Origin of the sequence: Providencia sp. PROV223 (assembly GCF_028479245.1) — a bacterium.
Lineage (GTDB): Bacteria > Pseudomonadota > Gammaproteobacteria > Enterobacterales > Enterobacteriaceae > Providencia > Providencia rettgeri.
Genome location: NZ_JAMPNG010000016.1, coordinates 57,672 through 106,643 on the forward strand (window position 1 = coordinate 57,672; position 48,972 = coordinate 106,643).

Genomic DNA, 48,972 nt, shown 5'->3' on the forward strand with positions numbered 1-48,972 from the left:
CAGGTGCAGCGATAGCCAGCGCAAGTGCCAGACCATCATCAACATTCGCACCAACGACCCCATTACCGGGGTCGCAATCTATAATCACTCGCATAAATTTCCCTGAAACAATAAATAATCAGCACCCGCATGAGTGCCCGATTTGTAATTCAAATTCCACTTCACAGATGGCTTCTTTAGATGGCCAATTTTGTAAAATTTGTATCGCTCTTTGCGCTATTTTATCAACAGGCTGGCGAACAGTTGTGAGAGTTGGAACGGTATATTCTGATTGCACTGTACCGTTAAAACACACCAGTGCAATGTCTTCCGGTACGCGTAATTTTAATTCTGCTAAGGCTTTTAAACAGCCAAAAGCTTGCAATTCATTCGTAGCAAAAATAGCTTCAGGGAACCCCTCTTCCCGCATCTGATAGATAGCCTGGTAGCCCCAAACGCGGGTATATTCCCCTGATAAAATCCATTTTTGTTGTATCGTTAAGTCAGCTTCTGTGAGTGCAGCTTTCCAACCATTTAAGCGGTCTTGGGTATTGAGCATCTCATTTGGGCCGCAAATAATGCCAATATTTTGATAGCCATGCTTAATGAGATGACGAGTAATTTTATAGGCTGCGAGCTTCTCATTCACTTGAATGGTACTGATCCCTTCTGTGGCTTCAATCCTATCAAGCATCACACAAGGCGTGCCTGATGACTGAATTAAATCAACATAGGGATGCCGGTCAACACTGGTATAAATGAGGCCTTCAACTTGCCTTAACAACAGGTTATTAATCAGCTCTTTTTCACGAACTCGTGAATCTCCCGCATCACCCAGCAACAAAACATGCCCATATTTAAACGCTTCTCGCTGCAAGGCATGCGCAATAGAGGCTAAAAACGGGTTAGAGATATCGGGGATCACTAGCCCATAGGTTTGAGTGCTACCCGACGCTAGCGCTTTTGCAATACCATTTGGCCGATACCCCGTTTTTTTGATTGCTGCTAACACCTTTTGCCGTGTTGCCTCTGCAACAGGACGAGGGCCATTGTTAATTACATAACTGACTACCGCAACCGAGGTTCCGGCTTCGCGGGCAACATCTACCCGCGTCACTTTACGGTCATTCGCATCAGACACTCAGCAGTTCCTTTTTCCAACATGACGTTGCCAAAGAATAGCAGCCACTCTGATTTTTATATACAACCATGCTCACTTATATCGCATCTTCAGGCAGGTTTAAGTCACGACCTCGGGTTTCTGGTGCAAAGAATGTGGTCACCAAACCAATGCCAGCCATTCCAATAAAATAGACGGCAATTGGCCACCACTGACCTGTCCAAGACAACAGTGCAGATGCCACTAATGGAGCTGTACCTCCGGATAAAATAGAGCCGAGTTCTTTAGCAAAGGCCATTTTAGTATAGCGATTACGCACGCCAAATAATTCTACGCCCCAAGCCGCTTGTACCCCGAAAATGCCCAGTGATGCTAACCCCATTCCAACCACTATCGTCGGGATAACGATCATCGGTTCGCGAGAGTCTAATAACATAAACGCGGGTACGGCATACAGCATCAATAGGAAACAGAACCAACGATAAACAATACGGCGCCCAAATTTATCTGATAACCACCCTGCAAATGGAATGATGGCAAAACCAAGGATTGAAGCAATTAAAACCGCCGTTGTTGGCACAGATTTATCCACCAACAATATTTTGGTGACATAACCGATGATAAAGCCTTGGGCGAGATAAGATGGGCCGTTTTCGCCGATACGTAACCCGACCATAGTCCAAAACGCACGCGTTTTTTGCCAAAATGAACGGTTATCAACAGGATGAGCCACGGTATCAGATTCCAATGCAAGGCGACGTTCTTCAGCAAGCTGCTCTTTTTGCCTTTCAAAAACAGGTGTTTCTCGCATATGCTGACGAATAAATAACGCCGCCAAGGCGATTAAAATACTGCCAAGGAAGGGAATACGCCATCCCCACGACATCAGGCTTTCTTTGTCCAATTGTAAAACTATCAGCCAAATCATTGAGGCCAGTAATGTTCCACTGTTGGAGCCTAATGCAATGATTGATGAAACTAAACCGCGACGTTTTACGGGGGCGTATTCGCCTAGCATCACTGTTCCACCGGATAGCTCAGCTCCCGCACCTAAGCCTTGGGCAAACCGTAGAATGACCAAACAAACGGGCGCCCAAACACCAATCTGTGCATGGCTGGGTATCGCACCAATAAGGGTGGTAGATAACCCCATCAATGCAATCGTAATCACCATGACCATTTTTCGGCCATGTTTATCACCTAACCAACCAAAAAATAGCGCGCCAATCGGGCGGGCGATAAACCCAACGGAATAGGCGGCAAAACTGGATAACAGCGCCATAATAGGCGTTGCATCAGGGAAGAAAACATCACCGAAAATAATACCTGCGGCTAAACCATAGAGAGCAAAATCCGCATATTCCATGGTTGTACCTAACCAACAAGAGAAAATCGCCCGCCGGAAATCTTTTTTTCCTTCCGGCGTACTTAACCGCTCTTGCGCGGCTTGTTGATTCGCCTCGATATTTAATTGTGTAGCCATAGTTATAAACCCTTGGTGTTGGCGCAAAGCCTATTAATCAAAAAATCTAACTGGCGTTTTTTATTTACTTAAAGGATAGTCTACGCGCGTAGAATTAAGCAAACGAGGGTATGCTATTTTGTGAGCGTTATCACTTGATGACAAAAATATGAATTTTATGTGACTGAAATAACACGATAAAAAAGAAATAAGAATAGAAAGTGGCGATTAGAGATCTGCTGCTCTAAAAAAATAATCTCGCTTAACTGAAATAATCATTTTAAATGATGCCCTAAAAATAAAAGCCACGTTCGAATAAATACCGTGGCTTTATCTGTTTATTTGACACTCAATAGATACTCGACAATATCACTCAACTTATACCATTTCATCCAAACTTCATCGTTAATTGGTTGCCCTGTATACTGTTCGATAGCCGCTATCAATTCCAACATTTCTAAAGAATCAATATGTACATCTGCGATTAATGTCGAATCAAGCGTAAAATCATTTGTAATACCAGAATAGGTTCGAATCTGCTGAATTTGCTCAAATAACCACTGCCAGTGAATTTCTGTCGATGAGTTCATTTTATTCACCTTAAGACTGCTTAGCATAATCTAATTTTTCATTTAAATTACGTGTCATTAATCCTTCTGCAGACAATACAACTTTAGCATTGCCATCAATATAAGATGTTCTATAGTGAGAGGCATTTTTAATGGACAAAAACGATTCTGTCTCTGCCGGTTTGGTTGATTTCTCCTGCACAAGTTCTCTGTTATTAGTCAATTTCACACCCTCAGGGACTTTTTTATCTATTAAGTAACTGCCGTAATGGCTACCAAACTTAGGTTTAATATCCATTGGTTGGTTACTTTTACTGGCTAATTTAACCGAGGATTTAAACCGCTCTTCAATCGATTTCATGGCGTCTTCTTCCTCAACAGATAAAGGCTCCCCGTTAAGACTTTTTAGATGAACATTCGATTTAATTATTTCAACCTTTTGGTCATTTTGAGCGTCGCTATTAAGGGAATCGTAATCTGGCGCAGGCTCTGTTTCTCTTGTATTCAATCCCCTTTGTGGTGATGTTACGTTTCTTTGTAATAAAGGTTCATTAATATCAAATGGCTTATCATTTTCATGTGTATTTGATGAAGGGAGCTCTTGTTCTGTACTAACATCAGCTCCTTGATAAGAAACTTGCTCAGCATTCTCACTCAATGGTGAGCTAGCGTAATTATTTATTATAGTTGTTGTATTATAACTATTTGCAACCGTTCTAGACGGGTTCGCTACTAATTGACGAGTTAAACCATCAACCTCATCACTTGGTAATTTATTGTCAGAGCTTTCCTGTTTCACAGATGCCGTTAAATTCATTTTGACTTTTAACGGCATAATGATGCCTATTTTTTTCTCTATGCTACGAAATATATTATTTAATTGCTGATACTTATCGCCATACTGATTAGCAGGAACTTTATTATATTCCATTATTAATTTAAAAATATCACTATCTAGCTGTTCATTTGCTTCTGTGACTAAAAACTTATCTACTGAGTAGCTTTGAATTTCATTATCAGGGAAATATGCAGTTAATTGCTGTTTAATTGCCGGGGAAACATACTTCTCTTGGTAACGTGTTACCAAGTCATTATTCCCTTTAGTTAATAAAAAATTAGCAAGTTGCGTATCTACCTTTTCCTGTTGACTATTTAAAATATCTTTAACATTTTTATCTTTACTTAAATTTTTTGTACTTATACTTTTAACTAACTCTGTCGCTGCAGAAAGTAATGCTCGTGGTATTTCTTGAGGCTCAAATAACGTCAATACTACCAATGCACTTTCAGGTCTATGGTTTATCTCCTGCTGTAAAGTACAGCCATGCCCCCCAGCATTTAATGCCTTCTCGACCATCTCATAAGTAATATAACGATCAGAAGAACTAAGTAGCTGTGTAATTTCTTCTATTTGTTGTTGATGGTTACTTGCATGTAATTCATTAACATCGCCAGAGATATTAATTTCATTTTTAATATTATTCTTAGGTAATAAACTTTCTGTTCCCGAGGGGATAATTTTATTTAGTTGATTAGAAAACCCACTGCTAATTTTTTGATTATGGTTAATATTATTAATGCTAGTCTTACATGGGCTGTGAATGGATGATATTGACATCATAAGCTATCCTTATAATAAACGATTATTAATTTCTTTTATACATGTTAAATATTAACTAAACCGCTATTATATTGGTTTAGTTCTTGAATTAATTTTATCAATAACTGAGTTAATGTATCAAAGTGACTATTATCTTGGCGAAAAGTCTCTAATAATCGAGAAACAGAACTATTAACTGCATTTTTTTGAGCATCAATTGCCGTTTGCAGGCTTTGCACAGTCTGAGCCATTAATTCCACGCCTGCAGTTTTCCAGCCGTTTGTCGTATCCTCAACATCATAAATCGCCGTCATAATTTCCTTGAGTGGCGTAATGTCTGGGTAAATACGAATAACTCTCTGACCGTATTCTCCTCTTATGTCAACACGAAAGCCTTGGCCATCAAGCTTTTTTTTCCAAAAATTAAACGCTGAATCACTATAATCCATTTCATATATTTTTTCAGCACTACTGTCAGATTCAGACCAATTCTTGTAGTAATCTCTATTATCATCATCATCATCTGTCGTCAGAGGTTTATCTTTTTTTAGCTCATTTAGTCTTACTTCTTTATGATCTGTATATTTGTTAAAAAGTTCATCGAGTCTATCTAATAACTTGACGCGCTGAAATTTTATTTTTCCATTATCCCCTGCTTTAATATATTCGGATATTTTACCGAGAGCGGTATTAACATCCTGCATATATTTTGTGGATGATTTTATTATGTTTCCAAAATCTTTTTGATAGCCACTATTAATATTTTTTATTATTTTTTCAACCTGACCAATATGGCTTCGTCCATCTTCAATCGACCGCGACCGTGATGAATACGCTGCCGCACCATCGGGTAATGTCGCGAACTCGTCAGATAACTTTATTAATACTCTAGAGGTGTTGTCCCCTGATATTTTCAATTCTCGGATTAAAGCATTTGCCTGTTCAGAAATATCGTTTAGCTGCTCAAAAACAATATTAGTTCGTTCTATAGGCTTGGCTATTTCATCACATAATTGCTCATAATAACTGACGACTTGTTGATAGATATCCAAATTAGGATCAATCGCAACACCTTCCCCGATAGGGGAAGGATTATTATCAATTAAACCGACATTATTTACGCGCGAAAGCTGAATATTTGCCAACAGGTTCAATGATGTTGTACTCATTATTACCCTCGCATTGCAGATTGGGATGTACGTGTTTTAGAATCACAAATATCCCTTAAAGCTTCATCCATTTTCTTCAACAATTCCGTATTTTCACTCATTGTTTTCTCTGCATTTTCAGAGACTTTACGTGCTGCTGATGACGTTTCCTGTTCTATCATCGCGCTAGCACTTTCCGCTTTAGCTCCAGCTTGTGATGCCGATCCTGCCATATTTCCTGCACTATCGGATAAACGAGCCCCTTGCTCTGCTACACCACGTTTCACACTCTCTTTAGTGACAATATTATTATGATCATTAAGCTGATTTTGGCCATGAGCTTTCGTGCTATCTGCTGCATTTTGCATATTTTTCGCAACTAACGTTTTCTGCCCTGCTGTTGCTTGGTCAACCATCTCAATAGTACTACCGTCCTTACCTTTAAGTACGGTACTTCCGTTATTTTTTCCAGTTAGTTCAGTAACTTGACCATTGAGCTTATTACCCGAATTAGTATTATTCACACCCGCTTTTAAGTTAGCGTTTATCGATTTATTTTGCGTATGTAACGATTTCGCTTGGAATGCAGCACCTAAGCCACTGATACCTAAGGAGACGCCAAAATTAATCATGGCGCTCTCCATCATCTTTTTTCCTTCTTTAATGGTGGATGCGGCGGCTGCCTCCACCATTTTGCCACTTAAGATGTTAAATGCGGCATTCAATTGGCGGTCTGAGATTTTAATTTCGGATGCAACTTTGCGGATAAGTTTTGATATTTCAACAATAATATCACTGCTGATAATACCAATATATTCACTCATCTTCGTGGAGCTAATGCTTCCAATCGCTTTTTGTTCTGCATTTTCAAAAATATGATGTGACTCATTAGCGAGTTTAGGAGGACATGCACTTAACAGTATTGCCGCCTTTTCTATTTCGTCTGAATCAAGTTCTGATAGGGCGCCCATTAATTGTTCTGGCATTATTTCCCCATTCGATGGTGACTTTAATACCGGCTTATCTGAAAATTCTGCGAATGTTAATTGTGGCAAACTTGCTAAATTAATTTCTTGTCGAGCCGCTGGATGAGTTGAAACAAATATCTCTTTTTTATTTCCTAGTGCTTCAGCACTAAAAATAGCTTTATTGGCTATTACGGGTTGTGTCGTAATGGCTGTCATTTAAAATTACTCCTTAGTTTACGCAAAGCGTGCGGTATTCATCATATCGACTTTACTTTGGCTCGATTTTTGAAGACCATTAAGCATTGATACGAACATTTCATCAAACTGCTCATAGTTTTTCGACATAGCTTGAATTAATTGGTTAAGTAACTCGGTAATCGCTTCGATAGCAGCGTTATTTAGCATCATACCGGCGAGCATCTCTTTCATTTTTTCTCCCATTGATGCTGCATACACATTTAATCCCCCTGTTGTTGCTGCACTTGCAACTGTAAGCCCTGCATTCATACCTCTTGCAGAAACTTCTAATTTGGCCATAGCGACACTTGGGTTTTTGGTGTTTTTTGCCGTTTCACCAACTTGCTTAATGGCTTTAGTGCCATCAGCTACCGAATCACTTGCTTTTGTCGTTTTGGTTGCAACGTTACCCAATGCATTCATTAAGCTTTTTGGCATTGATTTGACGGTGTTTTTTAGTATGCTTCCAGCATTTTTCAGCAAGAGTTGGGCCGCACTTTTAACGGTATTAGCAATATTTTTAACCATTGACCCCATAGAAAGTAACGAGAAGGCTAAGAATGCTATCGCAGCAACAATCATTCCCACAATGCTACCAATCTGCTTCGCTTTATCTTCATCGACACCAAAGCTGATCAACACATCCGTTACTGCTGAAGAAATTTCATTGGCAAGCATCTGCATTAAGCTCCCGTGCCCTGTTTCTTCCAATACAATATCTGCAACCGCCATCGAAATACCAATAGCGGCTATTGCGAGTGTTAACGGTGCTGCCGTTCCAAAAGAAGCGACGGTGGCAATCACTGAAACAGCTAAAAGTACATAACTAAAAACTTTACTGGCACAAGATGCCGCTTTATTGGCTTCAGCCGCTTTACGCTCAGATTCCTCAGCCTCTTTTGCTTTTTTATCCGAATTTTTCCGAGAAGCTTCATTGATTTCCATCATCACTGCTTCTTGCTCTTTCATATTACGAATAGAGTCTTCATTCATGACTTTTTTAAGCTGAGCCGTCAGCATTGTTAAAAGCGATAATGTGTTCTCCCATTTATCACCATCAACCTCAACAGGCCTAGGGGCTGTTTTGATAAATGCATCCAGTTTTTTGCTAGCATCGCCAGAAATTTTTATAAGATCATATTCTTTATTTATTAGAGCGTTATAATTATTTTGAAGTTTATCGACATTTTCAGTTAGTGTTTTAACCTTAGCCTTCAATAAACCTGTTGTACCTTCTAAACCATCTCGTTTATTTTTTAACTCATCGAGCTTGTTGGAAAGTACTTCCACTTGCTTTTTAATATTAACTTCTTCGTTATAAATTTCTTCCGTAATAGGCTTATCAAACGTATTTATTTGCTCTAGTCGTTGTTCACACTCACTTAATTTTTCCTGTGTATTCGTAATTTCTTTTATGTTACGTTCTACAGGAGATTGATGTTCCTTTAGTGAATCTAGGGCATTTGCCAATTTAGTTTTACCTAAATCTAATTGGTCTTTAGCTTCGCCCCGTTGATTTTCAATATTGGCTGCTTCTTCTGTAGAATTCGCAAAAGAATCAAGTAACTCCTGCCCTTGCTTTCGTAAAGCGGTTGACTCAAGGTTTAAAAGCTGTAACCGATTATTTAATTCACCAATATTGCCTTCATGTAACAACTGACGTATTGTCGCAAATGTTTCAACCAATAAAGCCGTTGCATTAAATGTTTGGCCTTGTGGAGATGACTGAGTACTTAACCTAGCCTTTGCCATCACAGGTTTACCCAAGCGAGGTGAGCCTTCTATCTGAATTCGTTTTGTTTGTTCACCCAACACTAACTCTCTACTCACATCCTCTAAATCTAAAACTGATTTTGTAATATCTTCACTCAGCTTTAATGGGTTATTACCTTGTAAAAAGGTATGAATATTCTTTATTCGCTCACTATTGCCAAGATTTGTAATATCAACCATACGATAACCTCGTTATATATTAGAGTCTGTTAAATCAGGACTTATTTTAGAGTCCTTCTTTAATGCACTTAAATAGATTTGCGATTTGTTTTGCAAGTCCACATCAGAACTACTTTCTAAAACACTTTCAAAACAGTGAATCGCTGCACTACTTTTTTTCATCATTAAATTACATTGCCCTGCATGAAAAAGTGGGCGGTAATCATTTTTAGCCAATACAAATGCTAAGGCATATAATTCTGTTGCTTTCGCATATCGCTTCGTTAATTGATAGACGGCAGCAAGGCCCATGACATAATCTGTATTATAGAAATCATAAATACTTAAAAATCGAAAAAAAGTTTCTGCTTCTTTTAATTTACCTTGTTGATAGAATTCGTATGCATAAGAATAAATGCCATCCATCGTACTCTGTGGAATACCGTGTATATCTTTATAAGTGGCACCATCCATTAATGCAGTAGTAATATTGTCAAGTAATTCTTCCATATCCATTTGTTGAAAATTGTTTGTTTCCGCATTATTCATATATTTACCTTATTGTTGATATGCAATGCATAACACATACTTTATGTTTGCATCATAATTAACCGGCTTGGTTTTTTCTTTAAAAAAACGATTCAAGTAACAAATAAATCATTAATTAATGATTGTTATTTTTTTGTGAATGTGATTCATTCTCCCCTATTTTTTCCAATGCGCTATCAATATCAACTCCCATTTTTACTAATTCGATACGGAATAACCAAGATATTATTTGCATAACATCCTCTAATCCTCTTTCATCGATAAAACTGTCATTTTTATATGAACGCCATATTTGCCTTGCTAGGACTATGTCTCTAATAACAGGAATACCTTGTTGTTCCGCGTATTTAACAATTGCTTTTGCTTGCGAACCTTTACTTTTAGAGAATAAAAAGGGTAATGGTGCAATATCCGAGTCATAATAAATAAGTAATGCAATATGCGTTGGGTTTGCCATTACGAATGTTGAATTACGAACGTTTGACTTAACCTCTTCCGACAGTAATTCCTGATGCATCCCTCGGCGTGCACTTTTGATATGAGGGTCACCCTCATTATCTTTATATTCCTTTTTGACCTCTTGCTTTTCCATTTTTAAGTTTTTAATATACAAAAAGAATTCAGCTATTGCGTCAACCAATATAATTATTAGAGCGACAGCAAGAAAAACAACAATAAATGTTATACACAGACTAACCCATTGACTAATCATTCCATTTATCATCGTTCTGTAGAGCATAAAAATATCTTTGCGCCAAACAATAAAAAAGACTAATGTTGATACAATAAAGACAATTAAATACAAAACAGCCTTAATTAATTCCTTCAATGAATTCAATGAAAATATTTTTTTAAACCCTGCAATTGGATTTAATTTTGCAAAGTCGAGTTTAATAGCTTCGCTAGCTAATCTAAAACGACTTTGTAATAAAGAAATTATCGCACCAGATAAAAAACAAGCAAATAACACCGGTAAAACAACGCTTAAAAAGATAGTGAAAAATTGCCAAAGTAATGCATCAATTTTTATCTCCGTTGGATGTAAAAATATTTTACGCATTAACCCACCGAGCTCATATAAACTAGAGAGCCCTTCTATCACAAATGCACTAACTACTAGCACAATTGCAGCAACACTATCTTTACTTTTAAAACTTTGTCCTTTCTTTGCTGAGTCTTTGATTTTTTTATCGGTAGGCTTCTCTGTTTTTTCAGCCATATTTATACTCGTAGCAATTAAGAGGAAATAAATACATCTCGTAGTGGTGAAATTGAAATCATATTCACTAATATGTCAGGAACTTCATTATGGAAATAAAGCAGAAATACACAAAATGCGATGATTGATTTTATTGCCAAAGATAATGAAAATGCATTTAGTTGAGGGCAAAAACGGGAATATAACCCTAGAGCGACCTCTGTAATAAATAATGTCACTAATATTGGAGCTGTCAAAACAACACCATTAACAACCATTTTATTTAACCACTCCCCTAAGGGGAGGCTATTAAATGAAGTAAATCCATGAGCAAAGGGTAATAATTGATAACTTTGTGCAAATATATTAGCGAGTTGATACATGCCTCCCTGAGCTAAAAACACCATACAAGTAATATGACTCAATAAAACTGCCAGCTCTGATGCTTCTGAACCACTCGCCGGGTCGACAATACTGCTAATCGTTTCACCACGCTGTGCATCGATTAACTCACCAATAACATTAGCTATCATAAAAGGTAAAGCTAATATCAATGCTAATACGAGCCCAATCGAAATTTCATAAATAAAGACATCAATGAAGTTAATTTCATCCCATTGTATGGCATGAGAAGAAAAAAAAGGCCATAAACCTAACGCAATATACGCCACCACACAGTTTTTAATAATTCCACCATTGAGCAGTTTATTACTTAAAAAAGGAAGTAAAAACATGACTGGTGCAATTCTCAGCCAAGCTAACGCTATTTTTATCAACCCCTCTTGAAAGACAAAATAGAGTGAGGACATCAGCGATAGCATTTCCTGGTTCATCCGAATAGCCCAATAGCAGGGATCGCTGCACTTAAAGTTTCTAATGCAAAATTCATCACTTTATCGGCTAACCAACCTGAGATCATAAAGAGCGAACCAAAAACCGCTAATAATTTTATGCCAAAAGGTAATGTTTGTTCTTGAAGCTGCGTGACGGTTTGCAGTAACCCTACCAATAACCCCACAGTAGTAGCTACTATCACGGGTATTGCTGATAATAAAACGATTAATAGCATCGTTTTATTACTTAAATAAACGATTTGATCCATAGTATTATTCGCTTTAATGCTGTGCTAATTCAATGTATTGCATTACCAATCCTTTAGAAATCAGCGACCACCCATCGATTGCAACAAATAGAATTAATTTAACTGGAATCGAAATTGTCACTGGGCTCATCATCATCATACCCAGCGCCAATAAAATGCTGGAAATAACCAAATCAACCACAACAAACGGCAAGTAAATATAAAAACCAATTTCAAAAGCCGATTTAATTTCGCTTAATGCATATGCGGGTAACAAAGAAAATAATGTAGCTTCACCCTCATCAGCCGCCACTTCCTCTTCGCTTCGGCCTTGTTGTATTGATTCAAAGAAAGTGACTAACTGCGGGTCTGAATATTTTTTCAAATAAGCTCTGTATCCCCCTAGTCCATTCTCAACAAAATTATCGATTGATTGAGCATTACTAAAATCAACCGGCTCTTGCCGCATATGATTATTCACATCCTGTAATACTGGCATCATCACGAAAATAGAAAGTAGCAACGCGATACCATTTAATACCATAGTAGAAGGAACTTGTTGAACCCCCATCGCATTACGTACCATAATTAATACAATCGAGATTTTTAAATAACAAGTGCCCGCAGCAATAATAAATGGCAATAATGTTGAAAAGGCGATAATTACTAATAATGGAATTCCTTCTGGTATTGTTGGCATATTAAACTCTTTTATCACCTAAACTCACAACATGTGTGATTTCTAACCCTAGCTCATCACTATTGCCAATATAAATAAGTTCCCCTTCGGCTATAAGTTGTTTGTTGGCATAAACTTTAACTTCACGTTCTTTATTTTCACCAATAGAATAAATATAACCAGGCTCCATCTTTGAAAGCTCATCAACAGTAATATCGGTATGTCCTAAAACAAAGGTTAATTTAATATTCATATCTTTTACATTAAAGGGACGTACAGCTTCTTGCACTTCATCTTCTTCAGGAAGTACACATTCACTTTCATCTTCTGGCGCCACTAATTCTTCAATCATAAATAGTCCTTCTTCTTGCTTTTGATATCGTGCTAATGTCTGTCCTGTAACAGACATATTTAACTGTAATTGTTGGATACTCAGCACATCTCGTAATTCTATGGTTTGCAAAAGTTTGGCGCTAATATAGCTATATCCCAATATCCAATCAGCTTGCAATTTCAAATGGCCAACTATCTGATTCGTTTGTTGTTTTTTTTCTAAACCTTCAATTGGCTCTGCTAATAATACTTCCCCAAGGTTAGTCTCCTTGACGATTAACCAAGGCTGGTAGTTAATACGCATATCATCAACTATCTCGACAGATTCACAACGGAAATCCTGGGAGAAAAATGTAATTCCGATATATTCAGAGGCAAATAATTCGCATAACTGATTGGTTGATAATAAATTCCATGCATAATGAACGAGTTTAGGCCAACGATAATGACACCAACTTTCAACTGCAACTAATGCGTTTATTTTCTGTGTTTCACTCACAAGCGATAATTTGAAATAAGGAATACTGCGGTTAGCTTGCTTTATTTGTGCATTAACTAGGTAACATTGCTGCCAAATTTTAAGTTGTTTTTCTTGAGAACTGATCCGTCGAATCTTCAACATAATTAATCTTCTTCTTGCTGTTGGTCATGCTGCTGTCTGTTTCGCTGCTGCTGGCGTTCATCTTCACGTCGGATCTGCACGCTGCTTTCATGGTTCAATAAATGTTTATTTTCATTCAATGCCAACTGGACGTCTCGGCTCGCTGTCGAAGCAATGAACTCCCCTTTAGATGCCAATTCAAATGTCACTGAGGGGCTACTTTGCCACTGATTAAAGGTATAAGTGAGACTACGCCCCATCGATTTTGGCTGTTTGTCTTCACCTAAAAGTGGATTATTTTCCATAAGTTCTGGCGCTTTATGCACCTCTTGCTTCTGTTGCACAACCTGTAGTGGTACAGACGGTCGCATTGCCTCATTTAATGTTGTTGCCATGATATTGGTAGAAGGATCTATTTCTTCTACAGATGAAATTTGTGAAGATGTCGCCGCCGCTTGCGCTTCATTAGAGAAATGGTGTGTAGGTTTTTCAGATAATGAAATTTGCTTATTATTATCTAAAGTGGTGATCCTCTGTGATGCTGCCGGTAGCATAAAGGGCTCCTTTTCTGCAATAACGAACTCAAGCTGTGCGTCAACATGATGAGCGCTATTATCTTTAATACCTTGCTTAATACCCTGTTGATCATCCACCTGATGGGATACTAACTGCTGCCCCAGAAGGGAAGAATTATTTTTTAATGCCCCATCTTTCAATCGGTTATTTGTTCGTGGGAACATATTTAATGAAGTGGTATCAGATGAACTAATTGGTCGATGATGAATTGGCTTTAATAGCTCTTGACCAATTTCCTGTGGATTTACGGGTTTAATTACGGTTTTTGCTGCATGTTCAATATGTGGTTGTTCAGTTTTTATCTGTGGTTTTAACTGTTTTAATGTCGGCCTTAAAGTATTCTTAGACGCTAACTCCGCCAACGAACTTTCTACATTGAGCTGAGTCTTTTCACTTAATTGAAATTTATTTTTTTCGTATTGAACTGAATTATCGCTAACTTTTCCCTTTGCTCGCTGCGGGATATTCTGTAATGGAAAACCAACCATCATAGTGTTATATAATGGAGTCTCATCTTCGTCAGTAATATTCTGTTCAGCTGAAATGTTCGGCGTCATCGGCAAGTTATTATCAACGGTAGGTGTGCTAGTAATGAGATTAGTATCAAAGTTATTATCAGCTACTAGGTTATAAGAAATTTCAACTTGGTCCTCAGTAAGTGAATTACTCTGTAATTTAATATTCGCATTATTATCTACGATTAATGCACCTACATTTTCGGCTTGGTCCATAGTCGTCAAATGAGGCAATGGGTTAATATCTAAATTATTGTTCTCCGTAAATAGATAGTGATTTATTAACGGCTCGGTCTCTTTAATATTTAATTCTTTGTTTTGTTCTGCCGTTTGGTTGCCTTCACCAATATATGCGCTTTCTTTCCAGGTAATCAGTTCTTTCGCTAAGTCGCTCAATTGCGATATTTGTTGCATAGAAGAAAGAGCTACCGGTAGAAAAATAGATATATCCTTTTGTTGATTTTGACTTTTATGATTGAACAACTTCATCATATTTTTGTCACTCACTAGCTTCGCCATTTTTTTTGTTATATTTTGATGGCTAAATTCAGTGGTATTATATGTTGATGACATTGCTTTTCCCTCGATAACTACATGAGGTACTTTGTCATTTGAGCTCGCTTTTATTACTGACATGTACGAATAACTCCTCAATTTCATTTTGTTGCTGAAGTTCTGATTTTAACCTTCTTGCTATACGTTGCTGCTTGAGATAATTTCGGAATTTCTCGCACTTATTGCGTAAAATAAATGCTCGTTTAGCAATTTCAGACTGCAGTATTTTATTTTTTGATATTTCAACGGCTAAGGTTTCTATTTGAAATTCAAATTGAGCAATTTCGGATAGAACCACAGCCTTCAATCGCTGCCGTTCCCAAAAAGCGATTCGGCTTAATTCTTCTGATTTTTCATAAGATGTGGTCTGTGTCGCCAGAACTAAAATACGCTGGCGAATATCCATACATTGTTGTTGCTGTTGCTTTATTATTGAATTTAATTGCGATTGTTCTTGTAATGTCCGGTCAAAACGTCGCTCAGTTAAAGCCAATAAATTAGAAATCATTAAGACGCCAATTCATTGAGAATGTTTAACATATTGTCGAAATTCATTGGCTCATCCATGGCTTGTTTTAAGAAACCTTCAATTTGCTCTTTTTTATCTAAAGCGCGGTCATTTTCATGGCTTTCTCCACGTTGATATTCACCTAACTCAAGGTAAAGCTGAATTTGTTCAAGCCTTGAGATCATGTCACGCAAATCAATTGCACACCGACGATGTTCCGGTGTAGTCACTTTTTGGAATACGCGGCTAATACTGTGTAAGATATCAATCGCAGGATAATGTCCACGTCCGGCCAATTTGTGACTCAAGTAAATATGGCCGTCCAGAATTGAGCGAATTTCATCACCAATCGGGTCAGCTTCTTCTTCACTTTCTAATAACACCGTATAAAAAGCGGTAATCGAGCCATGTTTTAGTTGCCCTGGGCGTTCCAACAACATAGGAAGCTGTTCAAAAACAGAAGCAGGATAACCACGCCTAGCAGGTAGTTCTCCGGTAGCCAAAGCCACGTCTCGCAACGCACGCGCATATCGAGTCATGGAATCAACGTACAGCAATACATTACGACCACAGTCACGAAAATATTCAGCAATCGTAGTCGCAAGTAACGCGGCATTACATCGCTCAATTGGTGGGCTATCTGAAGTCGCATAAATTAAAATGGTCTGTGCTGCATGAGGTGACTCTTTTAATTCTTCAATAAATTCAATAACCTCTCGACCTCGCTCACCAATTAAAGCAACGACATGAATATCCGCATGAGCATGGTTGATGATCATGTTCATTAATGAGGTTTTACCGCTACCTGCAGCGGCGAAAATACCAATTCGCTGACCTAAGCCACATGTCAGTAAGCTATCGATGGCACGCCCCCCTGTTACCATCGGTTCAGCAACAGGCCGCCTTTGTGTAACACTCACTGGAGGGCTATCAATGCGCAGTAATTTCGTATTGAGTAACATTGGCTCAGAAAGGTTTTCACTCAACGTACCAACTTGTTCACCTGCCGCATTAAAAATTTTACCTGCTAAATGTTCACCCACTTCAAATACAAACGGATAACCGCTCGGGCGAATAACCACTTCTCGTGTTAAACCTTGAGCACGACCGATTAGACTCAGTACCGTGAGCCCTTCTTTAAAACCAACAACCTGTGCTTTGGCAATAACATTTGGCTGCGCAAGAGAATGCTCAATAAAACAAATCTCACCAATAAATACGCCTTGTAGTGGGGCTTCAATTAGGCACCCATGAATGCGCGCAGGATGCGCGCAGAGATCAAATAACTTCATAATAGATTAAGAAATTAGGCTGTTAAGTTCATTTGCACGCTCAAAGAATTCTTCAAAACTATCTGCAAATAATTGAATATTATTTAAAGCTGATTCTTTTAAAACGGCAGAAAGGACATAAGCATCATCCACAATATTCAATGCCGGTTGGCCTGGATAAAAATTATTTGGCGGGTATTCTAATAATGATTTTAATAAGGAAGCACTAACCGCATCTAAATGGCTATAGTTACAATTATCTAAACTACACCAAATGATAATATCGTCTGTAGATAGGTCAATATTAATTTCAGCAAAACCATGCATTTCAAACTGAATATTAGAATGACAATCTAATTGAGAGTTAACTAGGTCACTACGTCCCATAGAATTTAAATATTCATTTAGCATTTCTATAAATCTATATTTCATTGGTATTCCTTATATTTTAGGATATTTTAATTATTCAATACTGATAGTTATATTGAATTCGGTTGCTTTATTTGTTAATAAAGCCGATTTTTTGATTATATGGTTTTGACCACATTGACTTTGACCATTTCAGAAACTTCATTAAAAGAAAGTACTTCTAACTCAGGAAAACGGCCTTCTAAGATTTTTTTGACAAAACGACGAATATCAACAGGCACTAAAATGTTCACATCCCTAACTGATAAATAACTATTTTCTAAAGCAAACTCTGCTGCCTGTATCAACTCATTAGTTTTTTCTGGCTCAAGATGTAAGTATACTCCACCGGAAGCCTGCCTAATCCCTTGACGTATAGTGTCTTCTAGCTCTGAGTTAATCATGAGAACATTCAAACGCCCATCTACAGAAAAACGAGATGAAATGTAGCGTGCCATTGCACTTCTTACGTGCTCGACTAACATTAAGCTATCTTTTTCTTTTGGCACCCACTGCACTAAGGTTTCTATAATCAATTTCATATTACGAACTGATATTTTTTCCATTAATAAGCGTTGAAAAACTTCGGTTACTTTTTGTACTGTGGCATGGCGATAGCACTCTTTCAGTAATTCTGGGTATTTTCTTTCAAGATCATCAAGTAAGTTTTTCGTTTCTTGAATACCGAAAAATTCATTAATAAATCTCAACAACAAACTACTTACACAATCAATGGCTTCTGTCACATCGTCTCGAGCCATTAGACCCAGCTGCTCAATGTTGGGTAGGTCTTTTTGTTCAAACCAAGTACTCACCGAACCATATTCATCCGTAAACTTAGTCAATGACATACCAAGGTATTCAGGTTCGTCATTGATAGTCAGTAAACGATACCCATGGAAATAGATATCATATTCTCCTGCTTTAATTTCATTAATGAGTATCACCATTTTATTTTCAGGTAGAATAGGTGAATAGTTAACGGCAATATCAGGAATCCTATACCCATAACGAATAAAAATATCCTTTTTCATTCTGGATAAAAATTTATTATCTTCTAAATGTTTTTTATATTTTTGATTAACAGAAATGATAATCGGTAATGTTTCCGGGATATATTCATCTTCAACATCACTATTTTCTCTTTGAGTTTCACCTTCCGTCACATCTGAATTAATAATTTCAGCTTCACTATTCGCTGTTTTTTGCTTATTTTTTTGTTTTTTTAAATACCTGAAAGTAAATAACCCAATAAGAACCCCGGATAATAGTAAAAATATCATAGTTGGAAAACCAGGCAAAAAACCCATAGAGAGTACAATAAATGCCGTAATTAATATCGTAAAGTCATTTGCAAATAACTCTGAAACAATATTTTCACCTAAGTTCTTATCATTACCACCTACTCGAGTCACAATAAAACCAGCACTGATAGAAATGAGTAGTGCAGGGATTTGAGCGACTAAACCATCACCGATAGTTAATAAGGAAAAAGTATTTAGTGCAGTTGAAACATCCATACCCTGCTGAGCTGTACCAACAGATATCCCTCCAATTAAGTTAACAAAAATGATGATAATGCCCGCGATCGCATCCCCTTTAATGAATTTCATCGCACCATCGAAAGAACCAAACAATTGGCTCTCTTTTTCAAGGTCGCCACGCTTCTCTTTAACTGTCGCCTCATCAATCACACCAGCCCGTAAATCCGCATCAATACTCATTTGTTTACCTGGCATTGCATCGAGAGAGAAACGGGCTGCCACTTCAGCAATACGTTCAGAACCTTTCGTAATAACAATGAACTGTACAATGGTGACAATGGCAAATACCACCATTCCAACCACTAAATTGTCTTGAATAACAAATTCACCAAAAGTAGCAATAATATCCCCAGCATCTGCTTCTAGTAAAATTAAGCGGCTGGTACTAATTGATAAAGCTAATCGAAATAATGTACTTATTAATAAAATAGAAGGAAATGATTGAAAGTTTAATACCCGAGTTATATAAAAAGAGCTCATAAAAATGAGTACAGATATCATAATGTTTAAGCCAATTAATAAATCGACTAATATAGTTGGCAATGGAATGATCAACATCGCAATAACCATTACCATGATAACTAATACCATCAATTCTGGACGATTACGGATTTGTAATAAAAATCCGGTGATACTTTTCATGGGATAATTTTCCTATCGCACTATGGCTTTCGGTGTAATATTCTCTCTTGCACCATAATTTGGTCCATGAGTTCTTTTAATTTTTCAATAAGTTGGTCTCTTGCTTCCGTTGACTGAAAGACAGTGATAGGAATAACTGCAAAAGCCAGTAATAATAGTTGTAAAAACCTGCCACACATATCCGAAGTCATGACTTTCAGTTTTTCAGAAATAAAATCGATAACCACTGTTTCAAAATCAATCTGACTACGAATGCCACGGGTAAATAATTGACTGAGCTCTTTTTCAATTTTTGATTTGTTTGATTTTTCATTGAGCCGAAAAAAACCAGATTGAAAGAATTGCTGGCAGAATACATAATCTAAAGATTGCAGTTCTCGTAACCGACCAACACGATTAAAAAAACTTCCAAACTCACTAATATTTAAGTCACCTAATGGTAACGCTTGCAAATCACAAGCTAGTGCTCGCCCAAGATAACGCATCATATTTTCGCGCTCTTGAATTTCCATTTCCTCAACCCATTGTTCATATAAATAAACAACAGGCCCGTCATAAGTGATAAACTCACGGTACACCGAACGTAAATTCCCAGCACTAAAATGTAATTTTTCAGCAAATGCTTTTGCGATTAATGCAACGTTAATTCCTGCTTGTGTATGACGCTTAGTATCTTCTGCTTGCAATAATTGTTCTAAAGCTTCAAGATTTTCAATTTGTTCTTTTTTTAATTTTTTACGATTAATTAATGCAGCAAGTACCATTAGTAAATCACTAGGATCAGTAAAAAACTGCAATAAAAATGCCCGTAATTGCTTTGGTGTCATCAGTTGCTTATTAAGCAGGCCTTCTATATGCAATACTTTGTCATCTGCATCTTTATCCAAAATGCGTTCGGCAAATTGCATCCATTCTTCTTCGCTGCCCTTCTTAGAACTTCCTCGGCGTACATGGCTTGCCGCTAACATCGACATCGATGCATATTCACTAGAGCTATCAATGACACCAGCACCACGTGCTACTTCATCGGAGTCATCACTACTGCTACTCACAGGTGCACGACTTTTGTTTTGAGTATTAACTGAAAAACGGTTATTAAAACTCAGTGGTGTTATTGCCATGACTCACTCATGTATTGTTGAAGAAATTGGACCGTACCGTGCAACTGGCTATCATGGGTGGTGATCCGCGTCTTTTCAGAAAATTGTCGCCCATCCCATCCTTCATTTTCATCCAATAAACGCGGCTGGATTAAAAATAAACGAACCATCTTCTGTTGATTAGTCGATGAATGACTAAATAACCCTCCCACATAAGGAAGATCGCCTAAAAAAGGAATTTTGCTTTCATTTTCAACATATTGCTCACGTGTATAGCCACCGATAAGCAAACTACTGTCTTTTGCAATACGCGCAACTGTGTTAATACTGGTTCTGTTAACGGCAGGTAACCCTTCTACACTGGAGGTTTTCCCTGTGCTATCGCGGTTTTCAGCACCATCTTCAATATTGACTTCCATTTCTACATTATTACCCACGGAAATACGCGGCATTACACTCACCATGGTCCCATATGTGACCTGCTCAAGAGTCGCAATACGCTCCCCTTGTAATTTGGCGTAAAAACTGGTGTTGTTATCAAATAAAGCAGGAATGTTTTCTTGGGTTAATAACACGGGGCGAGAAACAATGTGCCCGTTACCCGTTTTATTTAATGCATCAATCTGCAATAAAAATTGTTGGCTGTTTGATAGCGTGCTTCGGTTAAATGAGATCGATCCAGTACCTGTACTAAAAGTACCAATTTCCCAGTTCACGCCAAGATTATCGAGCTCTGAGCGAGTAATATCTATAATCCACAAAGATAACTCTACCTGCCGGCGGCGCATATCTAATGTATTAACTAATTGGCGAACATAACGAATTTGCTCTTGGCTACCTTTAACGATCAAGCTATTGCTATCAGGGTGTGCTACCAAAGAAAAAGCGCTGTTAGACGGTTTTTTTGTTACCATCATCGGCTTATTCCCTGAAGATGGTGAGTCACCAATTGGTGTATCCATTAATTCGTCTATCGAATCTCCTGTTGGATTAATCGGTGTTGGTGGTGGTTGAATATGTAATATTTCATCTGGTGAAGCTCCCTGTTTAAACAAAGAATTAATGACTGTTAATAAACCAGGGATCGTAATATTTTGGCCACGTAATGAATAACTTCTATCCGTTACCGATGCGTGTTTTAATGGAATAATAGCCACTTCACCGCTAGATAACTCCTCTTTCCTAATCTGTTCTGCAAGATATAAAGATGCGGCTTTAATTAGTTCAATATACAGCGGCGGACCCGAAACAAATAATAACCGTTCACCTTCTTGTGAACGTACAGGAAACCGCGAGTCATAAATTCCATTTCGTTGAATATAATTAAGCAACTGGTTACTACTGACATTATTTGTTGGAATAATTGCGCTACGCATTTCACTATTATCATAAATATAAATACTCGCACCATCGTCATACCACACTAATGCAATTCTCCGAGTTAGTGCTTTGAACATTTCATCTGCATTAGCTAAATTAAAATTACCAGTCACTTTTTTTTGAGCTGCTAATTTGCTGAGAATAATTGGCTTATTTAAACGTTCAGCAACGGCATCGAATACCTTACCTACTGCAATATTATTTGCGACAAAGGTATCGTGGTTTTTTGACTGTGTAACTGGTTCTGCCACAATAATTTCAGCTTGGGCCGAATAGAAACTCATACTCAGTAAAAACAGTGTTAAGCCTAACACTCGATTTTTTTTACTGCTCATATAATGTTGCTCCAATATGCCTAATTTCTGATGGTGTTAGGCCTAACTCTTTTTTAATATCATTAGTAAAATGAGATGCTGAACAATAACCTGCTTCAAGCCCTACATCTAATATTGAATCATCACTTTCAATTAGCTGTAGAATTGCATTAGCCATACGAACACTCATAATTTTCCGCTTTGCCGTTTTATTAAAGTTTTCTCGATAAAGCTGTCTAAAATAAGAAGCTGATATACCATAACGTGCACATAACTGATTAATATTGGCGTTTTTATTCTCTTGAGCTGAAGAGAGAATAAATCGCATCATTCCATAGGCTTCGTACCGCCTGAGTATTTCACACCAGCTATCAAATACAGGATGATTTCTAATAATTAAATCAATCACTACATTTTTTATTGATACCATTAATGAAAAGTCTTCAATTAATTCGATATATTCATTATTGTTATTTTCATCAGCTTCCAGCTTTTTCTTTTTCGCAAGAAATGCTTGCCCCATTGCGGTATCAATAACTGCTAAAATTTCGACTAATTCTGATAAATCCATTGAGTATAACTTCCAATTTGACTTATCTAGTGCATTCCATTCATTTTCTTGGCAAATAAATATAGCCTGACGTTCTATCAAAATATTTAAATTTGAATATATAGATTTATAAATAAAAGGCGTTGTGACTCTTTTCGGTATAGCCAAGACCAATTTGTCTTGTAATGAAAAATCACAGCCTCTACTTTCTAATAATGTTGCAATATCTTTATTTGACATTATATATAGGCCTTATCCACGTAATGTTGTGTACACAGAGTGAGCGATAAGGAAAAAAGCCTCAAGGGAATACTCAGGAATCACTCATACTTTCTATTACAAGCTAAAGGTGTGAATGAATAAGATCAATTCAACTGACAATAAAAACATTTCTTGATTTACTTGCCACCAATAACGAGAACCAGCCAATCCATAATAAAATGAATTTAATTCCATGAGATTATCTTTATGAGTGATACAAATAGCCGCACATGTATAGTAAAAATTGCTAGCGGCCCAATGACCGGCCAAGAATTAATGGTTAATGCAGATAACAATCTGATTATCATTGATAACGGCTTAGATTATAAAACTGACATCAATGATGATGGTTTCACAACCTACTCCATTCCAAGCGATGGCACTGCCTGCGAATTTTCAATTATTACTGCAAGTCAACACTCTGAAAGTGGTCTAGCCATTCAACTAAATGATAATGGATTAAGTACCGAGATCCCTATTGTTTTTCAGCAGCTGCTTTTAGCAGATATTTTTCCTATTGTGATCAAAATGCAGGATACTGAGTGGCAACGCCCTCAAATACCTGAAACCTTACAGACTTCAGAGGCTGAAAATCCATTACCTATCGTTAAAACTAAAGTAAAAAAACCAGCTAAGCAAAAATCAAGCCTTTTTAATAAACAAACTATGTTGGTCTTTTTCTTGACTCTATTTTCAATATTTGTTGTTTACACTATATTTCAATATATTCCAGCACAAAGCACCGAGAAAAAAGTAAAAGCATTAGAACAAATACTTCAAGGTAGTCAGTATCCTATTATCGTAACCCAAGGTACTAGTAATGAAAGCCTTATCCTAGTAAAAACACAGCGTGACTCTGATTGGAGTATGCAGCACCTGGTTAAAGCTAAATACAATGAAAAATTCTCAATTAAAATAGTAAATAAGCTTGAGCAAGAAATTGAAAATAAACTTATTGAAACAGTACCAGACACATTAAAAGTAGAGCTTACCAATCCATGCAACCCAATAATCGTGACTATAGATAACAACAATTTAATTAATAAAGAAAAAAATATTGATAAGTTACTTTCTAGCTATTTTAGTTGCTATATAAAAAGTGAAATAAAAAAAATCAGCTTTGGTGAATTATTACAAAAAGCAGAGTTGGGATTAACAGAAAGCAATGTTCAATGGCGTAAAATAACTAAAGAAAATAAAGTTATTTTTATCATAAAAGACAGTTTAAATGACAATCAAACTGCTTCTTTAATTAACTTCACAAATTCATTTTATAAGCAATGGGGAGATAATCATATTCAATTCTCAATCTCCCTTGCCAATAATGAGCTTGTAGGTAAATCATTTGTCACCAATGCTAACGGCTATATTTTATTAGGCAATAACCATTGGTTTTTTAATTCAATCAATTTTTAATTAACAACCCGTTAATTAAAATAGTTTTTCAAATAAAGAGGAAACAAAATATGGCAGTAATTCCAGGTTTACATGTCGATGGAAAATGGGTTGCATCCGATCTAGAAAATTTAGGTACTGGCAAAAATAATATGGGTATGATCTATCGTACTTCGGCCAGTATTAGCGATAAAGCGAAACAATTCGGCGATGAGTTAAATACAATTCTTGCCGATGCCAGTTTAGAAGTCGATAACCCACTGGTATTGGCGAAAATCACCGCTATGAGTGGTAATTATAATATGGCGCGTCAATTACAAAGTAACTTTATGAAATCCATTAAAGATACTGACCAAGCTCTTATTCGTAACGTTTAATATTCAATAGAGCATCATTCACGATGATGCTCTACCTTCACTTAGGAAATACATTATGTCGCCTATTACTTCAAATTTATCGATGATAAATTCCACAGAGATAGCCTCAGAGATACCGTCATCAATCCCCATTGCCGATAAAGTTAAAGAGTTTTTTGCTGAATACAGCGCATCGACGAACCAAGAAAGAACTGCATTAATGAATAGTGTCAATACCATTGACCCAAGTAACCCAGTTCAATTACTGCAATTTCAAAATCGTGTCGGTAAATACAGCCTTGCTATGAATATGATTAGCACACTAACACATAAAAGTGTTTCTGCGATTGATACCGTTTTAAAAGCTCAATAAGCCATGAATATTTTAAAAAAATTTATCTTAATTAGTTTTATTGGCTTATTAATGGGGTGTGATAACCAATTATTACTCAGTCATTTAAGCCAAAGACAAAGTAACGAAGTATTAGCCATACTCCAAGAGCATGGTGTTGAGGCTACGCGTAAACAAGATAATAAAAACGGAGATTCCATTCGTGTTCAACCAAGTGACTTTGTTATTGCGGTAGATTTACTGCGCCAATATAACCTGCCCTCAAAAGAACCAGTGGAAATTATCCAAGCATTTCCTGGTGACTCTTTAGTGGCCTCACCACAGGCAGAACGTACCCGCTTGCTTTCTTTAATTGAGCAGCGCCTTGAGCAATCGCTACTTACCATCCCTGATATTATTAACGCACGTGTGCATGTTAGTTATCCATTAAATGGCAATAATCCGACTAAGCAAATGCAAAATGTTTCCAGCTTGGTGACCTATTCTGGGAGTGAAGATTCTCAAATGATGATGCATAAGATCAAACTGTTTCTAACGAACAGTTTTGCTGAAGCAAATTACGATAATGTCTCAGTCGTGGTCGTCAATCGCCCGCCGTTGCAATATCAAGTTAAGCCTGAGCCTGAACATACATTTAACCCAGTCATAATCGGCTCAATTATTGCTGCAATGATCATTCTTTTGACTATTTTACTGTTACTGTGGCGCCAGCTAAGTAACAAAAAATCAGCAACTAATCTGGTAGGGAAACCTGTTGATGACAGTGCTGAATAATCTACTCATTACACAAGGAAATATTTTCCTCGCTCCGGGATGTTATTTTCATAGTGAATTTAATGGGGTTGGATATAAAGACTTTCCTCCTATACTGCAACGTAAACATAACCAGCAATTGATTCAGCAATACGCATTGCCTTTACCTAACGAGAAAACGCCCTTGTTACCCAAAGTATTATCTGAACATTGGGCTTTATTACCAGAGGTAGCGTTAGGTTTAGGGATTTTGTTACACGCTGAACCGCTTCCTTGGTGGGTTGAACTTTCCAAATATCGTGTCTTACATACACGCTTGAGCCGCCCACTTTGGCAATCAGAAAATCAACCTACAACTTCACCACAGGTATTAACTGCCCTTGGGGTACAACAATTATTGATGTGTTTAGCCCCCTTTGGCACCGCTTACACCCTTCGAGCTAAATATATGTTTAGTCTTGAAACTCAGCAACTTATACCGTCATCAGTAAAAACGATGCTACCTTGGAATACTATTGAAGAGACATGCCGTTATGTCAGAGAAAATACCCCAGAATGTTAAACAGACAATGTCTGAAAAAGTCTTGATCAAATATCAAGCATTAAGTGCCGATAGATACCACAAAACTATGACTCAACAAGCTCAAAAAAAGGCAAGTGAGTATTACCAACAAGCGAAACAACAGCAAGAAACTATCTATCAAAGTGCTTATCAGCAAGGTTATTACGACGGCATTAAACAACTATTAACTGACTTTATTCACGTATTAGAAACCAGTGAAATTCAGTACCAAGAAAATACCAGTCAAAGCAAAGAACAGCTGATGAAAATATTGAATGACATTTTTGGTAATAATGAGCTACAAGAGATGGTTGCTGTTTATTTTGAAAAGCAATATGCAAAAGTGACAAATACCACATTATATCTACCAGCAAAAATGCAAACTCGTATTGCCCAAAGCGGCTCTGATATGAAATTGTCAACCGCTGCTGATAATACAATCGCCTTAGAGGTTGATAATAAAATTACCTATTTTTCCCCTATTACCGCCTCTAAAAATATTTTTCCTCATGTATTTTCTGTTCCAACACAATGCCAAATTTTAAAAATGCATAAAAAGACCTATCAAAACTTAATAACCACAATAAATTCAATACAGGAAGAACACAAAGATGCTGGTCAATTTACAAGCTAAGGCTATCAGTCCTCAACATAGCAGATCTCAAATTCACACTGAAAACATTCAAAATAAAATGACTTCATTATGGCAGAAGAAAAATATTGATAGTAAAAAAATAGATTTTTCCCCTAAAGAAAAAAATAAAATTAACAAGTTTATTGATGAACTTAAGTCAAAAGAAGATAGAAAAGTATTTTTTCTCACGTATTTAAGACGATGATTACATTAGGTAGAGATGAAAAACAAAACTTTATTACCGGTGTTAGTCAAATATTACAATCATCAAGTGACCCTGAGCTAGTTTCATTAAATAAAAAATTTAATCGCTCGCTCAGCCATTATATGGCTATCAGTTTGATGAGTGCTCCTCTTAGCAACCAACTTCGTCATAATATGACTAACATTAATTTAGAGGGTAACGATAATGAGGAAGACGAACTACTAATCTAACATTAAATTTCTCTACCCCCTTATCATTTACTTATTTCCCATCGACTAATATTTATAGGTTTGGTATGTTTTTTTAATATGCTAAGCCTATTTATTTGACAAAAATAAATAAATATAAAAAATATAAATAAAAATTGATATATACAACCCGTGAATATAGTTTAAATTCTCCCCATCAAAACACATGAACTCAATATCAAAAAACGATTTTATTTTCTAAATATTCTGACTAGCCTCGTTTTTTTATATTGGAATACATTTCATCAACAGTTAGTATAGGTATAGATTATGACCGATTTATCAACAATAGATAATTTTATGGATAACATTGACTATAGTGAAAAAGAATCAATGATTCTCTTGTCTGGGCATGTAGTATATGACCCACTCAAGCGAACACTTTCGCGTGAAAAAAAGTCGTTAACCTTTCAGAAAATGAATCATGCCTTCTTAAATTATTACTAGTAAAAACAAATAGTAAAAGAGAAGTTATGTACGAGATTTGGGAAAAAAGAGGCACTATCGTGACTGAAAGTAGCTATTACAAGCTAGTCAGGCAATTGCGACAATCCTTTAAAAAAATTGATCTAGATGAAAATTTAATTATGACTTTACCTCGCATTGGTATTTTATACACAGGGGAAAAATCAGAAATGCCGATGCTTTCTAAATACGATGCCAAGAAAAGTATTTACACCTATATGCGATATTTTTTTCAGAAGATTTTTATTCGTTAATCACTATAATTAGATTTCGCCAAAGAGAACATTTAATGTTAAATATTAACCCCAACTTTTCAAAAAAACACATTTTTTCAATATTCATATTTTTTATAACTTTCATGCTATCCGCTTGTAGTAATAATTTAATGAGTTATTTTACTCAAACTCCCACTTATCATATCAATGGTAATATTTATTCACATTCTTACGATATTCCTGAAAATGCCACAATCACACTGTCGTTGACGTCAATACTACAGAATGAAAACAATGCAAAGTCTAATCTTGATTACAGTTTCAAATCACAAAGTGCAGGACGTAGTATCGCATTTACCGTCGCTCTTCCTGAAGAATTTCAATCCAAACGATATACCTTAGGAATGAGTGCAAGAATTGAAAAAGATGGTGAATTAATCATGATGAGTAATAAATTGAGCCCAATACCTGAGAACTTATCTGAAATAGTACTACTTCCGGTGGCTGCCATTCAGCAATAGTAACACTCATTTCATCAAGACCAATTAAAAATATTCTATCCCCTCTTAATGGGGAATTATATTTACCGGCACTCATTGAGTTCTTCTAATAAACGCGGAAAATCTGCCACCGAGCTTTCAATGGCTCGTTTTGCCAAACTTTCTAGTGCGCTAAATAGCTGTTCAGCCTCTTGTTCTGGCAAGTCCGCTGCTAAATAATCATTCCACTTATTTAGTTTGTAATTTAACTCATTCACAATCGTTTTGCCGCGTGATGTCAACGAAACATGATAAACCCGTTTATCAACTAAACTATTCGTTTTAGCAACCCACCCCTTAGCTAAAAATTTGCTCACTCCTCGAGTCGTTACTGATTTATCCACAACCATGGCTTTTGTAATCTGCTCTAGGGTTGACTCATCATACTGATCAATATGCAAAATCATCAAACACTCAATGGCATTGATACCATAAGGCTCCCCCATCCACTTCATATAATGATGAGCAGCTCGGCTTATCACCCCAAACACTCTGGCTTGCTCTGTACGCATAATGCCTCTTTAGTTGATTTTATCAACTAATTAGTTAATAATTACTGTGACTTTAGTTGATATTATCAACTAATAAACCATTTAACACGCCAAATTTACTCATACTCAATGCTACAAAACATCACTTTTTTGCACCGTTTAGGGTTTAATCCTATACGCTTTCGTTTTGCGGTGATTACGGCTTGTGCCTCAATTGCTGCTCTATTTATTGCTCAATATTTGCAGCTTGTTCACCCACAGTGGGCAGCCATGACCGTCTGGGCCTCTGCACAACCTTGGCGCGAAAACTTACTGGAAAAAAGTTGGTGGCGTTTCGCGGGAACAGTCATTGGCGTGCTAGTTGGCATAATATTAATTCAACTACACATTATCAGCCCGCTATTATTTATCGTAGGGCTGGCATTATGGTTAGGAGCATGTAGCGGTATTGGTCAACTGCAAAAAGGCTTTGTGGCCTATGGTACCTTTTTAGCGGGTTATTCAGCAGTCATGGTCAGCATGCTAAGTGTCCACATGACAGATAACCTGTTTATGGTCGCTTGGGATCGGCTATGGACTATCCTTGTTGGCGTTCTTTCCGCAGTAGTTTTCAATTTTTTATTTACACCAAAACGTGAACAAGAACCCGTTATTACACTTAAAAACCAGGTTGATACACTATTTTATCAAATTTTGCATCGCACACTTGAGAAAAAAAAACCAATTAAGTCACAGGAAATTGACCAACTCTGGCAAGTGATGACAAGTTATGAGGAAATTCTAGAAACGAATCGCATCGGCTGGCATTACCACCGTAAACAAGTTGCTAAAGCACGTCAAAAGCTCATGTTTCAAAGCCAGATATTATTGCATTTAGATAAATATCAATCTATCGCTCCCTTTTATTTTCCTGCGCAAGAGCCCGCTGACAAAGAGTGGAAATATATTTTATCATTATGCCCCAATGGTGTACTTAAAATGCTTTTAGTCCCGTTTTACTATGCTACTTTAGGTAAATCAATCAAGAAGATAAATAAAACTGACAAATTAAAACTCCACCAAGATAAAATTTCCGCATGGCAATCTTTCACTCGTTCTTTTGTTACAATAGGCGCCGTCGGTGTTTTATGGTTCTGGACACAATGGCAAATGTTGGCTTACCTCATTCTCGGCCTTTCCGTGATGTTGGCTCTATTCGCTTCCCTTGATCACCCCGCAAGATTCATGAAAAATATTTTCACAGGGCAATTTTTTGGTGCCATTGCCGCATTAATCTGCACATGGTACTTGTGGCCTTTTGCCTCTTCATCATGGCAGATGACCTTTTTCATTATTCCAGTGATTATTAGCGGTGTTGTCATTTTTTCTCATAATCGCCTGATTTTAATTGCTTTTGATTACATTATGGTCTCTTTAATTTTGCTGCAACCAAGCTATCCTTTTACGCTTTCACTCACTCAAAGCATCGGTAATGCCATTGCGATTGTTTCCGGCCCATTAGTTGCAATGGCCGCTTTTGCGTGGGTTTATCCCACCAGCCCTAAAAAACGTTACCAGCAATTAATTTATCTTTCAGAACAGCAATTTAAACAGGGAATTACAGCTCTAATCCAAAGCCATAAACCATCTACAACTCAGTTTATCCACCGCTTATTTAGTGGATTATTACTAGCAAAAAAAGCAAATTTCTCGCCCTCACCTATATTCGATTTTTTTATCACTCGGCAAAGCATTTGGCTGTACCTACTTATTTTACAAAAGCAATTTGCACATCATGCATCAAAGAAAAGAGCCCTTATTGCACTTGAAAAACGTATTCAACAAAACCGGTTTGATTTGAAGAAAATTTCCACACTATTTCGGCATTTACAACGTAACGAAAGTGATAACGAAGAGCTTGAGCAACTCGAGAAATATGTGAAACTCTATATGAAAAAGGAATATTGCCAAAAATAAGGCAAGAAATAATCTGAGTTTAACCAATTATCTAAAGATAAATATCCCTATACATGGAAAGCCAAAGAAATGTTGTTTGCTAATAACTACGATTTGAAATTTGCTGACGGGCTACAGCTTATTATTAATGGATTAGAAAATTAAGATTCTAAGGGCAGCATTACGATGCCCTTAATACTTTATTTCAGGCCTAGTCGTTTAGCTAGTCGATGTAAGTTAGCAATATCTAAAGATAATTCTCTAGCACATGCAGACCAATTGTGATGGTTTTGTTCCAGTACTTGTGTAATGACTTTACGCTGAAAGTCATCTGTTGCTTCACGTAAGTTTTTAGTTAATGGTATTACTTTCTTTGAGGTTTCCGTAAACTCATACTCATTGTTATCAAAGATAAAATATTGAGGCTGTAAGATAATATCGCCAGTGTCAATTGAGGCACGAGCAAGAACAACAGCACGATGAATCGCATGTTCCAATTCACGTACATTGCCAGGCCATGAATAGTTGAGTAAATACCGTTGTAATGAAGAACTCAGTACCACACTAGATAAGCCAAAACGCTGACGATATTGCTCACAAAAATATCCGGCTAATAAAATAATATCTTCACCACGTTCCTTTAATGGGGGAACAAGTAGAGGAAACACGCTTAAACGATGGAATAAATCTGCCCTAAACCGCCCCTCTAATACTTCTTCACGTAGATCACGATTAGTTGCCGCTAATACACGGACATTAACGCGTAAACTGCGGTCATCACCAACACGTTGAATATCACCATATTGCAATACTCGCAGTAATTTTGCCTGTAATGCTAATGATAACTCTCCAATTTCATCTAAAAATAAAGTGCCATTATCCGCCATTTCAAATTTACCACTACGGTGACTAATTGCTCCCGTAAAAGCCCCTTTAACATGGCCGAATAATTCACTTTCTGCCACGCTCTCAGGTAATGCCGCACAGTTTAAATAAATAAGAGGATACTCTGCTCGAAGGGATTTTTCATGAATGGATTTAACAACTAATTCTTTTCCTGTTCCCGTTTCTCCGCTAACCAGAACATTTAATTCTGACGCAGCAACAATATCGATTTCCTTTTTTAATTGTTGCATACGAAGAGATAAACCGATGATTTCGGTTTCTCCTGAAGGTTTAAATCGTATAGGTTTACCCGACAATATATTTTGGTTTTCAAGCTGTTCAATAAGTAATGCATTATTTAATGCCCCAGCAGCTAATGCAGCAATTAACCTAAGTGACTCATTGCTAAATGCATCGAATTGATCAGGTTCCATGCCATCTAATGTTAATGCACCAATAAGATTTTGCCCCGCATACAAAGGTAAGCCGACACAAGCATGGACTTTTAGATGCTGATGATGAGGAATTAACCCATCGTATGGATCAGGGAGCTGGCTATCCGCAGGAAAACGTACTACATCGCCAGCTCTTGCAATTGCTTCAAGCCGAGGGTGTCCCGCCAAAAAGAATCGGCGGCCTAAAACATCAGCCATTAATCCATCAATTGCTAAGGGAATAAATTGACCTGGTTCATAGCGCAATAACGCACAAGCATCGCACCCTAATGATTGCCTTAATGTGGTAATCAAACGCTGAAACCGATCTGCATGTTCCATACCATCTTGTAACTCTATTGCGATCTTTGCTAATGCTTCAACAGAAAAACCCATGATCTACTCCCCATAGTCAATTTGACAACAAGTATAGTCATAATGACGATTATTGATACAGTCATTATGACTATACATTAAAAATATTTATTTAAATTTATCTAAAAATCAATTGGTTAAATATTGGCATGAATATTGATTATATCTTCCTATACTTTAAAAAATACAGGATAAAATTAATATGGCGATTCATGTAAAAAATAATATTCATTGGGTGGGTCAACGTGATTGGGAAGTACGTGATTTTCATGGAACCGAATATAAAACATTAAAGGGAAGTAGTTATAATAGCTATTTAATCCGCGAAGAAAAAAATGTACTTATTGATACTGTCGATCATAAGTTTAGTCGTGAATTTGTTGAAAACTTACGCTCACAAATTGATTTAAATGATATTGACTATATCGTGATTAACCACGCAGAAGAAGATCATGCTGGTGCATTAACTGAATTAATGCGCTTTATTCCTAATACCCCTATCTATTGCACCGCTAATGCTATTGATTCAATAAATGGTCACCACCACCATCCTGAGTGGAATTTTAAAATCGTTAAAACAGGCGATACGCTCAATATAGGTAACAATAAGCAATTGATTTTCATTGAAACTCCAATGCTACATTGGCCTGACAGTATGATGACTTATTTTACTGAAGATGCAGTGCTTTTTAGTAATGATGCTTTTGGGCAGCACTATTGTGATGAGCGATTATTTAATGATGAGGTCGACCAAAATGAATTATTTGAGCAATGCCAGCGCTACTATGCCAATATTCTTACACCATTTAGCCGCTTAGTAACGCCAAAAATAAATGAAATTTTAGGCTTTAACCTACCTGTCGATATGATAGCCACGTCACACGGGGTCGTATGGCGTAATAACCCAAATCAAATCATTGAATTATATTTGAAGTGGGCAGCCGATTACCAAGAAGATCGCATCACTATTTTCTACGATACCATGTCAAATAATACCCGTTTAATGGCGGATGCAATCGCTCAAGGCATCAATGAAGCCGACCCTAACGTCGCCGTTAAAATATTTAACGTTGCACGCAGTGATAAAAACGACATTATTACTCATGTTTTCCGCTCCAAGGCGGCGTTGGTCGGTACCTCAACCATGAATAATGTCATGATGCCCAAAATAGCAGGTATGCTTGAAGAAATTACTGGCTTACGTTTTTTAAATAAAAAAGCCGCTGCTTTTGGGAGTTTTGGCTGGAATGGTGGCGCTGTTGATCGTGTTCAAACACGTTTGATGGATGCCGGTTTTGATACCGCATTATCTTTAAAAGCAAAATGGAAACCAGACACAAAAACATTAGATGACTGCCGTGAGTATGGACGTAATATTGCTCGCCAATGGGCATTACCTGCATAAATTAACTAACAAAGTAGCATCAGAATTTTATGATTTTTTAGAGGATACCTCATATGCAATTTAGAGATAAAACACTTGGACAGCTCGCATTATCTATTCCTAGAGCCTCTTCTTTATTCCGCCAATATAATATGGATTACTGTTGTGGTGGAAAACAGACTCTCAGCCGTAGTGCAGAAAAATTAAATTTAGATATTGACCTATTAGAAAGCCAATTAGCTAAATTAGCCACAGAAACGTTAGAAAAAGACTGGCGTAAAGCACCGCTCGGTGAAATTATCGATTTTATCATTGTTCGCTATCATGATAGGCACAGAGAACAATTACCTGAGCTTATTTTACAAGCACAAAAAGTTGAACGCGTTCATGCAAATAAGCCAAGCGTGCCAAAAGGTTTATCAAAATACTTAGAAGCATTACTGGAAGAATTAACTAGCCATATGATGAAAGAGGAACGCGTTTTATTCCCTATGATAAAAAACGGAATGGGTCGAAATGCAGCAGCGCCAATTAGCGTGATGGAACAAGAACATGATGATGCTGGTGATATCTTAGAGGCTATTAAAGGCATTACCGATAATGTCACACCGCCACCAGAAGCCTGTACTACCTGGTGTGTGTTGTATAATGGTATCAATGAACTGATTGATGACTTAATGAATCATATTAACCTAGAAAACAATTTATTATTCCCAAGAGCACTCGCTGGCGAATAAACACATAACGGCCTATTTATATAATAGATAGGCCGTTATTTTAAATATTTTTATATAATATACTAAAAATACCTATTGATATTGTTGCTTAATTTCTTGGGCAATTGCTAATCCACGTTTTGCTTCTTTTTCAGCAATTTCGACAGATAACCCAATATAAGACCTTGGGTCGAGCATAGCTTTAATTTCTTCATTACTGAACGCTGCTGATATCACACTGTTTTTGGTTAAATTAGTGTAGAAATCCTCCCCATCCGCTGCCGTTTTAATAGCTTCTTCATACAGAAGGGAATGAGCTTTATCTTTACCTAATTTTTCCGCCATCTTCATCATGACATATTCAGTATTATCAAGACCTTTATTTCTCAATACATTATGAAGCATTCTCTCTTCATGTGGCACAATCGTCCTCGAAAGCTCCTCTGTTCTTAATAAAATTTCTGTGGTTAATTCCAAAGCTTCTTCGATTAACCCATCAAATAACATATAAGAACTACTATCTCCTTCATAAGGCCTTACCGCGGAATACATACCAACACTTGGTAAGGAATATAATTTCTGCGAGTTAGCGATAATTCCCTTTGCCAGTTTCGGGTTTATTTTATGTGGCATAGTACTACTGCCTACTGTTCCTTTGGTAAACCCTTCAGAAACTTCTGCAATTTCTTCTAACGTTGTGCTATAGACCTCTTCGCCGATTTTATGGCAAATATTCGCCATTAGCGCTAAATTTGCCATATATTCAAGTTTATGGGTGCTCAAATTTCTGGATGGTACTTCCATGGCTTCCATCCCCACCAGTTCAGCGACACGTTTTTGTACCGCCATTCCAACCTCAGGCATCGAGTTAAAAGCGCCAACAGCACCACCCATCATAATAGTGAACACGCGCTTTTCACACTCTTTCATTCGCTGATAACAGTCAATAAAGTCACTGATCCACACTGAAACCTTATAGCCATAGGTTATCGGAATTGCATGACGCCCATGGGTTCTTCCCGGCATCACCATATGTTTGGTTTTTTCAGCCAGATTCGACAAGTTTTCGATGATTTCACCCAATAACAACATAAATTTATGGTGTACGGTTTTCATCATATACAGCTGTGAACTTTGCTGAATATTTTGTGTGGTAATACCATAATGGATATATTTACCGCTTTCCTCAGAGCAAGCATTCACTAAAACCTTTAAGAAAGGTACGAAACCATGGCCTATTTTTTGGTAAATACGGCTCATTTCTTCAAAATCGATATTTTCGATTACGGCCTTTTCTTTAATTTCATTTGCCGCTGATTGAGGAATAAATCCCAGTTCAGCTTGAGCTTGGGCCAGCATGGATTCAAACATTAACCAAGTAGAATATTTTGCTTCATCAGACAATAAGTCTTTAATTCCACGGTCATCAATAGTTTTACTTTTAGAATCGTATAATGCTCTCATTTCGTATCCTTTCTTTATTTCTTCATTGCTTCATCAACAGCATTGCGAACGAACTCAACCTTTGGTCCATATACGACATGGACGTGGTTTGCCGATGGAAAGAAGAATGCGGTACATCCTGATTCCAACATTAAATCTTTATCAATTTGGTTAACTTCTCCAACATCAATACGCATACGAGTAATACAGTTATCTACATTACGAATATTTTGTTTTCCACCTAATGCTTGGATTAAAATTTCTGCAATTTCGCCGTAGCGTTTTTCTTTAATTAAAGTATTTTTCAGATTACTAGATTCTTCACGACCAGGAGTTTTAATATCAAATTTAATAATTGCCCAGTAGAAAATAAAGTAAGTGACGACGGCTAAACAGCTACCGATAATAACAAGGAAGATCCAGTTAGTGTGTTCGTACAGCAGACCAAAGATAGTAAAATCAAAGACGGTTCCACGAATATAACCGATACCAACCTCAGCCAATGAAAGTAACACCGCACCAATACCGACAATAATGGCATAAATTAAATACAGTAATGGCGCAATGAATACGAAGGTAAATTCGAGTGGCTCTGTGACGTTACCAAGCATTGCCGTTAATACCATGGTGACAAGCATGGATTTCACTTCTGCGCGGTTTTCTTTCTTCGATGTTTTATATATAGCAAGAGCAATCGCAGGGAAGAGGAACAATGTAACCAACATTTGTTGCTGCGCCATAAAGCGAGTCAAACTTGGCATCATCGCCCAATATTCGCTATCCGGGCCTTGGTTAAAAAGTACTTCAGTTAATGCAGGGACAACGCCAACAAAGGTTTGGCCATCAATAATATAAGTACCACCCGCTTCAGTGAATCTAAACAAAACGTTCCATACATGGTGTAAACCAAATGGAATAAATAAGCGTTCACCTCCTGCCGTAAAAAATGGCCCCACTGGACTTAAAAATACCGCAGAGAGTTTCATCAAACCTTGAACTAATACTTCCCAAATAAACGGTAATAACGCCCCCACTCCAATCATTAAACCTATCATAATAATAGAAACGGATTTTTTACCGGAAAAGAAAGCGAATGCGGTCGGTAACTCAAGGTTATAAAACTTATCGGTGGCCCAAGCGGCAATCAAACCAGTAATAATCCCTCCGGCAGCACTGATATTTAAAGTTTGTATGCCAAGAACTTTAATTTGTCCCACTTGGCCCATCATTGCAGGGTCAGCAAGTTTACCGGTAAGGACTAACCAAATATTCATGGTGATGATCAGCGATAAGTAGCCGACTACCGAGGCAAAGACGGCAATCCCCTTATCTCGATGGCTCATCCCATAGGCCACACCCATTGCAAACAACAAGGGAATATTATCAAAAATAACACCTGCGATTGAGCGAATACTGACAAGTAATGCATTAACTGTTTCATTTCCGAGAAAAGGAAAACGTGCAATCATATAAGTCTGCACTAATGCACCACTGATACCCAATATCATACCGATAGGCGCTAATACACCTATCGGAAGGAGTAATGTTCTCCCAAAGCGTTGAATAGATTCACCAAACTTTTTTCTGGCCATACTGTTTCCTTATGACTTCTATTATTAGAATTAAGGGCATACTAGCTTGGGGGGGTTATAAAAGAAATGATGTCACGGTTTTAAAAATTATCTTAGGTCATAATTAATGACCTAGGTCATTTTAATATAAAACTCATTGACAAAGATAAGAATGAAAAACAAATGAAATTTTTAGGAAATAAAAGCAGAAACTTAAAGTAAGTTTTCTAATTCATTGATAAGTAAATCCACTAAAATAAAAAAGCCAATTCTGGATTTGGTATCATCCCTTTTAGTATCAAAATTATCGGCAAAACAAAACAGAGTATTATCAGTATAAGTGGTTAATTCATTAGTATTAAAAGCGGTCATGCTAATAATATTTGCTCCTTTTAATTGCACAATTTTTGCTGTTTCAATAATTTTTTTTGTTCCCCCAGATAGCGAGATAAAAATAACAGTGTCATCTTTGCTAACTAATCGAGTGAAAGAATCAGATAAATTGTAGTCATTAATGAAAAAACAGTGTAGTCCTAACGCAAATAGCAAATGCTCAAGGTAATAACCAACCGCTTTGCTTGTTCCTCTTGCAACAATAAAAATATTTCTCGATTTATGTAGTATTTTAGCGCAATCACTAATTTGCTCTTCATTAATTAACGTAAAGCTTTTATTAATATTTTTTTCGAGTTGTTTTTTATAAGATGACGGGATAATTTTTTCAGTTTTATTTTTTGTTAAAATATAATTATTAATCTGAAATTTAAGCTCTTTAAACCCACTAAACCCTAATTTTTGCGATAAATTAATGATAACTGTTTTAGAAACAAAGGTTTTAGCAACCAGTTCATTAATATTTAAGTAAGGGATATCCGTAATGTTATCAGTCAGGTATTTTAAAACTTTTTTTTCGCTAATGGTTAAATTATCGTAATTTTTTAAGAAATCCAACATATCCCCCCCCTTAATCAGCCTAATTAGCCCAGAAGTCATTCTTTTTATGATAATAAAGTCAATATAGGCAACCAATCGATTGATTATACGTTAAATGACCAACCGATGTTGAATTTAAGAAGTGATTTTTGTGAAATGCGACAGTAATCGAGGAAAAATTGGTATCACAATAGGTTGTTTCCTTTGTGATACCTTTTATACAAATAATTCAGCTACTTCATCAGCACCATTACAAACACGGTACATTGAGTGTTCTCACTAGGGAGCTCGTCGTCACTCTGATGCTTTCTAGTACTGAATAGTAGAAGAAAGAATAACATGATAAACAAGCAAATAGCGCTTCCCTTGAGCGCTATTTGCCTTACAAAAAATCACTTAAATTTGAGTTGCTTCACAGCTTCATCAATATCAATTTCATCTTCCGAAAATGTTAAAGCAGTACCATGTAATGTGCTAATTTCTAATTTTTTCAAGGAGCGCATTTGGTCCGGTTTATCTGATTTAGGTTTAATGCTGTTCATCAATGCACCAATAGATAACACAGTATTTTCTTTATCAATACGCGTATCGGCAGGCACGTCCACCGAATAAACGCGATAAGATTTTATAGATGTAATCTTAATGCGCTCACCCGCAATATAAATATATTTGCTTTCAGGTATGACTTTGACTGCAAATGCAGACAACCCTTTATTATTTGTCGTCGGTTCGAAAGTGACTACAGCATTTTTTTTAATCAACTCAGGGTTGGCAACTTTAACCACATGAAAATAACGGTTATCGCCATTCTCATCTTTGATAAATCCAAAACCTTTATCTTCGAACCATGTTGTGATCGTTCCATTCATCGCCATTACCGCCTAATTAATCTTTTATTGATTCAGTTTTTACAACACGCAGTATAGAGCACAATGCGTGTGCAGACTACGGCTTTACTTTTAGTCTGAGTGATAAATTTACGTGATGCAAGTAGCAAGCATTCGCCTGCATACTAAAAATTGGTTATTATCAACCGCTATTTTTTGTTGGAAAGGCTAATGACTGAAATCATCGACACCTTTATTGCGCCGCCCTGCCACGGTAAGATAGAAATTATCTACCAGGATGAACATCTTGCTCTTATTAATAAGCCGAGTGGCCTACTAAGTCTTTCTGGAAAAAACCCACAAAACTTAGATTCAGTGCATTACCGATTAGTACAAATCTTCCCTGAATGTACTCTTGTTCACCGACTCGATTTTGGCACTTCAGGATTAATGGTGATTGCACGTAATAAAGCAGTGAATGCCGCTCTGAGCCAACAATTTAGCCAGCGAACGGTAATTAAAGTATATCAAGCTCTACTTTGTGGTCATTTAACAGTTGATGAGGGCATCATTGATGCTGCAATAGCAAGAGACCCAGCACTGTTTCCTCGCATGTCTCTTTGCGAAATTAATGGCAAACCTGCCCGCTCCCACTATCACGTGATTGAACGTCTGTATCACCCTTTAGATAATGGCACATTGCTTCCAGTAACTCGAGTCCAATTAGTTCCAGAAACGGGTCGAACGCATCAGCTTCGTATTCATTGCCAACAATTAGGCCACCCTATATTAGGCTGTGACCTATATGGGGGCCAAATACCAGAGCATGCATCTCGGCTCATGTTGCACGCCAGCGAACTGCATTTTGTTCATCCCATTAGCCAAGAAAGCGTTAATACTCGCTGTGCGAGCCCGTTTTAACGCCCAAGTAACCACTGTCTCATTTTATGACTGGTAAAATAAATTGCTCTGCCCTGTAAGTGCACATCGCTAGCCGTACTTCAATTTAAGTTATGACGAATATTACCACATCAGGTCGTCAGGGATCTTAAAGTCCGCGTACGGGTCATCTTCATCTTGTTCTTCTTGGCTGAGCGCATTATTGAGTACGATACTATCCGCATCCCTTTGGGTTATTTTATCCGCTACACTTGCAGGGATAATCACATACTCATTGTTATCACTATTCTCAATCGCTAAACGGGCAATCGCCAGACGACCGCTGATCAATTGTGTTTGTGTTATTTTATCTACAACAACTTGCTTGATCACATTGTTATCGGTGAAATTAAAACTAATATCTCCCTTTGAAATATCAACTTTATTCATCTCAATAAGTTGTTTAACTTGCGCTTTAAACTCTTTGGATTGCACCATTTGCTTATGCTGTTCGCTTAATTGCTTATCACGTTCAAGCTGTGCTTTTTTATTCTCTTCTACGGCTTCCCTTGCTTCACGCGCTTGAACGCGTGATTTTTTAGCCGTTCTTTGCACTTTAGCCATCTTCTTGCTGGTGACTAATCCTGCTTTTAGCATTTGCTCTTGTAAGGTGAGTTTTGCCATCTTCGCCTCTAAATCTATCAGATAATTATGTGATTATACCTTTAGCCGCTGAGACCTGATAGGCTTTGAGCTTCATTGATAGAGAAATTATGTGATGTTATTTAAGAAAATATGCTAACGAGGATAATTCAAAATTCGGCGTGTTTAACTTATTTTGTCTAATCTAAAATGTGTTTATAAAAAACCATCAATATATTGTGATTTTTTATAGGCACGATTTACTCAGTAACCATAGAGAGCTGATGAGAAAAAATAGAGGCTTTCATCCACATAAAAACCTCTCTATTTCAATAACTACGGAGTGGACATAATAATGGTAGCTGCTGAACTAAACTGGCCTTCTATCAATTCATTTGGCGATAAATTAGGTTTTTTAACTAGCGTAAACATTAGTGTGTCTCTACCATGCCCATTTTCTATTTTTGAATCGAAATGCCCATTCATAGGGGAAACTCTTTGCCCTTGATGATAAATCTCAACACCTAATCCCGGCATAATAGGACCTTGACTACCAATATCTCCAGTTCTAACAAGTAAAGCGTCAGATGAAAAAGTCGAAGTTTCTCCGCTAATAATCATCTTTATTGGCGCTGTCAGATTATTATCTTCACAACTATAAGTGATTTCTGCGTTACGTTGAAAACGGCTTGCACTTCCCACTGTTGAAATACCCGATGCATTTACTGTTTCAAAATCAACAATGATGATTTGGTTATCATTGATATCACACGTACCCGTTCCAACAACTACATCATTACCTGCATAGAAATTCCATTTAAAATAAGCATGGTCAATATGCTGATTACTATTTACAAATGTCGCATATTTATGGAGATCTAACGTCATCAGCAAATCGCCTTTTCTTACCAAAACTGATGGCGTTGGTTTAACATTTACCTGTAAATATAATTTAATTTGTAAAGGTTCACTTGCTGTGGTTAAACGAAATACTTGAATTTCTTTACCGCTAAATGGTGCTAAATAGTAAGCACCACGCACGACCACTCCCGCTTTTAATTCTGGGTTATTCTTAAATGTGGGACCAAGGTCAGCACCAGTCACATTTAAATAATCAACATAAGCACTAGGGGCTTCATTACGGCAGGTCATAAAATCACTCACATCCGCAAATTCATTTATACGATTAGGTACAGCAAAAATATCATTATCTAGAGGAACATCATAAATACTTTGTGTTCCCCCACCAACTTCTTGTCCTCCATTAGTTTTACACTGGAAAGCAAAAATAGTCGGGGAAAATAATAAGGTTGCGAGAAGTAATAATAACATCTTCATTGTTACTGATACCTTAATCATAAATTAAACTAAAAATAGCGGTTGCAGTAAAATGGCCAAACGCAATACTTTTATTTTTTATTGCATCAGGTTCCCCTTGCACATTCGCATTAAAACTTAAAATATTCGTGCCATTCTCTAAATTGTATGCAGGCGTCGTACTATTAATAGGAATTTTTTTACCACTAAATTCTAAGATTTCAATTCCGATACCCGAAGCCATGCTGCCAGAATCTAATGCAAGAAGGCCTGGTAAATGGGTATTTTCGCTTCCTGTAAACTTAACGGTCACCGTTCTAAAGATACTATTATCACAGTCATCTAAATGAATATTAAAATTTTCAAGTGGTGTTTTTTGGTTAATATAGAGGTATTTATTAACAATAGTACCAAAGTCCACAATGATATTTTCATCACCAGGTCTTACTGTACAAGCTTCTGCGACAAGTTGTCCTCGTATCTTAATTTCACCGATTTGACCATTTTTTGCCTGACTCGGTAACGGAAAAAATAACAAACTTAATAGCATCGAGAGTATTATTTTTTTAAATTTATAAAAATTGAAATTTAAGTTATTCATATAAATACCTTCAATGCTATATCAGAAAATCTATTAAGATTATTCATACGTTATTTGAAAAGAAATAACACTTCGATAAGCTCCAGCCTGTAATTTTTCTGCGATTCTTACGGGAGCTACATAATAAGTTAAAATATTTTGCCCCGGAGAAATAAGCTCAGGTTCACTGTACTCACCAAAAGCAATTTCTTTTCCTTTAGGATTAGTTATCTGTAATCCAAGCCCATTAACACCTTCAACTCTCGCTATGTTCGGCCTAAAAGGGACAACTGGCGTGATAAACCTAATTTTCATACCTGGCTGAGAAAGACTCCATGTAACATTACCGGATTTATTGTTTCTCAAAACCGTTGGGGTTTCGATACAATCCAATAACTCGATGTTTACCGGCGTCTTGTGGCCTTGGGCGCCAATTGTTTTTAATGATGCAGTTTCAATATTTCCTAAATCAACGGATTGAAATGCAGAATCCATCGATAAATGGCATGCACTCTCCGTTAATGAGCCATAAACGAAAATTTTACCATTTGCACCTTCAACATCCCAATTGCCTGTTGTGTTATAAAAGGCATTATTTGAGGCCGCATATATCACAGCTGAATGAAATATGAGAGATAATCCAAAGAGTAAGGAAAAGCTTTTTTGATTAATCATCATTTTCCTCTCTATTTACTTTCAGGAACAACCTGACATGTATTTGCTTGACATTTAAATTGAAGTTTTGGCCGGCCACCATAGTCATTTATATAGGTCAATACCGGATTTGCCCCCACAGTAGAACTTGGAACTCCTAATTTTTCTTCACTAAATGGTGCAACCATAACTGCCTTAAAATTCTGATTTACCGGTGAATTTTTTCGCTCAGCCGCACCAATAATCGTGATATAAAAGGGAGTTGGGTTTTTAATGATATATTGGTCACCTTGCTTAATAAGCTGTGTTTTTTCTTGCCAAGGGTTATTCAGCATTTCTGTTTCGCTTAGCATGATACTTTTAGGACGATAAAATAATTTAATTTTGCTCTGTAACGCTAATTGCAAAACATTCGGTTTATCACTTTTTGGCGGGATCTCCCTTAAATTGAAGTAATAAACACTTTCTCTATCCTGCGGTAACTGACTAATTTCAGGAAGCGCCTCAATACGGACTTGGCTTGATTTTTCGGGTTCAACTCGCTGTACCGGCGGTAATACAGCAAACGGTGAAGTGATTTTTACCCCTTGAATATTTTCAATCCACCCTTGAGCCAAATAAGGTAGCTGGTTATTTTTATTAGTAATAGTAATTGAAACGCTTTTTTGATCGCCATTAAAAATAACTCGGGTTCTATCTAAAGCAATTGCCGAGAATGCGCTTCCGCTAACTAAACTGCTTAATAAAATAGTACTGATATATAAATTAGTTAATTTTTTCATAGCAATCACTCATTTACAGATTATTATCTGCTTCATTACGTTTATTTGATAATGGTTTACAAGGAATAAATAATCCTTGGTTAATTGTTTCTAAATTTTCAGGAAAATTAATTTCACATTGTGCTTCACCACCCCAATGAATAATCATGACTTCATTTGGGTTGATACCACTAACATAGGCATATCCATTATCAGTGACTATTCCCGTTTCTTTTCCTTTCAAATTCGTGATCTGAGCGCCAAATGGCGGTGCAGAACCGTCAGACATACGCATTGAAAGCATCATCTTTTCACCAGACAACACATTAAATTTGCGATAGCCAATCGCGCCTTCTGTTAATGTCGCTTGAACAATAGAATCCGTTACCTCGGCATTATTCGGTAATGCATTTAAATCGACTTTAACTTTACTGCGGTAGTAGCTATTTAAATCAGGGACAACCACTTTACCAAATGCATTTGATGCAATAGGTATCCCTCGGTCTGATACGGGAATTTTAGCCACACCATCAGTGTCAATGAGCAAACGAGTTCCGCCAATATTTGAGACTCGATGAGCATCCGCACCATTTAAAGTCATGGTAAATCCGCCTTGTGCCCCTACCCCAAATGATGTGTAATTATTATGAATATAGCTGGCATTCGCAGTTAACTTAGTATTATCACCATAATGGGTAATATAGGTGCTTGCGGTTCCACCTTTGTTGGTCGAACCTGCACTGACTTGATAATTGGTTCTATCTGACAATTTGTCATAATAGGTTGCTCGATTAACAGTATCATCCCGTGTTGCTTGTAATGAATAACCAATATTTGCACCATTTCCCCAAGGCATTGAAGCTGAGATATACAGGCCATCATCATTTGTTTCGTTATATTTATTACGATAGGCCGATAACGAAATATTAATATTCTTCAGGCTTCCCCAATCTAAGGTTTTTGTCACCATTAAATTGTAGCGATTACTTTCTGGCTTATCCCAATAGGTTTGGTGCGAGTAGTTTAAATAAGCTGTAATTCTCGATTCTCTAAAGTTTTTATTTAAAGAGATCACATACATTTCTTTATTACTACCTTGACGCTCACCTGAATCTTTAGCCGTTAAAAAATCGGTTACAGTCATAAAACTGCGTTCTGAGAATCGGTAACCTGCGAACTGAACTTGGCTATCATAGTCATCAAAACGTTTTGAATAGTTTATTCGATAAGAATTACCTGTGAGTTTTTTATCATTAGGAATATTTGCAATAGAATGCGTAATATCGAAAGATAAGGCACCAAATGCCAATAAGTCACGACCGACACCCACGTTGAATGCATTATAGTCTTGGCTATTTAATGAACCAGCAAGCAATGACCAACCATTAGTGACACCCCACGACATTTCACCACTCGCAAATGTATCTCCATTGACATGATGATCCATATCCGTTGGGCGACCCATCGCTAGTTTATATCGAATACTACCTGGTCGAGTTAAATAAGGGATATTGGCTGTTTCAACCTGATATTCTTGAACCGAACCATCCTGCTCTTCGATTCGAACATCCAGTTTTCCCGTCGTCGCATCACTTAAATTTTGAATACGGAAAGGACCCGCGGCGACTTGTTCTTGATAAATAATTCGCCCTTGTTGGCTAACAATCACCGTCGCATTTGTCGTCGCAACACCTGTTATTTCAGGTGCATACCCACGTAAATTAGGTGGTAACATTAAGATATCAGAGCGTAAGCCAACACCTGTAAATCGAAAACTATCGAATAAATCGGTGTTAAAATAGTCCTCACCCAAGGTCAATTTCGCTTTAATACTGGTTAACGCTTTATAAGCGTATAGTCGGCTCCATTGAAAGTCATGCTCATTTTTACTATTCGAGCCAGTCTCTCGTTGAGCACGCCCCTGCCAATCTCCCCTAAAGCGCCATGCACCAAGGTTCACACCTGCGACACCATTTGCTGTCACATTATAGTTGCTATTGTTATCATGAGGCTTATTCGCTCTTGCGTTTATATTGTAGTCTAAAATAGCCCCTGAAATTCCTTCATCCCACAAAGAAGGCGGATCCCAGTTAGCTGTTCTATATTCAAGGTAGGCTTGAGGTATACTCAGATACAACGTAGAGTCAGATAAATCCCCTCGAGCTTGAAAGCCAGGCAAACTGCGTAAATCAAGACACTCATTATTATGCCACCACGTAATTTGCTTCAACGAACTAGCTGTTAATCCTAGCTGCTGGACTTGTTCTGGTGTGATACAAACGAGGCTATCTTCAGGGTCGTTTTCTGGCGCATAGAATGAAAACCGTTGCTCAGGTAAAGTTTCTTTATTTACTTGTACTTTGAGGGGATAAATACCAGGCATAATATAGCCTGCACGTGAGAATTGCTTAATATCAATGTTTTTTTTGTCTTCTAAATCAAATAATGCCGTATTAAATTGTATGGTATCGGCAGCATATAACTGAGCGGATAATGATCCAAATGTAATCATTATCGTTGTCGTTATTATATTTATTTTGTGTTGTTTAAAAAACATAAAAAACATCCCTAAAACACCAATATAATTTCTTAGAATTAATAATAATCGACCTTGAACCTTAATAAGGTTTGGTAATTACCCGCTTTAACAGGATGATAATTGGTGACTAATTGCATTTGATATTTCAGGATCATTGTCCCTGGCGTAATTCCTAATGCGGGTAATGGCTTTCCTGGTGTAATGGAATATCCCGATATATCATGCAATGCCAATTGCACTCCTTTTGCTTCACCCGAGAGTGTGAAAAAATCACCTTCTGATGGACCATCAAAAGTGACTTCGAGTGAATTCCATTCGTTATTATCTTTCGAATATTTTTCCCAACGACAATCAATGAGCTTAATATTGAATTCTTTTATGGGGCCTTTCCCAACTTCACGAATATAGCTTGTTGGAAGCACCCCCATATTAATGGTCTGATCCCTAGACCCAATATCTATTGCGCAGGCAGTATCGACTATTTCGCCATTCATCGTGACTTTTCCCCATCCATGAGATGATGCAGCCATTTGTGGCGAAAGAAATAATGTTAGAAGAAATAGAGAAGATACTTTTCTTCGCAAATAGATAAATCCTTTCACTTTAACCTCTGACTTAATTTGGTGATTAGTAGAGGAACACAAAGGTATTCCTCTTAAACTAATCAATTAGTTATAAGTTAAGGTAAAGTTAGTTACGCCTTCGAATTTACCTAATGGAATTTTATCAACCGCAACGTTTGCACCTTGTACATAAGCGCTATAACGCAATGTATTATCACCTGCTTGTAATTGGTGTTCTTGAGCTGTTGCAACTCCCATATTTAACGCTGCACCATTAGTATCCGTTAATTGAATACCCACGTTGCCAGCAATAGTTGGGTCTGTTGCATCTAAGCCTGTTACACCGAGTAATTTAGAGTTGAAAGCAGCGCTAGCACCAGAGAATGTGATACTCACTTTATCGTTGTACACTTTATCATCTGCATCTTTCGGGAATACACAGTCTTCCAATTCAATATTGAATTGCTTCGCGCTAGAAGTACCACCATTCGCTAAAACAGAGTTAGCGATTTGGCCTAACCATACTGTTTGGTCAATAGAATCTGAACTAATTGAGCAAGGTGCATCAATGATTTCACCTTTAAATGTGACTTTACCATGCCCTTGATCAGCAAGTGCTGGAGATGCAATAGCGGCAGAAACTAGCGCGGCTAAAAATACTTTTTTCATTTGAACCTCATTTATATATAACAACGTGATGATTACCCAACATGATGTAGGGCATAGTTAGAATTTATTATTTTTAAAATAACTATTTGCTGTATAAAGAATTTAAAATAATTTCTGTTTGTCGATTAAAAATATAATGGTAGTTATCCTTTTCATCGGATAAGCATTCACTATTATGAATAAATGAATTAGCACTAGGATTTTTTTCATTTATTTTCAATGATACACTTTCAAAAAATGCACTCGGGCTAATTTCTAGATAAAATAAAATTGAAAATAGCATTCCACAATTAATGCTACATATTCCTCTTTCATAACGAGATATTTGTTGTTGTGATATCTTTAATTTTTTAGCTAGATCACTACCACTAAGCCCTTTCTCTTTTCTAAGATGCGATAATTCCATGCCAATTTGTTCAGTTAGTATTTTCTGAAAGCTATCTATACTGGTCTTTAATTTATTACTTTTCATATCTCACCAATTAAAGCCTTGTGTAATGTGGCAAAACAATCAGAACCGCTTATAAAGTGAACAATTTATTTTTTGAAATGCAAAAAAACGCAACAAAA

The 48,972-nt window shown here is 37.0% G+C and carries 50 protein-coding genes and 2 pseudogenes (1 of these 52 cut by a window edge); 15 read left to right on the forward strand and 37 right to left on the reverse strand.

Annotated features, from left to right (window positions below; all coding sequences use genetic code 11):
* From PR767_RS16385 to PR767_RS16490, 22 genes are all read right to left on the reverse strand, one after another.
* Positions 1 to 94 carry the 5' end (the start) of a nucleoside hydrolase gene (locus PR767_RS16385; RefSeq protein ID WP_272520616.1) on the reverse strand. 881 nt of this gene lie to the left of the window's left edge, so 94 of the gene's 975 nt are visible here — the first part of the coding sequence; it begins with the start codon at positions 92 to 94; the stop codon falls past the left edge of the window.
* A gap of 24 nt (positions 95 to 118) precedes the next feature.
* Positions 119 to 1,120, reverse strand: coding sequence for a LacI family DNA-binding transcriptional regulator (locus tag PR767_RS16390; RefSeq protein ID WP_272520617.1), 1,002 nt, complete (start codon positions 1,118 to 1,120; stop codon positions 119 to 121).
* Positions 1,121 to 1,196: 76 nt separating this feature from the next.
* On the reverse strand, positions 1,197 to 2,582 hold the full coding sequence (locus PR767_RS16395) for an MFS transporter (protein ID WP_109912337.1): 1,386 nt from the start codon (positions 2,580 to 2,582) through the stop codon (positions 1,197 to 1,199).
* Between the two features lie 317 nt (positions 2,583 to 2,899).
* Positions 2,900 to 3,151, reverse strand: a complete 252-nt coding sequence (locus tag PR767_RS16400; protein ID WP_004266172.1) for an acyl carrier protein — start codon at positions 3,149 to 3,151, stop codon at positions 2,900 to 2,902.
* Positions 3,152 to 3,161: 10 nt separating this feature from the next.
* Positions 3,162 to 4,751, reverse strand: a complete 1,590-nt coding sequence (locus tag PR767_RS16405) for a hypothetical protein (protein WP_272520618.1) — start codon at positions 4,749 to 4,751, stop codon at positions 3,162 to 3,164.
* A gap of 44 nt (positions 4,752 to 4,795) precedes the next feature.
* Positions 4,796 to 5,899 (reverse strand): IpaD/SipD/SspD family type III secretion system needle tip protein, encoded by a 1,104-nt coding sequence (locus PR767_RS16410; protein WP_272520619.1) that lies wholly within the window; start codon positions 5,897 to 5,899, stop codon positions 4,796 to 4,798.
* A gap of 2 nt (positions 5,900 to 5,901) precedes the next feature.
* On the reverse strand, positions 5,902 to 7,062 hold the full coding sequence (locus PR767_RS16415; protein ID WP_272520620.1) for a hypothetical protein: 1,161 nt from the start codon (positions 7,060 to 7,062) through the stop codon (positions 5,902 to 5,904).
* Between the two features lie 18 nt (positions 7,063 to 7,080).
* On the reverse strand, positions 7,081 to 9,036 hold the full coding sequence (gene sctE, locus PR767_RS16420) for a type III secretion system translocon subunit SctE (RefSeq protein ID WP_272520621.1): 1,956 nt from the start codon (positions 9,034 to 9,036) through the stop codon (positions 7,081 to 7,083).
* 12 nt (positions 9,037 to 9,048) lie between these two features.
* Positions 9,049 to 9,564, reverse strand: coding sequence for a type III secretion system translocator chaperone SicA (gene sicA / locus PR767_RS16425; protein ID WP_115166352.1), 516 nt, complete (start codon positions 9,562 to 9,564; stop codon positions 9,049 to 9,051).
* Positions 9,565 to 9,679: 115 nt separating this feature from the next.
* Positions 9,680 to 10,783 carry an EscU/YscU/HrcU family type III secretion system export apparatus switch protein gene (locus PR767_RS16430; RefSeq protein WP_267689943.1) on the reverse strand — a complete coding sequence of 368 codons (1,104 nt, stop codon included), beginning with the start codon at positions 10,781 to 10,783 and terminating at the stop codon, positions 9,680 to 9,682.
* Between the two features lie 17 nt (positions 10,784 to 10,800).
* The gene (gene sctT / locus PR767_RS16435) at positions 10,801 to 11,595 is read right to left on the reverse strand and encodes a type III secretion system export apparatus subunit SctT (protein WP_272520622.1); all 795 of its coding nucleotides are present in this window, start codon (positions 11,593 to 11,595) and stop codon (positions 10,801 to 10,803) included.
* Positions 11,592 to 11,864, reverse strand: coding sequence for a type III secretion system export apparatus subunit SctS (sctS, locus tag PR767_RS16440; RefSeq protein ID WP_004266181.1), 273 nt, complete (start codon positions 11,862 to 11,864; stop codon positions 11,592 to 11,594). The genes sctT and sctS overlap by 4 nt, the downstream gene beginning before the upstream one ends.
* A 13-nt stretch (positions 11,865 to 11,877) precedes the next feature.
* Entirely contained in the window at positions 11,878 to 12,534 is a 657-nt protein-coding gene (locus PR767_RS16445) for an EscR/YscR/HrcR family type III secretion system export apparatus protein (RefSeq protein ID WP_272513474.1), read from the reverse strand.
* 10 nt (positions 12,535 to 12,544) lie between these two features.
* Positions 12,545 to 13,477 carry a FliM/FliN family flagellar motor switch protein gene (locus PR767_RS16450; RefSeq protein WP_272520623.1) on the reverse strand — a complete coding sequence of 311 codons (933 nt, stop codon included), beginning with the start codon at positions 13,475 to 13,477 and terminating at the stop codon, positions 12,545 to 12,547.
* Between the two features lie 2 nt (positions 13,478 to 13,479).
* Positions 13,480 to 15,183 carry a SpaN/EivJ family type III secretion system needle length determinant gene (locus tag PR767_RS16455; protein WP_272520624.1) on the reverse strand — a complete coding sequence of 568 codons (1,704 nt, stop codon included), beginning with the start codon at positions 15,181 to 15,183 and terminating at the stop codon, positions 13,480 to 13,482.
* Positions 15,155 to 15,610 carry a hypothetical protein gene (locus tag PR767_RS16460; RefSeq protein ID WP_004266186.1) on the reverse strand — a complete coding sequence of 152 codons (456 nt, stop codon included), beginning with the start codon at positions 15,608 to 15,610 and terminating at the stop codon, positions 15,155 to 15,157. Before PR767_RS16460 ends, PR767_RS16455 begins: the two co-directional genes overlap by 29 nt.
* The gene (gene sctN / locus PR767_RS16465; protein ID WP_272520625.1) at positions 15,610 to 16,902 is read right to left on the reverse strand and encodes a type III secretion system ATPase SctN; all 1,293 of its coding nucleotides are present in this window, start codon (positions 16,900 to 16,902) and stop codon (positions 15,610 to 15,612) included. Before sctN ends, PR767_RS16460 begins: the two co-directional genes overlap by 1 nt.
* A gap of 6 nt (positions 16,903 to 16,908) precedes the next feature.
* On the reverse strand, positions 16,909 to 17,313 hold the full coding sequence (locus PR767_RS16470) for a type III secretion system protein (protein WP_004266188.1): 405 nt from the start codon (positions 17,311 to 17,313) through the stop codon (positions 16,909 to 16,911).
* Positions 17,314 to 17,408: 95 nt separating this feature from the next.
* Positions 17,409 to 19,475, reverse strand: coding sequence for an EscV/YscV/HrcV family type III secretion system export apparatus protein (locus tag PR767_RS16475; protein WP_004266189.1), 2,067 nt, complete (start codon positions 19,473 to 19,475; stop codon positions 17,409 to 17,411).
* A gap of 20 nt (positions 19,476 to 19,495) precedes the next feature.
* Positions 19,496 to 20,596 (reverse strand): type III secretion system gatekeeper subunit SctW, encoded by a 1,101-nt coding sequence (sctW, locus tag PR767_RS16480; RefSeq protein WP_272520626.1) that lies wholly within the window; start codon positions 20,594 to 20,596, stop codon positions 19,496 to 19,498.
* On the reverse strand, positions 20,587 to 22,290 hold the full coding sequence (gene sctC / locus PR767_RS16485; protein ID WP_272520627.1) for a type III secretion system outer membrane ring subunit SctC: 1,704 nt from the start codon (positions 22,288 to 22,290) through the stop codon (positions 20,587 to 20,589). Before sctC ends, sctW begins: the two co-directional genes overlap by 10 nt.
* Positions 22,280 to 23,059: a helix-turn-helix domain-containing protein gene (locus tag PR767_RS16490; RefSeq protein ID WP_109912320.1), complete on the reverse strand. Its 780-nt coding sequence runs from the start codon at positions 23,057 to 23,059 to the stop codon at positions 22,280 to 22,282. Before PR767_RS16490 ends, sctC begins: the two co-directional genes overlap by 11 nt.
* A gap of 228 nt (positions 23,060 to 23,287) precedes the next feature.
* On the opposite strand from PR767_RS16490, the gene PR767_RS16495 reads away from it, so the two are divergent.
* The 10 genes from PR767_RS16495 to PR767_RS16540 all read left to right on the forward strand — a co-directional run bounded on the left by PR767_RS16495 (position 23,288) and on the right by PR767_RS16540 (position 28,786).
* Entirely contained in the window at positions 23,288 to 24,496 is a 1,209-nt protein-coding gene (locus PR767_RS16495; protein ID WP_272520628.1) for a PrgH/EprH family type III secretion apparatus protein, read from the forward strand.
* Between the two features lie 50 nt (positions 24,497 to 24,546).
* Entirely contained in the window at positions 24,547 to 24,852 is a 306-nt protein-coding gene (locus tag PR767_RS16500; RefSeq protein ID WP_272520629.1) for an EscF/YscF/HrpA family type III secretion system needle major subunit, read from the forward strand.
* A 55-nt stretch (positions 24,853 to 24,907) separates the two neighbouring features.
* A complete protein-coding gene (gene sctI, locus PR767_RS16505) occupies positions 24,908 to 25,204 on the forward strand; it encodes a type III secretion system inner rod subunit SctI (RefSeq protein WP_110731501.1) in 297 nt (98 codons plus the stop codon).
* Between the two features lie 3 nt (positions 25,205 to 25,207).
* On the forward strand, positions 25,208 to 25,957 hold the full coding sequence (gene sctJ, locus PR767_RS16510) for a type III secretion system inner membrane ring lipoprotein SctJ (RefSeq protein ID WP_272520630.1): 750 nt from the start codon (positions 25,208 to 25,210) through the stop codon (positions 25,955 to 25,957).
* Positions 25,941 to 26,498: a hypothetical protein gene (locus PR767_RS16515; protein WP_109912314.1), complete on the forward strand. Its 558-nt coding sequence runs from the start codon at positions 25,941 to 25,943 to the stop codon at positions 26,496 to 26,498. Before sctJ ends, PR767_RS16515 begins: the two co-directional genes overlap by 17 nt.
* Positions 26,470 to 27,132 carry a hypothetical protein gene (locus PR767_RS16520; protein ID WP_162617352.1) on the forward strand — a complete coding sequence of 221 codons (663 nt, stop codon included), beginning with the start codon at positions 26,470 to 26,472 and terminating at the stop codon, positions 27,130 to 27,132. The genes PR767_RS16515 and PR767_RS16520 overlap by 29 nt, the downstream gene beginning before the upstream one ends.
* Positions 27,110 to 27,337 carry a hypothetical protein gene (locus PR767_RS16525; RefSeq protein ID WP_272520631.1) on the forward strand — a complete coding sequence of 76 codons (228 nt, stop codon included), beginning with the start codon at positions 27,110 to 27,112 and terminating at the stop codon, positions 27,335 to 27,337. The genes PR767_RS16520 and PR767_RS16525 overlap by 23 nt, the downstream gene beginning before the upstream one ends.
* A complete protein-coding gene (locus tag PR767_RS16530; RefSeq protein ID WP_004266200.1) occupies positions 27,334 to 27,567 on the forward strand; it encodes a hypothetical protein in 234 nt (77 codons plus the stop codon). The genes PR767_RS16525 and PR767_RS16530 overlap by 4 nt, the downstream gene beginning before the upstream one ends.
* Before the next feature lie 491 nt (positions 27,568 to 28,058).
* Entirely contained in the window at positions 28,059 to 28,304 is a 246-nt protein-coding gene (locus PR767_RS16535; RefSeq protein ID WP_245211145.1) for a hypothetical protein, read from the forward strand.
* Between the two features lie 131 nt (positions 28,305 to 28,435).
* The gene (locus PR767_RS16540; RefSeq protein WP_162617353.1) at positions 28,436 to 28,786 is read left to right on the forward strand and encodes a YbaY family lipoprotein; all 351 of its coding nucleotides are present in this window, start codon (positions 28,436 to 28,438) and stop codon (positions 28,784 to 28,786) included.
* Positions 28,787 to 28,848: 62 nt separating this feature from the next.
* Here the strand turns inward: PR767_RS16540 and PR767_RS16545 are convergent, their stop codons facing one another.
* On the reverse strand, positions 28,849 to 29,316 hold the full coding sequence (locus tag PR767_RS16545; protein ID WP_110731507.1) for a MarR family winged helix-turn-helix transcriptional regulator: 468 nt from the start codon (positions 29,314 to 29,316) through the stop codon (positions 28,849 to 28,851).
* A 108-nt stretch (positions 29,317 to 29,424) separates the two neighbouring features.
* Between PR767_RS16545 and PR767_RS16550 the strand changes: the two genes are divergently transcribed.
* A complete protein-coding gene (locus PR767_RS16550) occupies positions 29,425 to 31,251 on the forward strand; it encodes an FUSC family protein (RefSeq protein WP_272520632.1) in 1,827 nt (608 codons plus the stop codon).
* 36 nt (positions 31,252 to 31,287) lie between these two features.
* A pseudogene (locus PR767_RS16555) lies at positions 31,288 to 31,395 on the forward strand (TetR/AcrR family transcriptional regulator C-terminal domain-containing protein); the annotation flags it as partial.
* 35 nt (positions 31,396 to 31,430) lie between these two features.
* On the opposite strand, the gene norR reads toward PR767_RS16555, so the two are convergent.
* Positions 31,431 to 32,945, reverse strand: coding sequence for a nitric oxide reductase transcriptional regulator NorR (norR, locus tag PR767_RS16560; RefSeq protein WP_240105561.1), 1,515 nt, complete (start codon positions 32,943 to 32,945; stop codon positions 31,431 to 31,433).
* A gap of 181 nt (positions 32,946 to 33,126) precedes the next feature.
* Here norR and norV point away from each other — a divergent pair.
* Positions 33,127 to 34,320, forward strand: a pseudogene (gene norV, locus PR767_RS16565) (anaerobic nitric oxide reductase flavorubredoxin); the annotation flags it as partial.
* 62 nt (positions 34,321 to 34,382) lie between these two features.
* A complete protein-coding gene (ytfE, locus tag PR767_RS16570; RefSeq protein WP_272520633.1) occupies positions 34,383 to 35,045 on the forward strand; it encodes an iron-sulfur cluster repair protein YtfE in 663 nt (220 codons plus the stop codon).
* 72 nt (positions 35,046 to 35,117) lie between these two features.
* On the opposite strand, the gene PR767_RS16575 is transcribed toward ytfE, so the two are convergent.
* The 4 genes from PR767_RS16575 to PR767_RS16590 all read right to left on the reverse strand — a co-directional run bounded on the left by PR767_RS16575 (position 35,118) and on the right by PR767_RS16590 (position 39,840).
* Complete coding sequence (locus tag PR767_RS16575; RefSeq protein WP_004266207.1) at positions 35,118 to 36,488, reverse strand: class-II fumarase/aspartase family protein; 1,371 nt, start codon at positions 36,486 to 36,488, stop codon at positions 35,118 to 35,120.
* Positions 36,489 to 36,502: 14 nt separating this feature from the next.
* Positions 36,503 to 38,059, reverse strand: a complete 1,557-nt coding sequence (locus PR767_RS16580) for a PTS transporter subunit EIIC (RefSeq protein WP_004266208.1) — start codon at positions 38,057 to 38,059, stop codon at positions 36,503 to 36,505.
* A 192-nt stretch (positions 38,060 to 38,251) separates the two neighbouring features.
* On the reverse strand, positions 38,252 to 38,992 hold the full coding sequence (locus PR767_RS16585) for a MurR/RpiR family transcriptional regulator (protein ID WP_109912305.1): 741 nt from the start codon (positions 38,990 to 38,992) through the stop codon (positions 38,252 to 38,254).
* A 371-nt stretch (positions 38,993 to 39,363) separates the two neighbouring features.
* Positions 39,364 to 39,840, reverse strand: a complete 477-nt coding sequence (locus PR767_RS16590; protein ID WP_042851702.1) for a cold-shock protein — start codon at positions 39,838 to 39,840, stop codon at positions 39,364 to 39,366.
* A gap of 189 nt (positions 39,841 to 40,029) precedes the next feature.
* On the opposite strand from PR767_RS16590, the gene PR767_RS16595 reads away from it, so the two are divergent.
* Positions 40,030 to 40,719: an RluA family pseudouridine synthase gene (locus PR767_RS16595; protein WP_272520634.1), complete on the forward strand. Its 690-nt coding sequence runs from the start codon at positions 40,030 to 40,032 to the stop codon at positions 40,717 to 40,719.
* A gap of 102 nt (positions 40,720 to 40,821) precedes the next feature.
* On the opposite strand, the gene PR767_RS16600 is transcribed toward PR767_RS16595, so the two are convergent.
* The 9 genes from PR767_RS16600 to PR767_RS16640 form a co-directional block, all read right to left on the reverse strand.
* Positions 40,822 to 41,361 (reverse strand): DUF2058 domain-containing protein, encoded by a 540-nt coding sequence (locus PR767_RS16600; RefSeq protein WP_004266212.1) that lies wholly within the window; start codon positions 41,359 to 41,361, stop codon positions 40,822 to 40,824.
* A gap of 294 nt (positions 41,362 to 41,655) precedes the next feature.
* Entirely contained in the window at positions 41,656 to 42,657 is a 1,002-nt protein-coding gene (locus tag PR767_RS16605) for a fimbrial protein (protein WP_272520635.1), read from the reverse strand.
* A gap of 13 nt (positions 42,658 to 42,670) precedes the next feature.
* Positions 42,671 to 43,237, reverse strand: a complete 567-nt coding sequence (locus PR767_RS16610; RefSeq protein WP_004266214.1) for a fimbrial protein — start codon at positions 43,235 to 43,237, stop codon at positions 42,671 to 42,673.
* 39 nt (positions 43,238 to 43,276) lie between these two features.
* Positions 43,277 to 43,894, reverse strand: a complete 618-nt coding sequence (locus PR767_RS16615) for a fimbrial protein (RefSeq protein ID WP_109912303.1) — start codon at positions 43,892 to 43,894, stop codon at positions 43,277 to 43,279.
* 8 nt (positions 43,895 to 43,902) lie between these two features.
* A complete protein-coding gene (locus PR767_RS16620) occupies positions 43,903 to 44,652 on the reverse strand; it encodes a fimbria/pilus periplasmic chaperone (protein ID WP_004266216.1) in 750 nt (249 codons plus the stop codon).
* A 13-nt stretch (positions 44,653 to 44,665) separates the two neighbouring features.
* Complete coding sequence (locus PR767_RS16625; protein ID WP_042851471.1) at positions 44,666 to 47,197, reverse strand: outer membrane usher protein; 2,532 nt, start codon at positions 47,195 to 47,197, stop codon at positions 44,666 to 44,668.
* A 29-nt stretch (positions 47,198 to 47,226) separates the two neighbouring features.
* A complete protein-coding gene (locus PR767_RS16630; protein ID WP_042851703.1) occupies positions 47,227 to 47,754 on the reverse strand; it encodes a fimbrial protein in 528 nt (175 codons plus the stop codon).
* Positions 47,755 to 47,838: 84 nt separating this feature from the next.
* On the reverse strand, positions 47,839 to 48,402 hold the full coding sequence (locus tag PR767_RS16635; protein WP_004266219.1) for a fimbrial protein: 564 nt from the start codon (positions 48,400 to 48,402) through the stop codon (positions 47,839 to 47,841).
* Positions 48,403 to 48,484: 82 nt separating this feature from the next.
* Entirely contained in the window at positions 48,485 to 48,874 is a 390-nt protein-coding gene (locus PR767_RS16640) for a helix-turn-helix domain-containing protein (RefSeq protein WP_004263121.1), read from the reverse strand.
* Positions 48,875 to 48,972 lie beyond the last annotated feature (98 nt).

What these genes read in the sequence shown, in the direction of transcription:
- PR767_RS16395 (WP_109912337.1), bottom strand. Translation starts at nt 2,582, where the DNA reads ATGGCTACACAATTAAATATCGAGGCGAATCAACAAGCCGCGCAAGAG.
- PR767_RS16400 (WP_004266172.1), bottom strand. Translation starts at nt 3,151, where the DNA reads ATGAACTCATCGACAGAAATTCACTGGCAGTGGTTATTTGAGCAAATT.
- PR767_RS16405 (WP_272520618.1), bottom strand. Translation starts at nt 4,751, where the DNA reads ATGATGTCAATATCATCCATTCACAGCCCATGTAAGACTAGCATTAAT.
- PR767_RS16410 (WP_272520619.1), bottom strand. Translation starts at nt 5,899, where the DNA reads ATGAGTACAACATCATTGAACCTGTTGGCAAATATTCAGCTTTCGCGC.
- PR767_RS16415 (WP_272520620.1), bottom strand. Translation starts at nt 7,062, where the DNA reads ATGACAGCCATTACGACACAACCCGTAATAGCCAATAAAGCTATTTTT.
- sctE (WP_272520621.1), bottom strand. Translation starts at nt 9,036, where the DNA reads ATGGTTGATATTACAAATCTTGGCAATAGTGAGCGAATAAAGAATATT.
- sicA (WP_115166352.1), bottom strand. Translation starts at nt 9,564, where the DNA reads ATGAATAATGCGGAAACAAACAATTTTCAACAAATGGATATGGAAGAA.
- PR767_RS16430 (WP_267689943.1), bottom strand. Translation starts at nt 10,783, where the DNA reads ATGGCTGAAAAAACAGAGAAGCCTACCGATAAAAAAATCAAAGACTCA.
- sctT (WP_272520622.1), bottom strand. Translation starts at nt 11,595, where the DNA reads ATGAACCAGGAAATGCTATCGCTGATGTCCTCACTCTATTTTGTCTTT.
- sctS (WP_004266181.1), bottom strand. Translation starts at nt 11,864, where the DNA reads ATGGATCAAATCGTTTATTTAAGTAATAAAACGATGCTATTAATCGTT.
- PR767_RS16450 (WP_272520623.1), bottom strand. Translation starts at nt 13,477, where the DNA reads ATGTTGAAGATTCGACGGATCAGTTCTCAAGAAAAACAACTTAAAATT.
- PR767_RS16455 (WP_272520624.1), bottom strand. Translation starts at nt 15,183, where the DNA reads ATGTCAGTAATAAAAGCGAGCTCAAATGACAAAGTACCTCATGTAGTT.
- PR767_RS16460 (WP_004266186.1), bottom strand. Translation starts at nt 15,610, where the DNA reads ATGATTTCTAATTTATTGGCTTTAACTGAGCGACGTTTTGACCGGACA.
- sctN (WP_272520625.1), bottom strand. Translation starts at nt 16,902, where the DNA reads ATGAAGTTATTTGATCTCTGCGCGCATCCTGCGCGCATTCATGGGTGC.
- PR767_RS16470 (WP_004266188.1), bottom strand. Translation starts at nt 17,313, where the DNA reads ATGAAATATAGATTTATAGAAATGCTAAATGAATATTTAAATTCTATG.
- PR767_RS16475 (WP_004266189.1), bottom strand. Translation starts at nt 19,475, where the DNA reads ATGAAAAGTATCACCGGATTTTTATTACAAATCCGTAATCGTCCAGAA.
- sctW (WP_272520626.1), bottom strand. Translation starts at nt 20,596, where the DNA reads ATGGCAATAACACCACTGAGTTTTAATAACCGTTTTTCAGTTAATACT.
- sctC (WP_272520627.1), bottom strand. Translation starts at nt 22,290, where the DNA reads ATGAGCAGTAAAAAAAATCGAGTGTTAGGCTTAACACTGTTTTTACTG.
- PR767_RS16490 (WP_109912320.1), bottom strand. Translation starts at nt 23,059, where the DNA reads ATGTCAAATAAAGATATTGCAACATTATTAGAAAGTAGAGGCTGTGAT.
- PR767_RS16495 (WP_272520628.1), top strand. Translation starts at nt 23,288, where the DNA reads ATGAGTGATACAAATAGCCGCACATGTATAGTAAAAATTGCTAGCGGC.
- PR767_RS16500 (WP_272520629.1), top strand. Translation starts at nt 24,547, where the DNA reads ATGGCAGTAATTCCAGGTTTACATGTCGATGGAAAATGGGTTGCATCC.
- sctI (WP_110731501.1), top strand. Translation starts at nt 24,908, where the DNA reads ATGTCGCCTATTACTTCAAATTTATCGATGATAAATTCCACAGAGATA.
- sctJ (WP_272520630.1), top strand. Translation starts at nt 25,208, where the DNA reads ATGAATATTTTAAAAAAATTTATCTTAATTAGTTTTATTGGCTTATTA.
- PR767_RS16515 (WP_109912314.1), top strand. Translation starts at nt 25,941, where the DNA reads ATGACAGTGCTGAATAATCTACTCATTACACAAGGAAATATTTTCCTC.
- PR767_RS16520 (WP_162617352.1), top strand. Translation starts at nt 26,470, where the DNA reads ATGTCAGAGAAAATACCCCAGAATGTTAAACAGACAATGTCTGAAAAA.
- PR767_RS16525 (WP_272520631.1), top strand. Translation starts at nt 27,110, where the DNA reads ATGCTGGTCAATTTACAAGCTAAGGCTATCAGTCCTCAACATAGCAGA.
- PR767_RS16530 (WP_004266200.1), top strand. Translation starts at nt 27,334, where the DNA reads ATGATTACATTAGGTAGAGATGAAAAACAAAACTTTATTACCGGTGTT.
- PR767_RS16535 (WP_245211145.1), top strand. Translation starts at nt 28,059, where the DNA reads ATGTACGAGATTTGGGAAAAAAGAGGCACTATCGTGACTGAAAGTAGC.
- PR767_RS16540 (WP_162617353.1), top strand. Translation starts at nt 28,436, where the DNA reads ATGAGTTATTTTACTCAAACTCCCACTTATCATATCAATGGTAATATT.
- PR767_RS16545 (WP_110731507.1), bottom strand. Translation starts at nt 29,316, where the DNA reads ATGCGTACAGAGCAAGCCAGAGTGTTTGGGGTGATAAGCCGAGCTGCT.
- PR767_RS16550 (WP_272520632.1), top strand. Translation starts at nt 29,425, where the DNA reads ATGCTACAAAACATCACTTTTTTGCACCGTTTAGGGTTTAATCCTATA.
- norR (WP_240105561.1), bottom strand. Translation starts at nt 32,945, where the DNA reads ATGGGTTTTTCTGTTGAAGCATTAGCAAAGATCGCAATAGAGTTACAA.
- ytfE (WP_272520633.1), top strand. Translation starts at nt 34,383, where the DNA reads ATGCAATTTAGAGATAAAACACTTGGACAGCTCGCATTATCTATTCCT.
- PR767_RS16575 (WP_004266207.1), bottom strand. Translation starts at nt 36,488, where the DNA reads ATGAGAGCATTATACGATTCTAAAAGTAAAACTATTGATGACCGTGGA.
- PR767_RS16580 (WP_004266208.1), bottom strand. Translation starts at nt 38,059, where the DNA reads ATGGCCAGAAAAAAGTTTGGTGAATCTATTCAACGCTTTGGGAGAACA.
- PR767_RS16585 (WP_109912305.1), bottom strand. Translation starts at nt 38,992, where the DNA reads ATGTTGGATTTCTTAAAAAATTACGATAATTTAACCATTAGCGAAAAA.
- PR767_RS16590 (WP_042851702.1), bottom strand. Translation starts at nt 39,840, where the DNA reads ATGAATGGAACGATCACAACATGGTTCGAAGATAAAGGTTTTGGATTT.
- PR767_RS16595 (WP_272520634.1), top strand. Translation starts at nt 40,030, where the DNA reads ATGACTGAAATCATCGACACCTTTATTGCGCCGCCCTGCCACGGTAAG.
- PR767_RS16600 (WP_004266212.1), bottom strand. Translation starts at nt 41,361, where the DNA reads ATGGCAAAACTCACCTTACAAGAGCAAATGCTAAAAGCAGGATTAGTC.
- PR767_RS16605 (WP_272520635.1), bottom strand. Translation starts at nt 42,657, where the DNA reads ATGAAGATGTTATTATTACTTCTCGCAACCTTATTATTTTCCCCGACT.
- PR767_RS16610 (WP_004266214.1), bottom strand. Translation starts at nt 43,237, where the DNA reads ATGAATAACTTAAATTTCAATTTTTATAAATTTAAAAAAATAATACTC.
- PR767_RS16615 (WP_109912303.1), bottom strand. Translation starts at nt 43,894, where the DNA reads ATGATGATTAATCAAAAAAGCTTTTCCTTACTCTTTGGATTATCTCTC.
- PR767_RS16620 (WP_004266216.1), bottom strand. Translation starts at nt 44,652, where the DNA reads ATGAAAAAATTAACTAATTTATATATCAGTACTATTTTATTAAGCAGT.
- PR767_RS16625 (WP_042851471.1), bottom strand. Translation starts at nt 47,197, where the DNA reads ATGTTTTTTATGTTTTTTAAACAACACAAAATAAATATAATAACGACA.
- PR767_RS16635 (WP_004266219.1), bottom strand. Translation starts at nt 48,402, where the DNA reads ATGAAAAAAGTATTTTTAGCCGCGCTAGTTTCTGCCGCTATTGCATCT.
- PR767_RS16640 (WP_004263121.1), bottom strand. Translation starts at nt 48,874, where the DNA reads ATGAAAAGTAATAAATTAAAGACCAGTATAGATAGCTTTCAGAAAATA.